This is a genomic window from Mycobacterium sp. NGS17 (assembly GCF_059813205.1).
The window spans coordinates 1-55,032 of sequence record NZ_JCALED010000015.1 but is presented as its reverse complement, the minus strand read 5'-3'; the positions used below and the strand labels follow the sequence as shown (position 1 = coordinate 55,032).

56 protein-coding genes and 2 pseudogenes (1 of these 58 only partly in view) are annotated in these 55,032 nt (G+C 68.3%); 10 read left to right on the top strand and 48 right to left on the bottom strand.

Annotation, left to right across the window (positions count from 1 at the left end; translation table 11 throughout):
- From AC5Y7E_RS23635 to dxr, 13 genes are all read right to left on the bottom strand, one after another.
- Positions 1-473, bottom strand: partial view of a 3-oxoacyl-ACP reductase gene (locus AC5Y7E_RS23635; protein ID WP_499919187.1) — the 5' portion only. The gene continues 307 nt to the left of window position 1, outside the view; only the first 473 of its 780 coding nucleotides appear in the window; the start codon lies at positions 471-473; its stop codon lies off the left edge, out of view.
- A 3-nt stretch (positions 474-476) separates the two neighbouring features.
- The gene (locus AC5Y7E_RS23630; RefSeq protein ID WP_499919186.1) at positions 477-1,841 is read right to left on the bottom strand and encodes an aldehyde dehydrogenase family protein; all 1,365 of its coding nucleotides are present in this window, start codon (positions 1,839-1,841) and stop codon (positions 477-479) included.
- A gap of 1 nt (position 1,842) precedes the next feature.
- Entirely contained in the window at positions 1,843-2,637 is a 795-nt protein-coding gene (locus tag AC5Y7E_RS23625; protein WP_499919813.1) for a gamma-glutamyl-gamma-aminobutyrate hydrolase family protein, read from the bottom strand.
- Complete coding sequence (locus AC5Y7E_RS23620; RefSeq protein WP_499919184.1) at positions 2,603-3,997, bottom strand: glutamine synthetase family protein; 1,395 nt, start codon at positions 3,995-3,997, stop codon at positions 2,603-2,605. The genes AC5Y7E_RS23625 and AC5Y7E_RS23620 overlap by 35 nt, the downstream gene beginning before the upstream one ends.
- Before the next feature lie 20 nt (positions 3,998-4,017).
- Entirely contained in the window at positions 4,018-4,569 is a 552-nt protein-coding gene (locus tag AC5Y7E_RS23615; RefSeq protein ID WP_499919812.1) for an alpha/beta hydrolase, read from the bottom strand.
- Between the two features lie 129 nt (positions 4,570-4,698).
- Positions 4,699-6,204, bottom strand: coding sequence for a cobyric acid synthase (locus AC5Y7E_RS23610; protein WP_499919811.1), 1,506 nt, complete (start codon positions 6,202-6,204; stop codon positions 4,699-4,701).
- A gap of 11 nt (positions 6,205-6,215) precedes the next feature.
- Positions 6,216-7,073, bottom strand: a complete 858-nt coding sequence (map, locus tag AC5Y7E_RS23605; RefSeq protein WP_499919183.1) for a type I methionyl aminopeptidase — start codon at positions 7,071-7,073, stop codon at positions 6,216-6,218.
- A gap of 149 nt (positions 7,074-7,222) precedes the next feature.
- The gene (locus AC5Y7E_RS23600) at positions 7,223-7,807 is read right to left on the bottom strand and encodes a DUF1707 SHOCT-like domain-containing protein (protein WP_499919180.1); all 585 of its coding nucleotides are present in this window, start codon (positions 7,805-7,807) and stop codon (positions 7,223-7,225) included.
- Positions 7,808-7,899: 92 nt separating this feature from the next.
- Positions 7,900-9,714, bottom strand: a complete 1,815-nt coding sequence (locus tag AC5Y7E_RS23595) for a penicillin-binding transpeptidase domain-containing protein (protein ID WP_499919179.1) — start codon at positions 9,712-9,714, stop codon at positions 7,900-7,902.
- Positions 9,715-9,877: 163 nt separating this feature from the next.
- Complete coding sequence (locus tag AC5Y7E_RS23590) at positions 9,878-10,732, bottom strand: GNAT family N-acetyltransferase (protein WP_499950908.1); 855 nt, start codon at positions 10,730-10,732, stop codon at positions 9,878-9,880.
- Between the two features lie 49 nt (positions 10,733-10,781).
- A complete protein-coding gene (gene ispG / locus AC5Y7E_RS23585; RefSeq protein ID WP_499919177.1) occupies positions 10,782-11,948 on the bottom strand; it encodes a flavodoxin-dependent (E)-4-hydroxy-3-methylbut-2-enyl-diphosphate synthase in 1,167 nt (388 codons plus the stop codon).
- A gap of 75 nt (positions 11,949-12,023) precedes the next feature.
- Positions 12,024-13,247, bottom strand: coding sequence for a M50 family metallopeptidase (locus AC5Y7E_RS23580; protein ID WP_499919176.1), 1,224 nt, complete (start codon positions 13,245-13,247; stop codon positions 12,024-12,026).
- 19 nt (positions 13,248-13,266) lie between these two features.
- A complete protein-coding gene (gene dxr, locus AC5Y7E_RS23575) occupies positions 13,267-14,490 on the bottom strand; it encodes a 1-deoxy-D-xylulose-5-phosphate reductoisomerase (RefSeq protein WP_499919175.1) in 1,224 nt (407 codons plus the stop codon).
- Positions 14,491-14,611: 121 nt separating this feature from the next.
- On the opposite strand from dxr, the gene AC5Y7E_RS23570 reads away from it, so the two are divergent.
- Entirely contained in the window at positions 14,612-14,866 is a 255-nt protein-coding gene (locus AC5Y7E_RS23570) for a DUF2631 domain-containing protein (protein ID WP_499919174.1), read from the top strand.
- A 22-nt stretch (positions 14,867-14,888) separates the two neighbouring features.
- Here AC5Y7E_RS23570 and rlmN read toward each other — a convergent pair whose 3' ends face one another.
- The 4 genes from rlmN to pyrH form a co-directional block, all read right to left on the bottom strand.
- Entirely contained in the window at positions 14,889-15,983 is a 1,095-nt protein-coding gene (gene rlmN, locus AC5Y7E_RS23565) for a dual-specificity RNA methyltransferase RlmN (RefSeq protein ID WP_499919810.1), read from the bottom strand.
- A gap of 33 nt (positions 15,984-16,016) precedes the next feature.
- Entirely contained in the window at positions 16,017-16,943 is a 927-nt protein-coding gene (locus AC5Y7E_RS23560) for a phosphatidate cytidylyltransferase (RefSeq protein ID WP_499919173.1), read from the bottom strand.
- Between the two features lie 32 nt (positions 16,944-16,975).
- Complete coding sequence (gene frr, locus AC5Y7E_RS23555) at positions 16,976-17,533, bottom strand: ribosome recycling factor (protein ID WP_067130836.1); 558 nt, start codon at positions 17,531-17,533, stop codon at positions 16,976-16,978.
- 65 nt (positions 17,534-17,598) lie between these two features.
- Positions 17,599-18,432: a UMP kinase gene (pyrH, locus tag AC5Y7E_RS23550; protein WP_499919172.1), complete on the bottom strand. Its 834-nt coding sequence runs from the start codon at positions 18,430-18,432 to the stop codon at positions 17,599-17,601.
- Between the two features lie 343 nt (positions 18,433-18,775).
- Here pyrH and mbp1 point away from each other — a divergent pair, with 343 nt between their 5' ends.
- Positions 18,776-19,015, top strand: coding sequence for a microaggregate-binding protein 1 (gene mbp1 / locus AC5Y7E_RS23545; RefSeq protein WP_499919171.1), 240 nt, complete (start codon positions 18,776-18,778; stop codon positions 19,013-19,015).
- A gap of 201 nt (positions 19,016-19,216) precedes the next feature.
- Entirely contained in the window at positions 19,217-19,972 is a 756-nt protein-coding gene (locus tag AC5Y7E_RS23540) for a winged helix-turn-helix domain-containing protein (RefSeq protein ID WP_499919170.1), read from the top strand.
- Between the two features lie 11 nt (positions 19,973-19,983).
- Here the strand turns inward: AC5Y7E_RS23540 and AC5Y7E_RS23535 are convergent, their stop codons facing one another.
- Positions 19,984-20,922 carry a lysophospholipid acyltransferase family protein gene (locus tag AC5Y7E_RS23535; protein ID WP_499919169.1) on the bottom strand — a complete coding sequence of 313 codons (939 nt, stop codon included), beginning with the start codon at positions 20,920-20,922 and terminating at the stop codon, positions 19,984-19,986.
- A 95-nt stretch (positions 20,923-21,017) separates the two neighbouring features.
- Entirely contained in the window at positions 21,018-21,575 is a 558-nt protein-coding gene (locus AC5Y7E_RS23530) for an MPT63 family protein (RefSeq protein ID WP_499919167.1), read from the bottom strand.
- 355 nt (positions 21,576-21,930) lie between these two features.
- On the opposite strand from AC5Y7E_RS23530, the gene AC5Y7E_RS23525 reads away from it, so the two are divergent.
- Together AC5Y7E_RS23525 and AC5Y7E_RS23520 are read left to right on the top strand one after the other, a co-directional pair.
- Positions 21,931-22,770 (top strand): SDR family oxidoreductase, encoded by an 840-nt coding sequence (locus tag AC5Y7E_RS23525; RefSeq protein WP_499919165.1) that lies wholly within the window; start codon positions 21,931-21,933, stop codon positions 22,768-22,770.
- A 111-nt stretch (positions 22,771-22,881) separates the two neighbouring features.
- On the top strand, positions 22,882-23,214 hold the full coding sequence (locus tag AC5Y7E_RS23520; RefSeq protein ID WP_499919162.1) for a hypothetical protein: 333 nt from the start codon (positions 22,882-22,884) through the stop codon (positions 23,212-23,214).
- On the opposite strand, the gene AC5Y7E_RS23515 is transcribed toward AC5Y7E_RS23520, so the two are convergent.
- From AC5Y7E_RS23515 to AC5Y7E_RS23490, 6 genes are all read right to left on the bottom strand, one after another.
- Complete coding sequence (locus AC5Y7E_RS23515) at positions 23,180-23,533, bottom strand: hypothetical protein (protein ID WP_499919158.1); 354 nt, start codon at positions 23,531-23,533, stop codon at positions 23,180-23,182. The two genes, AC5Y7E_RS23520 and AC5Y7E_RS23515, sit on opposite strands and share 35 nt — an antisense overlap.
- 1 nt (position 23,534) lies before the next feature.
- Complete coding sequence (locus AC5Y7E_RS23510; RefSeq protein WP_499919156.1) at positions 23,535-25,025, bottom strand: molybdopterin-dependent oxidoreductase; 1,491 nt, start codon at positions 25,023-25,025, stop codon at positions 23,535-23,537.
- A gap of 11 nt (positions 25,026-25,036) precedes the next feature.
- Positions 25,037-25,537: an oxidoreductase gene (locus AC5Y7E_RS23505; protein ID WP_499919153.1), complete on the bottom strand. Its 501-nt coding sequence runs from the start codon at positions 25,535-25,537 to the stop codon at positions 25,037-25,039.
- 115 nt (positions 25,538-25,652) lie between these two features.
- Positions 25,653-27,488 carry an Hsp70 family protein gene (locus AC5Y7E_RS23500; RefSeq protein ID WP_499919151.1) on the bottom strand — a complete coding sequence of 612 codons (1,836 nt, stop codon included), beginning with the start codon at positions 27,486-27,488 and terminating at the stop codon, positions 25,653-25,655.
- A 330-nt stretch (positions 27,489-27,818) separates the two neighbouring features.
- Positions 27,819-28,991, bottom strand: a complete 1,173-nt coding sequence (locus AC5Y7E_RS23495; RefSeq protein WP_499919148.1) for a phosphatidylserine decarboxylase — start codon at positions 28,989-28,991, stop codon at positions 27,819-27,821.
- 90 nt (positions 28,992-29,081) lie between these two features.
- Positions 29,082-29,495: a ChaB family protein gene (locus AC5Y7E_RS23490; RefSeq protein WP_499919143.1), complete on the bottom strand. Its 414-nt coding sequence runs from the start codon at positions 29,493-29,495 to the stop codon at positions 29,082-29,084.
- A 123-nt stretch (positions 29,496-29,618) separates the two neighbouring features.
- On the opposite strand from AC5Y7E_RS23490, the gene AC5Y7E_RS23485 reads away from it, so the two are divergent.
- On the top strand, positions 29,619-30,038 hold the full coding sequence (locus tag AC5Y7E_RS23485; RefSeq protein ID WP_499919139.1) for a MarR family winged helix-turn-helix transcriptional regulator: 420 nt from the start codon (positions 29,619-29,621) through the stop codon (positions 30,036-30,038).
- 14 nt (positions 30,039-30,052) lie between these two features.
- Here AC5Y7E_RS23485 and AC5Y7E_RS23480 read toward each other — a convergent pair whose 3' ends face one another.
- The 3 genes from AC5Y7E_RS23480 to rpsB form a co-directional block, all read right to left on the bottom strand.
- Positions 30,053-31,456: an amidase gene (locus AC5Y7E_RS23480; RefSeq protein ID WP_499919135.1), complete on the bottom strand. Its 1,404-nt coding sequence runs from the start codon at positions 31,454-31,456 to the stop codon at positions 30,053-30,055.
- Between the two features lie 75 nt (positions 31,457-31,531).
- Complete coding sequence (gene tsf / locus AC5Y7E_RS23475; protein WP_499919130.1) at positions 31,532-32,347, bottom strand: translation elongation factor Ts; 816 nt, start codon at positions 32,345-32,347, stop codon at positions 31,532-31,534.
- Position 32,348: 1 nt separating this feature from the next.
- Positions 32,349-33,185, bottom strand: a complete 837-nt coding sequence (rpsB, locus tag AC5Y7E_RS23470) for a 30S ribosomal protein S2 (protein WP_499919129.1) — start codon at positions 33,183-33,185, stop codon at positions 32,349-32,351.
- A 291-nt stretch (positions 33,186-33,476) separates the two neighbouring features.
- On the opposite strand from rpsB, the pseudogene AC5Y7E_RS23465 reads away from it, so the two are divergent.
- Positions 33,477-33,962: pseudogene (locus tag AC5Y7E_RS23465) on the top strand (M23 family metallopeptidase); the annotation flags it as partial.
- A gap of 12 nt (positions 33,963-33,974) precedes the next feature.
- On the opposite strand, the gene AC5Y7E_RS23460 reads toward AC5Y7E_RS23465, so the two are convergent.
- From AC5Y7E_RS23460 to AC5Y7E_RS23430, 7 genes are all read right to left on the bottom strand, one after another.
- Entirely contained in the window at positions 33,975-34,871 is an 897-nt protein-coding gene (locus tag AC5Y7E_RS23460; RefSeq protein ID WP_499919126.1) for a tyrosine recombinase XerC, read from the bottom strand.
- 32 nt (positions 34,872-34,903) lie between these two features.
- Positions 34,904-36,064, bottom strand: coding sequence for a lactate 2-monooxygenase (locus tag AC5Y7E_RS23455; protein ID WP_499919124.1), 1,161 nt, complete (start codon positions 36,062-36,064; stop codon positions 34,904-34,906).
- A 24-nt stretch (positions 36,065-36,088) separates the two neighbouring features.
- Positions 36,089-36,946 (bottom strand): siderophore-interacting protein, encoded by an 858-nt coding sequence (locus tag AC5Y7E_RS23450; RefSeq protein WP_499919121.1) that lies wholly within the window; start codon positions 36,944-36,946, stop codon positions 36,089-36,091.
- Between the two features lie 34 nt (positions 36,947-36,980).
- Positions 36,981-38,159, bottom strand: coding sequence for a DNA-processing protein DprA (gene dprA / locus AC5Y7E_RS23445; RefSeq protein WP_499919118.1), 1,179 nt, complete (start codon positions 38,157-38,159; stop codon positions 36,981-36,983).
- On the bottom strand, positions 38,156-39,667 hold the full coding sequence (locus AC5Y7E_RS23440; protein WP_499919115.1) for a YifB family Mg chelatase-like AAA ATPase: 1,512 nt from the start codon (positions 39,665-39,667) through the stop codon (positions 38,156-38,158). The genes dprA and AC5Y7E_RS23440 overlap by 4 nt, the downstream gene beginning before the upstream one ends.
- Positions 39,667-40,044: a YraN family protein gene (locus AC5Y7E_RS23435; protein ID WP_499919112.1), complete on the bottom strand. Its 378-nt coding sequence runs from the start codon at positions 40,042-40,044 to the stop codon at positions 39,667-39,669. The genes AC5Y7E_RS23440 and AC5Y7E_RS23435 overlap by 1 nt, the downstream gene beginning before the upstream one ends.
- Before the next feature lie 143 nt (positions 40,045-40,187).
- Complete coding sequence (locus AC5Y7E_RS23430) at positions 40,188-41,168, bottom strand: NAD-dependent epimerase/dehydratase family protein (protein ID WP_499919108.1); 981 nt, start codon at positions 41,166-41,168, stop codon at positions 40,188-40,190.
- 257 nt (positions 41,169-41,425) lie between these two features.
- Here AC5Y7E_RS23430 and AC5Y7E_RS23425 point away from each other — a divergent pair, with 257 nt between their 5' ends.
- Complete coding sequence (locus AC5Y7E_RS23425) at positions 41,426-42,196, top strand: GAF and ANTAR domain-containing protein (protein ID WP_499950907.1); 771 nt, start codon at positions 41,426-41,428, stop codon at positions 42,194-42,196.
- Between the two features lie 7 nt (positions 42,197-42,203).
- On the opposite strand, the gene AC5Y7E_RS23420 is transcribed toward AC5Y7E_RS23425, so the two are convergent.
- The 4 genes and pseudogenes from AC5Y7E_RS23420 to rplS form a co-directional block, all read right to left on the bottom strand.
- Complete coding sequence (locus tag AC5Y7E_RS23420) at positions 42,204-42,509, bottom strand: DUF2469 domain-containing protein (RefSeq protein WP_003875077.1); 306 nt, start codon at positions 42,507-42,509, stop codon at positions 42,204-42,206.
- 4 nt (positions 42,510-42,513) lie between these two features.
- Positions 42,514-43,321: pseudogene (locus AC5Y7E_RS23415) on the bottom strand (ribonuclease HII).
- A 2-nt stretch (positions 43,322-43,323) separates the two neighbouring features.
- Entirely contained in the window at positions 43,324-44,229 is a 906-nt protein-coding gene (gene lepB, locus AC5Y7E_RS23410) for a signal peptidase I (RefSeq protein WP_499950906.1), read from the bottom strand.
- A 94-nt stretch (positions 44,230-44,323) separates the two neighbouring features.
- Positions 44,324-44,665: a 50S ribosomal protein L19 gene (gene rplS / locus AC5Y7E_RS23405; RefSeq protein WP_067130769.1), complete on the bottom strand. Its 342-nt coding sequence runs from the start codon at positions 44,663-44,665 to the stop codon at positions 44,324-44,326.
- A 332-nt stretch (positions 44,666-44,997) separates the two neighbouring features.
- Here rplS and AC5Y7E_RS23400 point away from each other — a divergent pair, with 332 nt between their 5' ends.
- A complete protein-coding gene (locus AC5Y7E_RS23400) occupies positions 44,998-45,975 on the top strand; it encodes a serine hydrolase (protein ID WP_499950905.1) in 978 nt (325 codons plus the stop codon).
- Here the strand turns inward: AC5Y7E_RS23400 and trmD are convergent.
- The 5 genes from trmD to AC5Y7E_RS23375 form a co-directional block, all read right to left on the bottom strand.
- Positions 45,972-46,694 carry a tRNA (guanosine(37)-N1)-methyltransferase TrmD gene (gene trmD / locus AC5Y7E_RS23395; RefSeq protein WP_499950904.1) on the bottom strand — a complete coding sequence of 241 codons (723 nt, stop codon included), beginning with the start codon at positions 46,692-46,694 and terminating at the stop codon, positions 45,972-45,974. The genes AC5Y7E_RS23400 and trmD overlap by 4 nt on opposite strands.
- 13 nt (positions 46,695-46,707) lie before the next feature.
- Complete coding sequence (gene rimM / locus AC5Y7E_RS23390; RefSeq protein ID WP_499950903.1) at positions 46,708-47,244, bottom strand: ribosome maturation factor RimM; 537 nt, start codon at positions 47,242-47,244, stop codon at positions 46,708-46,710.
- Between the two features lie 24 nt (positions 47,245-47,268).
- On the bottom strand, positions 47,269-47,511 hold the full coding sequence (locus AC5Y7E_RS23385; RefSeq protein WP_003878715.1) for an RNA-binding protein: 243 nt from the start codon (positions 47,509-47,511) through the stop codon (positions 47,269-47,271).
- A gap of 8 nt (positions 47,512-47,519) precedes the next feature.
- Positions 47,520-48,044 (bottom strand): 30S ribosomal protein S16, encoded by a 525-nt coding sequence (rpsP, locus tag AC5Y7E_RS23380; RefSeq protein ID WP_499950902.1) that lies wholly within the window; start codon positions 48,042-48,044, stop codon positions 47,520-47,522.
- 262 nt (positions 48,045-48,306) lie between these two features.
- Complete coding sequence (locus AC5Y7E_RS23375) at positions 48,307-48,726, bottom strand: nuclear transport factor 2 family protein (protein WP_499919085.1); 420 nt, start codon at positions 48,724-48,726, stop codon at positions 48,307-48,309.
- A gap of 58 nt (positions 48,727-48,784) precedes the next feature.
- Here AC5Y7E_RS23375 and AC5Y7E_RS23370 point away from each other — a divergent pair, with 58 nt between their 5' ends.
- Positions 48,785-49,675: a D-alanyl-D-alanine carboxypeptidase family protein gene (locus AC5Y7E_RS23370; protein WP_499919084.1), complete on the top strand. Its 891-nt coding sequence runs from the start codon at positions 48,785-48,787 to the stop codon at positions 49,673-49,675.
- A gap of 7 nt (positions 49,676-49,682) precedes the next feature.
- Here the strand turns inward: AC5Y7E_RS23370 and AC5Y7E_RS23365 are convergent, their stop codons facing one another.
- The 4 genes from AC5Y7E_RS23365 to ffh form a co-directional block, all read right to left on the bottom strand.
- The gene (locus tag AC5Y7E_RS23365; RefSeq protein ID WP_499950901.1) at positions 49,683-50,285 is read right to left on the bottom strand and encodes a TetR/AcrR family transcriptional regulator; all 603 of its coding nucleotides are present in this window, start codon (positions 50,283-50,285) and stop codon (positions 49,683-49,685) included.
- 1 nt (position 50,286) lies between these two features.
- A complete protein-coding gene (locus AC5Y7E_RS23360) occupies positions 50,287-52,095 on the bottom strand; it encodes an N-acyl-D-amino-acid deacylase family protein (RefSeq protein ID WP_499950900.1) in 1,809 nt (602 codons plus the stop codon).
- A gap of 175 nt (positions 52,096-52,270) precedes the next feature.
- Positions 52,271-53,347 (bottom strand): metal-dependent hydrolase family protein, encoded by a 1,077-nt coding sequence (locus tag AC5Y7E_RS23355; RefSeq protein WP_499919077.1) that lies wholly within the window; start codon positions 53,345-53,347, stop codon positions 52,271-52,273.
- A gap of 65 nt (positions 53,348-53,412) precedes the next feature.
- On the bottom strand, positions 53,413-54,972 hold the full coding sequence (gene ffh / locus AC5Y7E_RS23350; protein WP_499950899.1) for a signal recognition particle protein: 1,560 nt from the start codon (positions 54,970-54,972) through the stop codon (positions 53,413-53,415).
- Positions 54,973-55,032: the final 60 nt, after the last annotated feature.

Genomic DNA, 55,032 nt, shown 5'->3' with positions numbered 1-55,032 from the left:
TAGGAGATCTGCGACGTCGCCGACCCCAGCACGGCCACGAACGACGCCGTGTTGATGATCGAGCCTTTCCGCGCGGGAACCATGTGCCGCAACGCCGCCCGGCAGCACAGGTACACCGACTTCAGGTTGACGTCCTGGACGCGTTGCCACGCCGGCAGTTCGGTGTTCTCGATGAGGTCGTCGTCGGGCGGTGAGATGCCGGCGTTGTTGAACGCGATGTCGATGCGCCCGTGGGCCCGCGCCGCGGCATCGAACAGCGCATCGACCGCGGCCTCGTCGGAAACATCGGTGGGCACGAACAGGCCGGACAGTTCGTCGGCCGCCGCGCCGCCGGCGTCACCGTCGATGTCGCCGACGACGATCGTGGCGCCCTCGGCATGCATCCGCCGCGCCGCGGCCAGCCCGATACCTCCGCCGGCGCCGGTCACGACGGCCACGCGGCCCGCCAATCGTTCAGTGAGATCGACCGCCACCGCCTACTCCTCTTCGATCGCGATGAACACGTTCTTGGTCTCGGTGAAATTCAGCGGCGCATCCGGTCCCAGCTCGCGGCCCAGCCCCGACTGCTTGAACCCGCCGAACGGCGTGTTGTAGCGAACGGACGAGTGCGAATTCACCGATAGATTCCCGGATTCGATCGCCCGGGAAACGCGCAGCGCGCGAGACAGGTCGTCGGTCCAGATCGATCCGGACAGCCCGTAGCTGGTGTCGTTGGCCAGGGCGACGGCGTCGTGCTCGTCGTCGAAGGGCAGCACCGTGACGACCGGGCCGAAGATCTCGTCGGTGACGCAACGGTCGGTGCGCTGCGGCGTCAAAACGGTTGGCGGGAACCAGAACCCACGTCCGGCCGGCGCGGTGCCGCGAAACGCGACCGGGGCGTCGTCGGGCACATAGGACGCCACCTTGTCCCGGTGAGCGGCCGACACCAGCGGCCCCATCTCGGTGTCCCGGGACGCCGGGTCGCCGACCACGACGCTGGTGACGGCGGGCTCGAGCAGCTCCATGAACCGGTCATAGACGCTGCGCTGCACCAGGATTCGGCTGCGGGCGCAGCAGTCCTGGCCCGCATTGTCGAACACCCCGGCCGGTGCCGTCGCGGCGGCGCGCTCGAGGTCGCAGTCGGCGAACACGATGTTGGCGCTCTTGCCGCCCAGTTCCAGGGTCACCCGCTTCACCTGGGCGGCCGCACCGGCCATCACCGTCTTGCCGACGCCGGTGGAACCGGTGAACACGATCTTGCGGATGTCGGGGTGGGTCACGAACCGCTGCCCCACCACCGGGCCCCGCCCCGGCAGCACCTGCAGCAGGTCCGCGTCGAGCCCGGCCTGCGCCGCCAGCTCACCGAGCCGGATCGTGGTCAGCGGCGTGGCCTCCGCGGGTTTGATCAGCACGGCGTTGCCCGCGGCCAGTGCGGGTGCGAAGCCCCACGATGCGATGGGCATCGGAAAGTTCCACGGGGTGATCACACCGACCACGCCCATCGGTTCGTTGAACGTGACGTCCAGGCCACCAGCCACGGGAATCTGCTTGCCGGACAAGCGTTCCGGGCTCGCCGCGTAGAAGTTCAACACGTCGCGGACGTGACCGGCTTCCCATTCAGCTGCCGCGATGGGGTGCCCCGAGTTGGCGACTTCGAGTGCCGCCAGCTCGCCGAGATGGGTGTCGACGGCGGCGGCGAAGGCCCGCAATCCGGCGGCCCGCTCGGCCGGCGACAACCGCGCCCACCGCCGCTGGGCCGCCCGCGCCCGCCCGACCGCGTCGTCGACCGCGGCGACGTCGGCGTGCTCGACCGAGCGCAGCACCTCCTCGGTCGCCGGGTTGATCAGCTGCGTCGCGGTCAACTCAGCTCACGCGTCCCGCGTACGACCGGGCGGCGTCGACGATGGCTGCGAACAACCGCAGATCCTCCAGCGACTGTTCCGGATGCCATTGCACCGCAAGCACAAACCGGTCCCCGGGCAGCTCCAGCGCCTCGACGACGCCGTCGGCGTCCCGCGCGCTGACCACCAGGCCGTCGCCCACCCGGTCGACGGCCTGATGGTGATAGCTCGGCGCATCGGCGGATTCCCCGATCAGCGCGGCCAGCCGGGTGCCCGCGACGGTGCGCACCGGCAGCCTGTTGAACACCCCATTGCCCGCCCGATGCCCGCTGTGCCCCAGGACGTCGGGCAGGTGCTGATGCAGGGTGCCGCCCAGCGCGACGTTGAGCACCTGTGCCCCGCGGCAGACTCCCAGCACCGGCAGGCCCCGGCGCAGCGCGCCCCCCAACAACGCGAATTCCCATGCGTCGCGGTCGGTGCGGGGCTGGTCGGTGGTCGGGTGCGGTTGCTGACCGTAACTGGCGGGGTCGAGGTCATATCCCCCGGTGATCACCAGCGCATGCAGGCCGTCCAGTACGGAGTCGACGATCTCGTCGTCCACCGGCTGCGGGGGCAGCAACACCGCGATCCCGCCGGCCTGAACGACGCCTTCGAAGTAGTCGGCGGGCAGGAATCCGGCGCGGATATCCCAGATGCCCGTCTGCACCTGCTCCAGATACGTCGTCAGGCCGACCACCGGGCGCCGTGGCGATCGCAAGCGCGGCGCAGCCGGGCGCGGCGATCTAGAGGCGTTCAAACCCACGCATCCTCTCCCAATCGGTGACCGCCGCGTTGAACGCCGCCAATTCCACCCGGGCGTTGTTCAGGTAGTGGGCGACGACGTCGTCGCCGAACACGTCCCGAGCGAACGTCGAGCGCTCGAACGCCGAGACCGCCTCGGCCAGCGTGCCGGGCAGCCGCTCGACGCCGGGAGTCTGGTACGCATTTCCGGCGCAGGGGTCCGGTAGCTCCAGGCCCCGTTCGATACCGTACAGCCCGCCGGCGATCATCGCCGCCACCGCCAGATACGGGTTGACGTCGCCCCCGGGAACCCGGCACTCGACCCGGGTGCTGGGCCCATGACCGACCACCCGCAACGCGCAGGTGCGATTGTCCAGCCCCCACGCCAACGCGGTGGGCGCGAAACTGCCGTCGGCGAATCGCTTGTAGGAGTTGATGTTCGGCGCGTAGAACAGCGTGAGATCACCCAGGGTGGCCAGCAGGCCGGCCAGGAAACCGCAGAACGCCGGCGACATGCCGTGCGGGCGGCTGGGATCGGCGAACACCGCGCCGCCCTGCGAGTCACGCAGCGAGAGGTGAACGTGGCAGCTGTTCCCCTCTCGCTCATCGTATTTCGCCATGAACGTCAGGCTTTTGCCGTGCTGGTCGGCGATCTCCTTGGCGCCGTTCTTGTAGATCACGTGGTTGTCACAGGTGACCAGAGCGTCGGCGTAACGGAATCCGATTTCCTGCTGGCCCTTGTTGCATTCGCCCTTGACGGCTTCGAAGCGCAGGCCGGCGCCGATCATCCCCCGCCGGATGTCACGCAGCAGCGGCTCCATGCGCGACGACGCCGAGATCGCGTAGTCGATGTTGTAGTCGCTGGCCGGGGTCAGCCCGCGGTACCCGCTGGCCCACGCCTGCCGGTAGGGCTCGTCGAACACGATGAACTCGAGCTCGGTAGCGACGTCGGCGGCCAGGCCGCGTTCGGCCAGCCGGTCGACTTGGCGGCGCAGGATCGCCCGCGGCGACACCGTGACCGGACTGCCGTCGGCCCAGCCGACGTCGGCGATCACCAACGCCGTACCGGGCAGCCACGGGATGCGCCGCAGGGTGGACAGGTCGGGCGTCATGACCGTGTCGCCGTAACCGGTGTCCCAGCTCGAGATCGCGTAGCCGCCGACGGTGTTCATGTCGACGTCCACGGCGAGCAGATAGCCGCAGCACTCGGCGCCGTGTGCGGCCACATCGTCGATGAACAGCCGCGCGTCGATCCGCTTCCCGACCAGCCGGCCCTGCATGTCGGCGAACGCCACGATGACGGTGTCCACCTCGCCGGTGTCCACCAGTCGTTCGAGCGCCGTCAACGACAGCATCTGGGTCTTGGGATCGGTCACAGCACTGTCTTCACTGGCCATGACCGTCAGTCAACCAGGCACTACCAGGTGCTGGCGCGCAAAATGATCTCCGCGGCCAGTTGCGCCGTCGACTCCTGCACGCTGCGCCGCCCCAGGTGCACCACCCGGTAGTCGGCGTAGACGTAGCGCTGGCTGGCCTGTGCCACCGCCCGCGCGGCCGGCGAGCTGACCAACACGGTGGTGCCGATCTCGACGGGCGGGCAGTGTCCGTCGGTGATGGCGCCTTCGTAGTCGGCGGCCTTTGGGTGGCCGCGGTCGACTACCACCAGTCCGACGAAACGGCCGAGCCGGGTTGCGGTCAGTTCCCACGCGAGTTCGGCGCCGGCGCGGTCGCCCATCACCACGGCCCACCCGATGCTCAGCGCGTCGAGGACGCCGATCACCGACTTGGGCGTCAGCCGCGAATCGAACCCGATCACGACCGTCCGAAGCGACGCGGTGTGCAGGCGCTCGCAGACGGCGTCATACGCCGCCGGGATGCGGTTCTCATCCCCCAATATGACGACGACGACGCCGGTCTCCGGGCCGGCCACAACCACCGGGACGGGGAACCCGTCCAGCGTGGTCATCATCGAGGACACCCCAGCACGCTACAGCCAAGCGGCGTGCGAGCGCGACGATTCTGGGCAATTTATACAGAGACTTAACGTTTTTACCGCGTCGTCAACGGCGACGTTCGAGCCGCCAAGACAGCGAATCACTCACGGCCGCAAGCGACTTGCGAGATGTGGCCGGCGTGGCGGCGGACCGTCAAGCAACCTGAGAATACCGTCGATGTCGAGATGGCAGGCCAGCAGATCGGCGGCGAGGTCGAGTTGCGCATCGCGGCGCGCGGCGACGTCGACGTGGCCGACCACGAAGCCGCTGCGGCCGGCCGCCTCGGCGACCCGGCCGAGCCAACCGCGCCGGAACTCGTCGTTGTCGAGCAAGCCGTGCCAATGGGTCCCGAACACCGCGCCACGCACCACGCCCTGCGGGTGCGGATCCGCGCCGGCATCGAACCAGCTCTGTTCGCCGCAGCGGGCGACCCGGCCGTGATGGATCTCGTAGCCGCTCAGCGGCTGCCGCCAGCGCCGCAGCGTCTTGTCGGGATGAAAGGTGATGTCGACGTCCAGCAGCCCCAGCCCCGGCACGCCCGCGGTTCCGGATTCCACCGGATCGTCTAGGCGACTGCACAGCATCTGAAATCCACCACAGATGCCCAGCACCGGCTTCCCGGTAGCAGCGTGCGCGGTGATCGCGTCGCCAAGGCCGCGATCGCGCAGCCAGGTCAGGTCTAAGACAGTGGCCTTGCTGCCCGGGACGACGATCAGGTCGGTGTCGGTGAGGTCGGCGGGGTCGACTACCCAGCGAACCAGCACACCCGGCTCGCAGGCCAGCGCCTCGACGTCGGTGGAGTTGGAAATGCGGGGCAGCCGAACGGCGGCCACCCGCAGCCACTGGTCACCGCGCGGGGGCGCGGGCGTGCCGATGACGCGGTGCGCGACCACCGACAACGAATCTTCGGCGTCCAACCACAGCTCGTCGGCGTACGGCAGCACCCCGTAGGTCGGGCGCCCCGTCAGGTCGTGCAGCTGACGCAACCCGGGTTCGAGCAGCGCGGGGTCACCGCGAAATTTGTTGACGATGAAGCCGGCGATCAGCGCCTGGTCGTCGGGTTCGAGCACCGCGACCGTCCCGAACAGATGCGCCAGCAGGCCTCCCCGATCGATGTCCCCCACCAGGATCACCGGCAGATTCGCGGCCCGGGCCAGCCCCATGTTGGCCAGATCGGTGGCGCGCAAATTGATCTCGGCCGGCGAACCTGCCCCCTCACAGATCACCGCATCGAATTCCTCGCGCAGGCAGGCTAATTCGTCGAGCACGATGGAGGCCAGCCGATCACGATGCTGCACATAGCTTTTCGCGCTGACCGAGCCGGCGACCTGACCGTTGATCACCAGCTGCGAGGTGCGGTCACCGCCCGGCTTGAGCAGGATCGGGTTGAATCGCACGCTGGGTTCCAGACCCGCCGCGCGTGCCTGGATCGCCTGGGCCCGGCCGATCTCACCGCCTTCGACGGTCACCACCGAGTTGTTGGACATGTTCTGCGCCTTGAACGGGGCGACGCGTACCCCGCGGCGGGCCAACAACCGGCACAGGCCCGCCACCACCACCGATTTCCCGGCGTCGGAGCTGGTGCCCGCGACCAGCAACGCTCCGGTCATCGGAGCAAACGTCATGGCAAGGTGAGGATTTCGACGCCGGTGTCGGTGACCAGCAGGGTGTGCTCGAATTGCGCAGTCCACTTGCGGTCCTTGGTGACCACCGTCCAGCCGTCGTCCCAGATCTCGTAGTCCAGCCCGCCGAGGTTGATCATCGGTTCGATGGTGAACGTCATCCCCGGTTGGATGACGGTGGACACCGACGGCTGGTCGTAGTGCAGGACCACCAGGCCGTTGTGAAACGTGGTACCGATGCCGTGGCCGGTGAAGTCACGAACAACGTTGTAGCCGAATCTATTTGCATACGACTCGATGACGCGGCCGACGACCGAGAGCGCACGACCGGGCTTGACCGCGTTGATGGCGCGCATCGTCGCCTCCCGGGTTCGCTCCACCAGCAGCCGGTGTTCTTGCGCGACATCGCCGGCCAGGAAGGTCGCGTTGGTGTCGCCGTGCACCCCGTCGATGTACGCCGTGACATCGATGTTGACGATGTCGCCGTCGGCGATCACTGTCGAATCCGGGATTCCGTGGCAGATGACCTCGTTGAGCGACGTGCAGCACGACTTCGGGTAGCCCTTGTAACCCAGCGTCGAAGGGTAGGCGCCGTGGTCGACCATGTACTCGTGGGCGATCCGGTCCAGTTCGTCGGTGGTCACCCCGGGTGCGACGGCTTTGCCCGCCTCCACCAGCGCGCCGGCCGCGATCCGGCCGGCGACGCGCATCTTCTCGATCACCTCGGGGGTCTGCACCCATGGCTCGCTGCCCTCTTGGGCCGTCGGCTTCCAGGCGTACTCGGGGCGCGGGATGCGGCTGGGCACCGGAAGAGTCGGGGACAACTCTCCGGGAGCGAGCGCGGTGCGAGCGGGCATGGCGCCAGCTTAATGGCAGGCCGCGCGACCCGGCCGAGCGTCGAGGCGCGGCCCCTGGCCGCGAAGTGCCGCGCAGCGTTCAGTGTGTCGTCACGGCGGGAATTCGCACGTTTTCTCGCCGCCAACGCACACTCGACGAAGGCGGGCGCTCAGAGCCGCTGGCGGCGCAGCAGCGAGCGGCGCGGCCCCCTGATGTTCACCGAGCCGCACACCACCCGCCCGGTCAGCACCACGTGCGGCCGGCCCTCACCAGGCGGGTCTTTGCGCCGGTCGCTGGCGCTGCCCACATACACCTCGACGTCGTCGATCGACGCGCTCGCCCCGTCGGGCAATCGAATCTCCACCGAGCCGAATCTCATGTCGAGTTCGACGACCACCACCGGGCCCGCGAATCGGGCCTTGGTGAGGTCGAGTTCCACTGAGCCCAGGCGGCGGACCAGCGCCAGGCGGGTCGGCACCGTCCACTCGCCGTGGCGCTTCAGCGAACCCGCCCAGCCGCGCAGTTCCACCCGGTCGGCCGCGGAGGTGACGATGGCGCCCGGCCCCGGCAGGTCGCCGACCAACCCGTCCAGCTCGCCGCGCGTGCGCGCGTAGGACACCTGCGACGAACGCTGCTCGAACTCGTCGATGTCGATCAGCCCGAGCGCGACCGCGTTGTGCAGTCGTCGCATCGTGCCATTGCGGTCGGCGTCGGAGACGCGCAACGCCACCATGTCGCCGCCGGTATCCGTCATGTTCGCAATTTACCGCTGCAGCGGCCCGGGGTCGCTAGGCAGATGGCGCCGCCCCGCTGCGCCCGGCGCACGCGCCGCGCTTGCGACCGGCGCTAGGCGAGGAAGTTCGGCGGCAGCGCTTCGAACATGAACTTGGTCATCCGGACCGCCCACTCCGAGCTGCCGCCCCCCACGATCAGCGAGGCGAAGGCCAGGTCGCCGCGGTATCCGGCGAACCAGGAGTGCGATCCGCCCGGGAATTCGGCCTCACCGGTCTTTCCGTAGATCTCGCCGCACCCGGCGATCTCCTTGGCGGTGCCGTTGGTCACCACCAGACGCATCATCGGCCGCAGCGCGTCGATCATCTTCGGGCTGATCGGCGTGGTGTCACCCTGCACGGCCGTCTGGCGGCCCACGATCAGTTGGGGCACGGGCGTCTTGCCGGCGGCGACCGTGGCCGCTACCAGGGCCATGCCGAACGGGCTGGCCAGCACTTTGCCCTGGCCGAAACCGTCCTCCGTGCGCTCGGCCAGGTCCACCGTCGGTGGCACCGAACCCGTCACGGTGGTGACGCCGTCCACCGTGTAGTCGAGGCCCATCCCGTACTGGGCCGCCGTTTGGGTCAGACCGCGAGGCGGCATCCGGCTGCTCAACTCCGCGAACGTGGTGTTACACGAGCTGGCGAACGCGCGTGACAGCGACACCACGCCGAGATCGAAGCCGCCGTAGTTGGGCACCGTGCGGTGACCGATGTCGAGGTGGCCAGGGCAGCCGAGCATCGAGTTGGGCGTGGCCATGTCGCGGTCGACGGCCGCGCCGGCGGTGATCATCTTGAACGTCGACCCCGGCGGGAACAGGCCGTTGGTGGCGGGCAACCCGTCCGCATCGGCGCCGCCGTTCTGCGCGATCGCGAGGATCTCTCCGGTCGACGGCTTGATCACGACGATCATCGCCTTGCCGCCCTTGTTGTCGACCGCGCGCTGGGCGGCGTTCTGCACCACCCGGTCCAGGGTGATCGACACCGAGGGCGCCGGTGACCCTTCGACCTCGTGCAGCACTTCGACCTCGACGCCGTTCTGGTTGACGCTCACCACCCGCCAGCCCGCCTCACCGTCGAGCTGGTCCACCACGGCCTTCTTCACCGCGGAGATGACCGCCGGCGCGAAATGCGGGTCGGTGGGCAGCATTTCGGGCTGGGGGGTGATCACGACGCCGGGCAGGTGCCCGAACAGGGGCGACACCTTGTCGTTGTCGTCCGGATGCAGGGTCACCCCCAGATCAACCGGGTGAGGCGTCGAGCTGGCTTGCTCGGCGAGCAGCTGCGGGTCGTTGAGGGCCCCGTTGAAGGGGTGCAGCACATCGACGATCGCGTGTGCCGTGCCGGACAGGGCCGGACCGGCCTGGGTGGCGTCCAGCGTGTAGTGGTACAGGTAACCCGGGACCAGCACGTCGCTGCCGCCGACCTCGTTCACCGAGGCGCGGTGCGGCCGATCGGCGCGCAGCGCGAAAGTCTGGTGCTCGCCCAGCTTGGGGTGCAGCGCGGTGGTGGTCCACCGCACCGCCCAGTGCCCCTCGTCGCGGGCCATCTTCAGCTGGCCGTCGTAGGTCCAAATCCGGTTCTTGGGCAGGTGCCAGGTGAAGCGATAGCCGACGGTGCCGCTGTCCTCGGCGTACTTGGCGTTGAGGACCTGGGCGTCGAGGTGGGATGCCTGCAGGCCGGACCAGGCCGCGTTGAGCGCCTCGCGGGCCTCGTTGGGGCTGTCGCTGAGCTGCGCGGCGGTCGCGGTGTCGCCGATGGCCAGGGCGCGGAAGAATTTCTCCGCCGCCGGGCCCGGGCCGTCGGGCCGGGGCGTGCATCCGGACAGGACGATGACCGCGACCAGCAGCAATCCTGAGGCAGATGAGGCCATTGTTGTTCTAGTTGCCATCGGTGCAAATGTTAAGAACTGTGGCCTGAACGGTGGCGCCGACACACCGAGACCGATCCGTGATGTCTGGATCGAGGGCGTCCTCGTCCGCCGGGCGTCACGCCAGCGTGCCATTCCTCACCGGGCGTCACGCCAGCGTGGCGGACCGCTGCAGAAGGCGCTGCTAGTCGAGCAGCACCGTGGCGAAGGTGCCGATCTCGGTGAAGCCCACGCGGGCGTACGCGGCGCGCGCCACGGTGTTGAAGTCGTTGACGTACAGGCTGGCGGTTCGCCCGGTGCCGACGATCACCGCGGCGACCGTCGCGGTGCCGGCGGTGCCCAGGCCGGCCCCACGCCACTCCGGGTGCACCCATACGCCCTGGATCTGGCCCACGCCCGGAGACTGCGAGCCGACCTCGGCCTTGAAGACGACCTGGCCGTGCTCGAACCGCGCCCAGGCGCGACCGGCCGTGATCAGGCTGGCGACGCGTCGCCGGTAGCCGCGTCCGCCGTCGCCGACCCGCGGGTCGACACCCACCTCGCCGATGAACATGTCGACGGCGGCCACCAGGTAGGCGTCCAGCTCTTCGGGCCGGACCTGTCGCACCCCGGGGTCGAGCTCGCAGCAGGGGTGGTTGGACAACGCCAGCAGCGGCTGGTGGCCGCGCACGTCACGCGCCGGGCCCCAGGCCGCCTCAAGCCGCTCCCACATCGGCATCACCAGCTCGGCCCGGCCGACGAGCGACGAACAGCGCCGCGTCCCACGCATGGCCTCGTCGGCGAACGCGCTCAGATCGGCCGGCGCCCCGCGCAGCGGGATCAGGTTGGCGCCGGCGAAGCACAGCGACTCGTCGGCACCGCGCAACGTCCACAGTTCGCCGCCGATGGAATTGGGATCGATGCCGTGGTCGGCCACCCGCGCCGCGACCATGCACGACGCGACGGGGTCGGCGTCGAGCACCCGCCAGACGGCGGCCGCGTCGCGCACCACGGACACCCGTCGCTCACCGACAAGGCGGAACAGGGGCGGAGCCGACATATGGCGAACTCTCTGTGGTGCGAACTCTTCGACCGGGCGCTGGCGATAATCAGCTTACGGTGACAACAGGTGAACCGCTCGATGTTGCATCCGGTCCGCCGTCGGTGCCCATTTCCGCGGCGATTCGCATCGCCTCTTCGATCAAAGTCTCGACGATCTGGGCTTCGGGCACCGTCTTGATCACTTCGCCACGAACGAAGATCTGGCCCTTGCCATTTCCCGACGCGACGCCCAGGTCGGCCTCGCGGGCCTCCCCCGGGCCGTTGACGACGCAGCCCATCACGGCCACGCGCAGCGGCACGTCGAGGCCGTCCAGCCCGGCGGTCACCTCGTTGGCCAGCGTGTAGACGTCGACCTGCGCGCGCCCGCACGAGGGACACGACACGATTTCCAGACCGCGCGGCCGCAGGTTCAGCGATTCGAGTATCTGGATGCCGACCTTGACTTCCTCGACCGGCGGCGCCGACAGCGACACCCGGATGGTGTCGCCGATGCCGCGCGACAGCAGTGCGCCGAAGGCGACCGCGGACTTGATGGTGCCCTGGAACGCGGGGCCGGCCTCGGTGACCCCGAGGTGCAGCGGGTAGTCACATTGCTCGGCCAGCTGCTCGTAGGCGGCGACCATCACCACCGGGTCGTTGTGCTTGACGCTGATCTTGATGTCGCCGAAGCCGTGCTCCTCGAACAGCGAGGCCTCCCACAGCGCCGACTCGACCAGCGCCTCGGGGGTGGCCTTGCCGTACTTCTCCATGAACCGCTTGTCCAGCGAGCCCGCGTTGACGCCGATGCGGATCGGGATGCCTGCCGCACCGGCGGCCTTGGCGACCTCGCCCACGCGGCCGTCGAATTCCTTGATGTTGCCGGGGTTTACCCGCACCGCGGCGCACCCCGCGTCGATGGCGGCGAAGATGTACTTGGGCTGGAAGTGGATGTCGGCGATAACCGGGATCTGGCTGTGGCGGGCGATCTCGGCCAGCGCGTCGGCATCCTCCTGACGCGGGCAGGCCACCCGGACGATGTCGCAGCCGGCCGCGGTCAACTCGGCGATCTGCTGCAGCGTCGTGTTGACGTCGTGCGTCTTGGTGGTGCACATCGACTGCACGGAAATCGGATGATCGCTGCCGACCCCGACGTCACGGACCATCAATTGGCGCGTGGTACGCCGGGGAGCGAGCGTGGGCGCCGGTGTCTGCGGCATGCCCAGGCCAATGGTCATTTGCGCCACTCCTCCTCATCGCTACACTCTGCATCGTCGCCGGCGCGGGTCACGGTGTTGATTCCTTCGGTCTCGTTACTGGAAGAGCCTGATCGGGTTGACCAGATCGGCGGTCACGGTCAGCAGCATGTAGCCGACCACGAACACCAGCACGACGTACGTCGCGGGCATGAGCTTGAGGTAGTTCACCGGCGCGGCCGCGACCATGCCACGGGCCGACCGGATCAGGTTGCGGATCTTCTCGAACACCGCGATGGCGATGTGGCCGCCATCGAAGGGCAGCAACGGCACCAGGTTGATCGCGCCCAGGATCAGGTTCAGCTGGGCCAGGAAGAACCAGAACGCCACCCACAACCCGTGGTCGACGGTGTCGCCGCCGACGATGCTGGCCCCGACGACGCTCATCGGCGTCTCCGGGTCGCGCTGCCCGCCGCCTATGGCGTGCACCAGCGCACCGACCTTCGTCGGGATCGCGACGAGCGCCTTGCCCACCTCGCGAGTGAGGTCACCGGTGAAGGCGAGGGTGGCGGGGATCGCCGTCAATGGCCCGTAGTGCGTGGGCGCGACCTTGACCGCGCCGACGCCGATGGCGCCGACCGTCGAGGGTTGCTGCCGACCGCCCTTGGCGTCGGACCCGGTGCTCAGGTAGCGCTGGGTGGTTGTGACGTCGACGTAGGCGGTGATGGTCGTGCCGTTGCGCTCGGCGACGATCGGGACGTTGCCGTGCAGCTTGCGGATCGCGGCGGCCATGTCCTCGAAGGTCGAAACCGGGGTGTTGCCCACCTTGACGATGACGTCGCCTGGGCGGATACCGGCGAGCGCCGCCGGACCGGGCCCGGTGCAGTCCGCGACCTTGCCCGGCGCCACTTCCGGTGCCACGCAAGCGGTTTCGCCGACCACCGCCCGAGTCGGCGGATGCAGGTTCGGCAGGCCCCAGATCAGCGCGATGCCGTAGAGCAACACCAGGGCGATGACGAAGTTCGCGGCCGGACCGGCGAACAGCACCGCCACCCGCTTCCACACCTTCTGCTTGAACATGGCGCGGTCGGTCTCGTCGGGCGCCAGCTCCTCCACCGAGGTCATTCCGGCGATGTCGCAGAAGCCGCCCAGCGGAACCGCCTTGAGGCCGTACTCGGTCTCCCCGCGCCGGGTCGACCACAGGGTGGGGCCGAAGCCGACGAAGTAGCGCCGCACCTTCATGCCGGTCGCGCGCGCAACCCACATGTGCCCGCACTCGTGCAGGGCCACCGAGATCAGGATGGCCAGTGCGAACAGCACAATGCCGATAACGAACATCATCTGGTCTGCTGGACCTTTCTCACACCACTCCGGAGGCTTTTGCTGACACCTTGGCGGGCTGGACTTGTGCGACGGAACGCCGCGCCCGGTCACGTGCCCAGCGCTGCGCGTCGAGTACCTCATCCACGTTAGCGGGTACTTCCCCAAATTTGGGTGCCCACTGGTCGGCGGCGTGCAGCACGTCGGCGATGGTTTTGACGATCGCGGGGAACCCGACCCGGCCAGCGAGGAAGGCCTCCGCCGCCTCTTCGTTGGCCGCGTTGTAGACGGCGGTCATGCAGCCACCGGTCTGCCCGGCGTATCGGGCCAGTTCAACGGCGGGGAACACCTCGTCGTCCAGGGGCTCGAAATCCCAGCTAGAGGCCGTGCTGAAGTCGCAGCTCGCGGCCGCAGCGGGGACCCGCTGCGGCCAGCCCAGGGCCAGCGAAATCGGCAGCTTCATATCCGGGGGGCTGGCCTGGGCCAGCGTCGAGCCGTCGACGAAGGTGACCATCGAATGAACGATCGACTGGGGGTGCACGACCACCTCGATGCGGTCATACGCAATGCCGAACAGCAGGTGGGTCTCGATGAGCTCGAGCCCCTTGTTGACCAGCGAGGCCGAGTTCAGCGTGTTCATCGGGCCCATCGACCACGTCGGATGGGCGCCCGCCTGTTCCGGGGTGACGTCCTCGAGCTGTGCGGCCGTCCAGCCGCGGAACGGGCCGCCGGAGGCGGTCAGCACCAGCTTGGCGACTTCGTCGGCGGTCCCGCCGCGCAGGCATTGCGCCAGCGCGGAATGTTCGGAGTCGACCGGCACGATCTGCCCCGGCTTGGCGGCCTGGAGCACCAGCGGACCGCCGGCGATCAGCGATTCCTTGTTGGCCAGCGCCAGCCGGGCGCCCGACTCCAGCGCCGCCAGCGTCGGCCGCAGGCCCAACGCCCCCACCAGCGCATTGAGCACGACGTCGGCCTCGGTCTCCTGGACCAGCCGGGTGGCCGCTTCGGGCCCGGCGAAGGGGATGTCGCCGGCCCGCTGCGCCGCCGCTTCGTCGGCGACCGCGATGTTGGTCACACCCGTCTCGGCGCGCTGGCGCAACAGCATGTCCAGGTTGGCGCCCCCCGCCGCAAGGCCGACCACCTCGAAGCGGTCCGGGTTGGCGGCGATGACGTCCAGCGCCTGGGTGCCGATGGAGCCGGTGCTGCCCAGCACCAGCACGCGGAGCCGCTCCCGCGTTTGCCCGTCGGTCATCGGGTTGGTCACCCACTCATTGTGCCGCCCGGCACCGACCGGGGCCATCTGCCGGGCCACGCCCCCTAGCCCGCCCGGGGGTGTGCCAGAATTCTCCAAGGACAAGCCAATCCGATCCGAAGGGGATTTCGCCGTGGCCAGTACCGAGGTGGAGCACGTCAGCGGCGTCGATGCCGTCGAGGTCCCGTCGGCAGCGTGGGGTTGGAGCCGGATCAACCACCGGAGCTGGCACATCGCGGGACTGGTCGGCTTCGGCTTCCTGCTGGCGATGCTGCGCGGCAACCACGTCGGCCACATCGAGAACTGGTTCCTGATCGGTTTTGCGACGCTGATCCTGGTGGCTCTGATCCGCGACCTGTGGGGCCGTCGCCGCGGCTGGATCAGGTAGCCGTCACCGGTCGCCTCGCGGTTCATCCGCGTTCGGCGGCCAGCTGTCCGCAGGCGGCGCTGATTTCGCGTCCGCGAGTGTCGCGCACCGTGCACGAGACGCCCTTGCCGCGGACCCGCCGCACGAACTCCCGCTCCACGGCTTTCGGGCTGGCGTCCCACTCGCTTCCCGGGGTCGGGTTGAGCGGAATCAGGTTCACGTGCACCAGCGGCCCGAGCGCGCGATGCAGCCGCTGCCCCAATAGATCTGCGCGCCAAGGCTGGTCGTTGACGTCGCGGATCAACGCGTACTCCACCGAGACCCGGCGTCCGGTGACATCGGCGTAATAGCGTGCGGCGTCGAGGGCTTCGGTGATCTTCCACCGATTGTTGACCGGCACCAGCGTGTCGCGCAGTTCGTCGTCGGGCGCGTGCAGCGACAGCGCGAGCGTGACGCCGAGGCGTTCGTCGGCGAGTTTGCGGATGGCAGGCGCCAGGCCCACCGTCGACACGGTGACCGAACGGGCCGAGATACCGAATCCCTGTGGCGGCGGGGCGACGATGCGCCGCACCGCGGCGACCACGCGGGCGTAGTTGGCCAGCGGCTCCCCCATGCCCATGAACACCACGTTGGACAGCCGGTCGCCGAAGTCGTCGCGCAGGGCCGCGGCGCCGGCGCGGACCTGTTCGAGGATCTCGGCCGTCGACAGGTTGCGGGTCAACCCGCCCTGACCCGTCGCGCAGAACGGGCACGCCATGCCGCAGCCGGCCTGCGACGAGATGCACACCGTGTTGCGTTGCGGATAGCGCATCAGCACCGACTCGACGGTGACCCCATCGAGGGCCCGCCACAGCGTCTTCCGCGTCTGGCCGGCGTCGCAGGTCACGTCGGAGGCCGCGGTCAGCAGAATGGGGAACATCGTCTCGGCGATGGCGTCGCGCAATCCCGCCGGCAGATCGGTCATCTGCCGCGGATCGGCGATCAGGCGGCCGTAGTACTGATGCGCCAGCTGCTTGGCGCGAAACGCCGGCAGGCCCAGCTCCGCGACGGCGGACGCGCGGCCGTCCTCGTCGAGATCGGCCAGGTGCCGCGGCGGCCTGCCGGGGCGGGGCTCGGAGAAAACCAACTGTTGAACCATGACCTGTCCAGTATCGGTCACGTTCGGACCGGCCTAGCGAACGAGTGTCAGCACCGTCCAGGCCGCGACCGCCGATGGCAGCACCCCATCGAGCCGATCCATCAGGCCGCCGTGGCCGGGCAGCAGCCGGCCCATGTCTTTGATGCCGAGATCGCGCTTGACCTGCGATTCCACCAGATCGCCGAGCGTGCAGGTCAGCACCAGGACAACGCCCAACAACGCGCCGATCCACGGCGGCTTGCCGGCCAGGAAGGTCGCCGTCAGCGTCGCCGCGGTGATTCCGAACACCAGGGAACCGGCGAATCCCTCCCAGGACTTCTTGGGGCTGATCGCCGGGACCATCGGATGCTTGCCCAACAGCGACCCCACGGCATATCCGCCGGTGTCGGAGGCGACGACGGTGATCATCAGGCAGAACACCCGCCCCGCCCCGTCGTGCGGGTAGACCAGCAGCACGCCGAAGGACGCGAACAGCGGCACCCACGCGGCCAGGAACACGGTGGCCGAGGCGTCCCGGAGGTAGTTGGACGAAGAGCCGTCGGCCGGCTCCGTCCGTGTGCGGCTGTCCCGCATGAACAGCCGCCACACGTTACACACCACGACGGTGACGCCGAAGCCGGCCAGTGCGCCCGCGGCGTGGAAGGGCCAGGTCAGCCAGACGGTGAGCTGGCCCCCCGCCAGCAGCGGGATCACGGGTATGACGTAGCCGGCTTCGCGCAACCGCCGGACCACCTCATGGGTGGCCACGACGATGGCCAGGGCGACGATGGGGACCCAGAACCGCGGCGCGAACACCAGTGTCACCACCAGGACGCCGCCGATAGCCGTGCCCACCGCGATGGCGGCGCGCAAGTCGCGTCCGGCCCGGGATGCCTTTCCGGCCGGCTGTGCGACGGTGTCCTTGCCGGCGCGCGCTGGATCGTCGGGCGGGTCGGTTGCGCCGGGTTCTGGAGTGGCCACTGGTGTGGATGAACTTAGCTGCTGAGCGGTCGCTAGACCTCCAGCAGTTCGCCTTCTTTGTGCTTGACCAGCTCTTCGATCTGGGTGACGTACTGGTGGGTGGTCTTGTCCAAGTCCTTTTCGGCCCGGCCGACCTCGTCCTCGCCGGCCTCGCCGTCCTTGCGAATCCGGTGCAGCTCCTCCATCGCCTTGCGGCGGATGTTGCGCACCGAGACCTTGGCGTCCTCCCCCTTGCCCTTGGCCTGCTTGACCAGCTCCCGGCGGCGCTCCTCGGTGAGTTGCGGGACCGCCACCCGGATCAGGGTGCCGTCGTTGGTGGGGTTGACGCCGAGGTCGGAATTGCGAATCGCCGTCTCGATCGCGCCCACCTGACTGGCTTCGTAGGGCTTGATGACGACGAGGCGCGCCTCGGGCACGTTGATACTGGCCAGTTGCGTGATGGGCGTGGCCGCGCCGTAATAGTCGATCACGATCCGCGAGAACATGCCCGGGTTGGCACGCCCGGTCCGGATGGTCGACAGGTCGTCGCGGGCAACGGCTACGGCCTTTTCCATTTTCTCTTCCGCATCGAAGAGAGCCTCGTCAATCATGTGCGTCGCTCCTCTTCATTGCTGCGCTGCACGTCCTCCCACGGCACGTCATCGCGTCGTCGGTTTCAGGTGGTGACCAGAGTCCCGATCTTCTCACCAGCGACCGCCCGGGCGATATTGCCATTGGTCAGCAGGTTGAACACCAGGATCGGCATGCCATTGTCCATGCACAGGCTGAACGCGGTTGCATCGGCCACTCGTAGCCCGCGGTCGATGACCTCACGATGACTGATCGCGGCGATCAATTCGGCATCGGGATGCTGCCGCGGATCCGCGTCGAACACGCCATCGACGGCCTTGGCCATCAGGACCACTTCGGCGCCGATCTCCAAGGCACGCTGCGCGGCGGTGGTGTCCGTGGAGAAGTACGGCAGTCCCATACCGGCTCCGAAGATCACCACGCGCCCCTTCTCGAGGTGGCGCACGGCGCGCAGGGGCAGATAGGGCTCCGCGACCTGACCCATGGTGATGGCGGTCTGGACCCGGGTGACGATGCCTTCCTTCTCCAGGAAGTCCTGCAGCGCCAGGCTGTTCATCACGGTGCCCAACATGCCCATGTAGTCCGAACGGGTGCGTTCCATGCCGCGCTGCTGAAGCTGGGCACCCCGGAAGAAGTTGCCGCCGCCGATTACGACGGCGACCTGGACGCCGCCGCGAACCACCTCGGCGATCTGTCGCGCCACCCGCGCCACGACATCGGGGTCCAGGCCGACCTGGCCGCCACCGAACATCTCACCGCCGAGCTTGAGCAACACCCGCGAATACCTCGCCCTGCCGAGCGGCTGGCCAGAACCCGATCCGTTTTCCGGTGCAGATGTCGATACGCCGTTGCCGCCGGTTGCCGGCTCCGGCCTCGGAGCCGCCGAGCCGGCGACTTGGGGCTCCCTGGACTCCGTCATCAGACTCCTCGCATGAGAGTGCCATCCCGGGCGACCTCAATCCGGAACGGCATTTCACATCCTGCCTCATCGCAGCACAATGCGGCCTCGACGGGGTGCATTATGCGCACAGTTGGAGCGCCGGACCAATTTTCGAGTCTGGCGGTACCGAAATACCTCACGCCGATGTGCTTTCTGCCGACGCGCGTTTGAGCCACGGATGGCATGGGAATCCGCATCAACGCGGCAGAGATGCGGTCTTAAGCAATGAGGACCGGCCTCGCCGTATGACCGGGTCGATCGCTCGCGATCGCCGTTGAGCAATGGATCGCTCAGAGTACGCCAACGAGGAGGAAGCACTTCCATGGCTGAAGAAAACAAGTCCGGACCTGCCGAAGCTGTGAAAGGCGTCGTCGAAGACGTCAAAGGCAAGGCCAAGGAGGCCGTAGGCGCGGTGGCCGGTCGTGATGACCTCACCCGCGAGGGCCAGGCGCAGCAAGACAAGGCCGAGGCGCAGCGCGACGCGGCGAAGAAGGAAGCCGAAGCGGAGGCCGCGCGCGGCGGCGCCAAGGCGGCCGAGGAGCGCCAGAAAGACGCCCAGTAGCACGTCGTAGACGATGGGCCCGGTCCGTGAAAACGGGCCGGGCCCGTCGTTGTCCGCAGGCGCATCGGCCAGTACTGACCTCAAGTCGCATAGCTTTTGCATAGTTTCGGACGAGCTGGGTACCCACGGCTAGCGCTGTACGACATCTCCGCAGAGGTGCCTACGGACCGGGGGGGAACCGGGACGTCACGAGGTTAGGAGATGCGGTTGGACGTGGTGGTGCTCACCGACGAGGACGACTTCGAATCTGCCCTCCCGTTGTCGACGTTCGCGCAACCGATGCGGCGCGCCAGCCTGACGGCGGACACCGACGGGCAGTGCGCCATGGCCGACATCGCCATCGTCGATGCGCGCACGAACATGGCGATGGCCCAGGATGTCAGCTCTCGGCTGACGACCGACAACCCCGGCACCGCGGTAGTGGCGCTCGTAGCACCGGCCGACGGTGCCACCGTCGAAGTCGACTCCCACTTCGATGACGTGATGCTGCCCGGCACCGGCGCCGAAGAGTTACAGGCCCGGTTGCGCCTTGCGATCAGCCGCCGGCGCAGCGCGGTCGAGGGCAGCCTGAAGTTCGGCGACCTCCTTCTGCATCCGGCCAGTTCCACCGCGTCGCTGGACGGCAGCGACCTCGGTTTGACGCTCACCGAGTTCAAACTGCTGAACTTCCTCGTGCAGCACGCCGGTCAGGCATTCACGCGAACCCGGCTGATGCGAGAGGCATGGGGCTACGACAGCACCGGCAAGGCGCGGACCGTCGACGTGCACATCCGGCGGCTGCGCGCCAAGCTCGGTACGCGCCACCGATTCATGGTCGACACCGTCCGCGGAGTCGGCTACCGAGCCGCAACGCCGCCGCAACCGGAATGGGTCGCCGGCTCGAGGCTCACACCGATCTGGACCTCGACGACAACTCCCGCGCGTGGTCCGATGAATCCGGAACCAGCAGAGCCCTGAGCAGCAGTCGATCAGCCAAAGAGCGGAAACGCACGCTTGCGCGCCAGCGCATCCATTCCGTCCTGGATCGCGTCTTGCACCTCGTGGTATTTGCGTTCGACGTATTGGTCGTCGTCCGCTCGCGCGGGATCGTTGTCGAGTTCCACGGCGGGCATGAACCGGGTTCTGATCTTGGCCGGCAGGGGCAGCTGCGGCAGTGCCGCCGGTGCGATCCCCCAGGGCAACGAGACGGCCAACGGAAATACCTTGAGCCGCAAGATACGGTCCAGGCGCAGGGTTTTCGACAACCGGTCACCGCGGATCAGCACAGGCATCGCGTCGGCGCCGCCGACGGTCGCGATCGGCACGATCGGTACGCCGGCCCGAATCGCCATCTTGACGAAGCCGGTCCGTCCCGCCAGGTTGGCCTGATCGCGCTCGGTCCACGGGCGCAATGAGTCCACTTCCCCGCCGGGCCACAGCGCCACGTCACGGCCTTCCGCCAATGCGGTGGCGATCGCGTCGGGCGCGGCCGGCAGCACCCCCATCGCTCGGAAGTACCGCCCGAACAAGGGGATTGCCATCAGCGCATCGTGGGCGGTGCCGTGCAGGGGCCGCTCCTGCCCGAACCGCCGCCACCATTGCAGGCCAACGGTCCAGGCGTCCCAGACGAATGGGGCCCCGGAGTGAATCCCCACCAGAAGCGCCGGCGGCTTCTCCGGAATGTTCTCCCACCCGTCGATTTCCATCCGAAACCAGTAGTCCACCAGCACATTCCACAGATATTTCTGTCGCTGCAGGGTGGTCTCGTCCTGGCCGGAAAGGTCCCATCGCGCCGCACGCTCGGCCACCCAGCCGCTCAGCCCGCCTGCTTGGTTGTCACGCCGTTCTTCCATCGCCGCGCGGGCGTCCTCGGCCTGCCGCCTCGCTTGGGCGCGTACCGGCGCCGGCCTGTGATCCGGGTTACTCATGCCGTACCGGGTACCCGATTCGGGCGCGCACGATTCCCCCGGACGCAAATCTCCCCGCGCCACTCGGCGTGGCGCGGGGAGCATTTGCAACCCGTTTAGGCGGTGTGCGGCGCCGGTGCGGGCGGGGCACCAGGTGCCGGTGCCGGGCTGTTCGGCGCGGCAGGCTCCGAGCCACCCTGCATGTTCGACGTCCACATCAGGATGTCCTGCATCCCGTCGTTGTAGACGACACCGTTCGGCGGCGCGCCGGTCACGTCGAAGTACAGCGTGCCGGTCGACTCGTTGCCCTGGGAGATCGGCGCCGGGTTGAGCCCATTAGGGGCACCGACCTTGTCGATCACCCGGTAGTTCTGGCCGTTGGGACCGCGGGCGATGAAATCGTTGACCATGGGAGTTACCAGCCCGCCGTCAGACCTGGCGGTGACGTCGGCCTGGTACAGCGTGCCTTTCGGCGTGTAGCCGGGGATGGTGACATTGCTGGGCTGCAGGTTGCTCACCGTGTAGTTGGTGATCAGCGGCCCGTCGACGAGCTGCTCGCTGGTGCCGAACCCCTGAATGTTGGGCGCGGCAGAAGCGGGCGTCGCGAAAAGGGTCGCCACCGCTATCCCCCCGGCAGCGGCAGCTGTCGCGACGGCAGTCTTGGTGACCTTCATTGTTCATTCCTTTCGTATCGAACAATTGCCCCCCTGAAGGGCATAGAGGTATAGCCAGCAAAATAGCCAACCCGCCGCCGTCTTAAACATCGGCAGTGATATCACGTGGTCAGCGGCGGAAATTCGATTGCATTCTTGAGCAGTATCTTTCGCATCAGGTGATAACAAATGCATCATTACTCACAGCCGCGCGTGACGATTAGGCCGAGTGCCGAAGGGTAATCGGTGCGCTAGGGCCGATCCGGCCTCGAAGCGGTCGAGGGCCTATTCAAGGCGGCCGCGAAGGGAGCAGTCACGTGCAACGCGGAGCGCGATTGAGGATCACAAATCACGTTGAATCGGTAAAGGAAATCGCATGGGTTTTGTAGCGCAACAACAATCCGTTCCCGGTGTGCAGGCGCAAATGGACCCGATTCCCGATTGTGGTGAAAACAGTTACCAGGGATCGGCAAAACTGCTGGGCAAAAGGGCGATCATCACCGGCGGCGACAGCGGCATCGGACGCGCGGTCGCGATCGCGTTCGCGCGCGAAGGCGCCGACGTGCTGATCGCCTACCTCAACGAGGACGACGACGCGCGCGACGTCGCCCGTTACGTCACCAGCGCCGGGCGCAAATGCGTGCTGGTGCCCGGCGATCTCTCCGACCCCGCGCACTGCCGCGCCGTCGTAGACCGGGCGGTGCAGGAACTGGGCGGCCTGGACATCCTCGTCAACAACTCCGCGTATCAGATGATGCGCAAGAGTCTCGACGAGATCAGCGACGAGGAGTGGGAGTACACCTTCCGGCTCAACATCGGCGCGTATTTCTATCTCGTCAAGGCGGCCGTGCCGCACATGAGCCCCGGCTCGTCGATCATCGGCAGCTCGTCGGTCAATTCCGATACGCCCAATCCCACGTTGGCGCCCTACGCGGCGACGAAGGCCGCCATCGCCAATTTCTCGGCCAGCCTGGCCCAGCTATTGGGCGACAAGGGCATTCGGGTCAACAGTGTGGCTCCAGGACCGATATGGACGCCATTGATCCCGTCGACCATGCCGCCGGACAGCGTGGAGTCGTTCGGCGACAACGTGCCGCTGGGACGCGCCGGTCAGCCCGCTGAACTCGCCCCGATCTATGTGCTGCTGGCCTCCGATGACGCGAGTTACATCTCCGGTGCGCGGGTGGCGGTGACCGGCGGGCGACCGATTCTGTAGGCGGCGGGGCTCCGGGTCGCCTGGCAACGTGTAACGGTGCGCTCACCGGGGTACAGCCCGAACGCAGGATGGCATCGACGTGACCAGTGCGGCGCGGTAGAAGGAGTGCAGATGAGCACAACAACGCGGGAGCCCGAGCCGATCGGGACCGATGACGACTTCGAGCTACTCGCCGACCAGGTCGCGGCTCTCAAAGAACTCGCGCGACTCGACGACGTCCCCGAGGGCCAGATCTACGACTTCGGAATCCGTTGGGGGGCAGCACTTGCCGGGCGGTTCCGGCGGCTGGTGCACTACAGCTGTCTTGGCCTGCTCGACGAGGCCGCCGAACGCCGGTTCCAATCCCTATGTGACGAGCTGCGTTCGGTGTCGGATTTGATCGAGAGGTTCGGTCTCGCCCGGCCACGGTTCACCGATACCCCGAGCCACCCCAGGTTGCGCTAGCTTGTCTCGCCCTGGCCCGGCTCGCGATGTCCTCGACATTGGAGATCTCCCGGTAGTCGGACAAGAACTCGTTGGCCGCCAACACGATTCCGGTGCGCGGCGCGGGGCAGCCGCCATTGCGGCAGGTCAACGCCACCATGAAGGCGTCGTCATCCTCGTCGAGGAACAGGAACCCGAGATACAGCGCGTGCCCTACGGCGAAATCCTTGGCGCCGCATCCGGCGCAGTGACCGCCCTTGACCGCCACCAGCTCTAAGACCCGTTCGCGCTCAACGCTTTGCAGGTCGATCAGCTCGGGCCGCACGCTCGTATCGGTCATCTCAGATCTCCACGTCCTTGTCGTAGTGGACGTTGTCCTCACGCCAGCCGCCCAGACCGTGGCCGATGCCGGAGTAGTCGTCGATGAACTCGATCTGGTTGATCCACTTCGCCATCTTGAAGCCGACCTGGGTCTCGACCCGTAATCGCAGCGGCGCGCCGTGCTTGATGGGCAGCGGCTTTCCGTTCATCTCGTAGGCCAGCAACGTTTGCGGCTTGTAGGCGAGTTCGAGATCGATCACCTCGTAGAACTGGCCCTCTCCTTCCGCGCTCGGCTCGTCGCGGCCGGTGTCTTGCATGGTCAGAAAGCAGATGTATTTCGCCTGCGGCAGGGGACGCACGTGGTCGGCGAGCTGGGCCAGCGGCACGCCACTCCACTGGCCGATGCTGGTCCAGCCCTGCACGCAGTTGTGCATCACGCGTTGCGACTGTCGATCGGCGAGGGAACGCAACTCGTCGAGGTCCAGCGTCACGGGGTTCTCCACCAGGCCGCCCACCCGCACACGCCAATCGACGAAGTTGTGCACGGCCATCACCTTGTACTCGGCGCTCGTCGGCGGCTTGCCGTTCACCCGGTGTTCCTTGGACGTCATGCGCTCGGGGTAGTTCTGCTTGGAATTCAGCGGCCGCAGTAGGACTTTGCGGGCGCGGGTGACCACGGCGCCCAGCACGCGGCGAACCTGAACGGGTCGGCGCAGACTCCACACCGTCGCCGCGATGTGCACGGCAACGATGGCCGCGATGATCACCAGCGACAAGACGGTGGCCCAGCCGATGTTGCGGACGGAGCCGAAGATCATTGCGGCGGTGAGCTGGCCCCAACTCCAGAAGAAGATCATCGACAGGTGGATGACGATGAAGACCAGGAAAGCGACCAGGCCGAGGAAGTGCAGGCTTCGCGCCCATTGCCGACCGCCCCACATGCGCACGTACCACGGGAACGCGGCCTCGATCGCCGGAGACTGCGCGGCGCCGGTCAGGATCTGAAACGGTGCCAACAAGAAGATCACGCCGGCGTAGGTCAGCTTCTGGATGGCATCCAGGGGTTCTCCGGGCAGCAGAGGCGGCAGGTTGAAACTCATGTAGGTGACGATGTCGTTCCACGCCTCGGGGAAGATCGACCATGAGGCCGGCCAATAGCGGTGCCACTGGCCGGTGGCGAACAGCAGGATGTAGTACGACAGCCCGACGAGGATCCAGCCGATCACCGAAAAGAAATGCCAGTGCCGGCCCATGCCCAGTTTCTTGTGGCCGGGCAACGAAAACAGGGAGCTGTAGTCCTCCTCCTCGTCGAGGGTGTCGTAAAGCTTGTTGATCGGCATTTCCTTGACCGTGAAGCGCGCCCACTCGCTGCCCGGCTTGCTGTCGTCATGCCAGTACAGCTTCGGGTGGGTGGACAGGATCTCGACGCCGCTGCGGATCACCAAAGTCAAAAACAACACGTTGAGCCAGTGGTCGATACGCAGCCACGCCGGGTAGTCAAGGACTGTCATGTCTTCACCGTTCAGTCGCGCCAATTCTGCCGTTGCGGATACGCCACGTTGATGCCGGACAAGACGGTGGTGTGCACGGCGATGAAGCCTGCGGCGAGCGCCATGGCAAGCGTCCCGGGCGCCAGGTCCCAGCGGCCGGTCAACGCCACCAGCCCGGGCAGGCCGGCGAACCGGCTGACCACATAGATCACCAGAAAGGCCGCGCTGATCAGACTGCCGGCAAACCAGCCCGCCTGCGGCACAAGAGGTTTGAGGGGAAACGCCATCGCCCCGGCGGCGGCGAGGCAGGCGGCGATCAGCACGACGACGTATACCAGGAAATACAGCGGTAGACCCGGCCGGCTGGCCAACAGATAGGCATGTATCGCCGCCAGGCCCACAAGCAGCGATGCGCCCAAGCCCGTCACCGTGCGTGGCAGATCAAAGGCGACGTAGCCGTTGAGCGTGAGGAGGGGCGAGGTGAAAACCTTGTGCCACGCTTTGAGCCACAGGCGTGCGAGCAGCCCGACCATTACCGCTGACTACCCGCCTGACCGGCCGACAAACTGATGTTCGGCAAGCTTTCAGCGTCTTCACAGTTTGCGTTTGGAAGCGGTGGGTCAGTAAGGGCCACAACGGTTCTGGGGTTCAGTGCTCTATGGCGGTCGTGGGCATCGTCGGGTACGCCGGCGCCACGCTCTGGCTCACGGTTGGATACGGGGCCACCGGATACGGAGTCGTCGGATAGGTGGTCGCCGGATACGGAGTCGGCAAAGAGGTGGTCGGGTACGGAGTTGTCGGATAGGAGGTGGTCGGGTGGGTGGAAGTCGGGTAGGTGGTGGTCGGGTAGGTGGTGGTCGGCGACGTCGTCGTCGCCGGTGGCTGCGTGGTTGTAACCGTCGACCGCGGCGGCTGCGATTCGGTCGACTCGGAAGTCGGTGAGACCGGGGCGGCGCTGGTAGTCACCGGCGGTGCTAGCCGCGACGATTCGACCGGCGGGGTTACGTTGCGCACGTTATCGGTCGGTCTGTTCCCGACGCCGCCCAGCCGCACGGCCAACCCGGCGGCCACGAGCAGCACCAGTGCGGCCGCGCCGGCGGTGCTGACCAGCACTGCCGAGCGTCGTAGCCACGGCCGTCGCCGCGGCCTGGCTGCGACCTGTGGAGCACCGCGGGAGACCTCAGCGCTCGGCGGGATCGCGCCGGCCTCCTCATGGTCTACAAGCTCGTCCTCGCGTGCAGGTATGGGCACCTCGCCGGAAGAGGCTTCCTGAGACCACGCCAGCGCGCGGTACGTCGCCGACTGGTCGCCGTCGGCGGCCGCTTGCCCCGCGGCGCTGTGGGCAGTCCCGGCCGCCCAGGCCGTCGGGCCCACCTCGGTGGCTGCGACGCCTTCCGTCCGGGCGGCTGGCGCCTGGCCTGCGACAGTTGCCGGGGCGCCGACGGCACGACATGGGCCCGGCGCACCGGCCGGAGAACGCAGTTGGGCCAGGACCGCTGCGCCGATAGCCGCACTCAACAGGGGTTGCGATGTCGTGACAACCGGCGCCTGCAAACGCTCCGACAATTGGTTGGTGATCAGCGGGATACAGGCACCACCACCGACCGTGGCGACCGCGGCGAGTCGCTGCGCCGGAATCTGATTGCGTTGCAACACATTTACGACGCAGTCGATGAAACGTTGCAGGGGTTCTTCGATGAGTTCCTCGAACTCGCCGCGGGTCAACCGGACGTCGGATCCGACACCGGGAAGATCAGCCGGGATGACGGCGACCGTCGCCGATGACAGCTGTTCCTTTGCGTTCCGGCATTGTTCGAGGCGACGACCCAGCGGAGCCAGCGGCGCGGTGTTGGCAGCGTCGGCACCCATGTTCGATGCGACGTGTCGCATGATTGCCTGGTCGAGCTGATTGCCGGAGAAGCCGCTGTAGCGCAACGTCGGAGCGATCTGACGGAAGTTGGCGGCGGCATCGGTGAGCGTGATGCTGCTGCCGCTCGCGCCGAAGTCGCACAGCACCACGCCACCGTCACTGGGAAATCCGGGTTGGGCGTACAGCGCGGCCAACGCGGCCGTGCCGTCGCAAATGAAAGCCGGTGGCGCCTCGGGCGCGAGGGCGGGGTACTCGCGCAGCGCCGCCCGCAGTGCGGCGACCTGACGCTCGTGCCAATGCCCGGGCACCGCGATGGCGACCGGGGCCCCACCGACGCTGCGCGCCATCCCGTCGAGCGCGGCGGCGGTGAGCGCCGCGGCGGGGTGACGCGTTCCGTCGGCGGCGGCTAACGGTTGGTCGTCTCCGACCCGCTCGACGAATCCGCCGAGAAGCAGGCCGGATTCGTCCAGGCGAGGATTCTCGCTCGGCGTGCCCACCTCCGGGGGCCGGTGGCCGTACATCGTCAAGACCGACGCGCGGGTCACCGGGGCGCTGCCGGTGCGCGCGGCCACCAGGTTGGCCGTGCCGATCGACAAGCCAAGCGGGCCGCTCATGTCTCCCCCGATCCTCTCCCGCCGGAATCCGTCGACAAACACCGCCACATCGGTGCAATGAACGACGCTGCGCGCGTCGAGTGATGGCAGCGCGGCCTGCGAGCCGGCGGATACACGGATTCCGAGTCATCGCGCTACGGCGCAGCCATCCCCCGACTCGGCGCTGCTCGTTTAACGCGATAGCCGCCTTCTTCCGGTGCGCACTCGCAGCGGCCAAAGGCATGGCGGATTAACCCTGCCGCAGGCTTCCCGATGCGAAAGCACTTTAAACGCGCCGCGAGCAAGACGGCCGTCGGTAGCGAAAACGAACCTGCTGTGTGCGCTACCGCGTCAGGTGGCTGGACCGCGGCAGCGCGCCACGGGCGAGCCGACGAGCCGAAATTCCTCGTTCTTGTCGAGTTGAGGATCGACGCCTTCCTGCAAGAGGATGATGATGTCCGAGCCGCCGAACTGGAAGTATCCGAACTCTTCTCCCTTGGCCATGTGGCGGCCGGGCACGGCGGTGAGCACCACCGACGACACGTGGGCCATGCCCACCGGAATGACCGCCACGATGCCGATATCGCCGCAATCCGATTGCGACGTATCGATGGTGACCACCCCGCGGGTCTGCGAGAACTCGTATCCGCTGCTGGCGCTGTCGCTGGCGGCGAACTCGTGTTCTTCCAGGCCCACCCGCATGAAGACTTTGCCCTCGATCCGGAAGGATTCCTTGACCATTCCGGCGACCGGCAGGTGGTAGCGGTGGTAGGCGTGCACCGGCAGCATGTAGTGGACGAAGGTGCCGCCCGCAAAGCTTTCGCTGTACTGGCTGCCTTCGATGAGTTGCTTGATGTTGCCGTACTTTTCGTTCTTGACGGTGGTGGCCGGGATGCTCGAGTCGGCATCGATGTCGTAGGCGTGCTGGTATTTGCAGTCGGCCGGTGAGGTGACCACCAGATTGGTGGTCGGTTCGGCGATCGGGCGCAGCCCGCCGTTGACTTCCCGCGCGATGAACTGGTTGGCGGTCAGCCATCCGCTGGGCGCATTCGGCACCCCATCGATCAACGACTCATGGATGCGGTACTCGGGCGCATTGTCGATGAACGACTGCAGGACTTCCGGACTGAACGATTGCGGTGAGTCCAGGAAATTACCCCACTGGCGGGCGAACTCGGTCATCCATTCCCGAAAGACACCGGAGCCCTGCGGCGACTCGTCCCCCTGGTCGACCAGGAAGTAGAAGTGCGCCATGCGATCACTGACCTCTTGCGCCTGCCGCTTTTCGTTCTTCCAGGCATCGGCATCCGACTCGTGTGGCACCCATCGGATGAAGCGGTTCAGATAGGCCTCGTACTCGCCGATGTCGCGCGGCCACTCGAGCGCGTTGTAGAGGTCCTGGTTCAGCTCGGCTTCGGCCCGTTGGCGGGCCTCCTGCAGAGACCGCTCAAGCCGATCGGCCAAACCCTGCTCTTTGTCCAAGACGCCGCGAAGTTCTTGGACGACGGGTTCCGGCTCGCTCATATCAGCACTCCTCGGTGTCAGTTGTGCGCGACCGCGCGCCAAAGTGCGTACCCGCGCTTTTCAACGGCAAACGGGCTCGCGGCACCGCGTTCAGCGGCCACGAACCCTGCGGTTGTACTTCATGATCGCGTCGACCAATTGCGACTTGTTCATCGTGGACCGGCCGGCGATATCGAGACGGCGGGCCAGCTCGAGCAGGTGCTTTTTGCTGGCGTTGGCATCGACGCCCTCGGCGGACTTACCCGTTGGCCGCAGGCCACCGCTCTCGGCCCGCTCGTCGGACGGGCCTTTCTCGTCCTTGGGTTCCCAGTGATCCCCGACCTTTTCGAAACTGTGCTTGACAGCGGCGTACGCCACCCGATGGGCGCGTTCGTCGCTGCCGTACTGTTCGGCCGCCGCGTCATGGGATTTCGCGAATGTGCGTTGGGCCTTGGCGCTGGAACGTTGCAGTGTGCTGGGCAATTCGCTCTTTTTGGCCGAGCCGCCCTTTGTCGTCTTCGGCATCGGACCTCCTCGGGTGCCGCAAGCGCTGCGGGTAACCGGTCGGTTACCCCGGCCGGCGCGCCGACAATCATGGTCTGCACAATGTGGGCATCGGGCAGCTCGAAATATGTCAATATCGTTGACATGATTCAGGCCGACGATGCTCCGCTGGGTTATCTCCTCTACCGGGTCGGGGCGGCCCTGCGACCCGAGGTCGCCACCGCGTTGGGTCCGCTGGGCCTGACCCTTCCCGAATTCGTTTGCCTGCGCATACTTTCGATGTTTCCGGGAATGTCGAGCGCCGAGTTGTCCCGCCACACCAACGTGACCCCGCAGGCGATGAACACCGTGCTGCGCAAGCTGGAAGAGGTCGGCGCCGTGGCGCGGCCGTCGTCGGTGTCCTCGGGACGCGCGCTGCCGGCGAACTTGACCGGCCAGGGCCGCGCCCTGCTCAAGCGCGCCGAAGGAGCGGTCCGCGGCGCCGACGCACGAATCTTGGCCAGGCTCACCGAGACTCAGCAGCGTGAGTTCAAGAAGATGCTCGAAAAGCTCGGATCCGACTAGCGCGATCGCGCGCCTCAGCTGGCGTCAATGCGCGCCCACGGCCGCGCCTCTTCGAGCTCGTAGGCCAATTCGAGCAGCAAAGATTCCTGCCCGATATCGGCCGACAACATCATGCCCACCGGCATCCCGTCGGCGGATTGCGCCAGCGGCAGCGAGATCGCGGGCTCGCCGGTGACGTTGTGCAGCGGGGTGAACGAAACCCAGTCGATCAGCCGGCTGACGACCTGCTGATAATCGGTGGGCGCCAGGAATCCGATGCGGGGCGTCTCGTCGGCGAGGGTGGGGGTGAGCACCGCGTCGTAGGTGCGGAAGAACTGAGCGGTGCGTCTGCGCGCCCGGCGCAGCCGCACGATCGCCATCGGAAGGCGGTGCATGTTGCGGCTGGTGTGTCGAAGCAGACCCAGCGTCAGGCTGTCCAGCTTGCTGCGATCGAACGTCTCGCCGAACAGGTGCCGCCCGCCGCTGACCTGGGCCAGCGACAAAAATCCCCAGTACATGACGAAGTCGTCGGCGAAACTGGGCGCCACCGGGGGCTCGTCGACGTGTTCGACACGGTGGCCCAGCTCCTCGAGCAGACCGGCGGACTTCAACGTCAGCTCCCGCACCTGAGGACTGCATTCGCGCTGTACCGATCGGGTCAGCACCGCGATCCGCAGCCGCTGCCGGCCGGGCCCGGTGACGTCCCCGACCGGTGCCAGCTTCGGGTTGCGCCAGATCCGTTCCGCCTCGCGGTAGAACGCCGCGGTGTCCCGCACCGAACGGGTCACGACGCCGTTGACGACGACGCCGACCGGCATCCGGCGCAGGGTCGCGTCCAGGGGCAGCCGTCCACGCGAGGGTTTGAGTCCGACCAATCCGTTGCAGGCGGCCGGAATCCGGATCGAACCGCCGCCGTCGTTGGCGTGCGCGATGGGCACGACACCGGCGGCGACGAACGCACCCGAACCCGACGACGAGGCGCCGGCGGTGTATTCGGTGTCCCACGGATTGCGCACCGGGCCCAGCCGCGGGTGCTCCGCCGAGGCGCTGAAGCCGAATTCGGACAGCTGCGTCTTGCCCACCGAGGTCAAGCCGGTGGCCAGGAACAGCTGGGTGAAGACGCTGTCCGCGACGGCATTCCAGCTCGTCCACGCGTCGGTGCCGTGCATGCTGGGCTGTCCGGCGACGTCCACGTTGTCCTTGATGAACGTCGGCACGCCGCCGAAGTAACCGTCGGCGGGATCCGCCGCGGCCGCCCGCGCTTGCTCAAAAGCCGCGTACGCCAACCCATTTAGCAGCGGGTCGACGGCCTCGGTGCGGGCGATCGCGGCCTCGACCACCTCGGCCCTGCCGACCCGGCCGGATTTCAGGGCGTCGGCCAGGCCGACCGCGTCCAGATCGCCAAGGGCATCGTCGCCGAACGCGTGCACGTGTCTCATGACACTGACGCTAGCCCGCGCGCCCGTCCCCCCGGGAGCTTTCCGGCTTGCGCCGGGGCGGATCGTGGTCAGGCCTTAAGCCTGACCCACCTCGAAGCGGACGAACCGCGTCACCGTGACACCGGCGTCGTCGAGCAGCGCCTTGACGGTCTTCTTGCTGTCGGACACCGACGGCTGCTCGAGCAGCACGGCGTCCTTGAAGAAGCCGTTCAGCCGGCCCTCGACGATTTTGGGCAGGGCCTGCTCCGGCTTGCCCTCCGCCTTGGCGGTTTCCTCGGCGATGCGGCGCTCGCTGGCCACCACGTCCTCCGGCACGTCGTCGCGCGACAGGTAGCGGGCCTTGAGCGCCGCGATCTGCAGCGCGACCGCGTGGGCGGCGTCGGTGTCCGAGCCCTGATATTCGACCAGCACACCGACCGCGGGGGGCAGGTCGGCCGCCCGCCGGTGCAGGTAGGTTTCGACGGTGCCGTCGAAGTTCGCGACGCGGCGCAACTCCAGCTTCTCGCCGATCTTGGCCGAGAGCTCCGCGATCGCCTGCTCGACGGTCTTGTCACCGACGGTGGCGGCCTTGAGCTCGTCGACGTCCGTGGCCTTCGACGACACGGCCGCGGCGACGATCTGGTCGGCCAGCGCCTGGAACTCCGCGTTCTTGGCGACGAAGTCGGTCTCGCTGTTCAGCTCGATCAGCGCGCCGCCCTGGGCCGCGACCAGGCCCTCGGCCGTCGCACGCTCGGCGCGCTTGCCGACGTCCTTGGCGCCCTTGATGCGGAGCGCCTCGACGGCCTTGTCGAAGTCGCCATCGTTCTCGGCCAGCGCGTTCTTGCAGTCGAGCATGCCGGCGCCGGTGAGTTCCCGGAGCCGCTTGACGTCGGCGGCGGTGAAGTTCGCCATTTCAGCCTTCCGTGGGTGGTGTTGGTTCGGGGGCGCCCGCAGCGGCGTCGGTGGGGGCGGTGGCGGTGGCGGAGGCCAGCAGCTCCTGCTCCCATTCGGCGAGCGGCTCGGCGGCCTCGGCTTCGGGCTTGCCGTCGCCGCGGCCGACGCCGGCGCGCGCCTGCAGCCCCTCGGCGACCGCGGAGGCGATCACCTTGGTCAGCAACGCGGCCGACCGGATCGCGTCGTCGTTGCCCGGAATCGGGTAGTCGACCTCGTCGGGGTCGCAGTTGGTGTCCAGGATCGCGATGATCGGGATGTTCAGCTTGCGGGCCTCCGCAACCGCGAGGTGCTCCTTGTTGGTGTCGACGACCCAGATGGCCGACGGCACCTTGGCCATGTCGCGGATACCGCCGAGGCTGCGCTCGAGCTTGTTCTTCTCGCGCGTCAGCATCAAGATTTCCTTCTTGGTGCGGCCCTCGAAGCCACCGGTCTGCTCCATCGCCTCGAGCTCCTTGAGGCGCTGCAGCCGCTTGTGCACGGTGGAGAAGTTGGTCAGCATTCCACCCAGCCAGCGCTGGTTCACATACGGCATGCCGACGCGGGTCGCCTCGGCGGCGACGGATTCCTGCGCCTGCTTCTTGGTGCCGACGAACAGGATGCTGCCGCCATGGGCGACGGTCTCTTTGACGAACTCGTACGCCTGGTCGATGAAGGTCAGCGTCTGCTGCAGGTCGATGATGTAGATGCCGTTGCGGTCGGTGAAGATGAACCGCTTCATTTTGGGATTCCACCGGCGGGTCTGGTGCCCGAAGTGGGTGCCGCTGTCGAGCAGCTGCTTCATGGTTACGACGGCCATGGTCATGCCTTACTTGTGTCGGTTGTCGCCTGGCATCGGGTGAGGCCGGGCCCTGGCGGCTGCTGCGATGCCGGACCCTGTTAAGGGACCGCCCGGCATGCGATTGCGTTCTCCTCGTAAAACCAGAGACGCGATGCAGACGCGCGAAGTCAGCCCGCGAACGAGCTGCGAGGAAGCAGTTTACACGGATTCAGCAGGTGGTTTTGCCACGCTTCCCCAACCGGGGCCGCTCATCCACAACAGCGGCGCGGCCGGGTAGCCATGCCGGCGCTGGCGCGCTGAACTGCCGGGATGCGGTGGAGGGTGCTGCTGCTCTGTGCGGGCCTGGTCAGCGCGGTGCCGGCGGTGGCCGCCGAGGATCGCCTGGACTGGCCGCTGCGCCCGCCGCCGGCCGTCACCCGTTCGTTCGACGCCCCTGTGCAGGATTGGCATCCCGGCCACCGGGGTGTCGACCTGGCCGGTGTTGCCGGTCAGCCGGTGTACGCCGCGGGCGCCGCGACGGTGGTGTTCGCCGGGCTGTTGGCCGGGCGGCCGGTGGTGTCGCTGGCCCACCCCGGCGGGTTGCGCACCAGCTACGAGCCGGTCCGGGCGGCCGTGCGGGTCGGCCAGCCGGTGACGGCGGCGACCGTGATCGGCGAGCTGATGGCCGGACACGCCGGGTGCCCGGTCGCGGCGTGTTTGCACTGGGGCGCTATGTGGGGCCCGGCCTCGGGTGCGGAATACGTCGATCCGCTGGGCCTGCTGAAGTCCACGCCGGTCCGGCTCAAACCGCTGAACCGCTGAATCGGCTCACGCGCGAGGGTGGGCCTGATCGTGCACCGCGCGCAGCCGCGACACCGCGACGTGGGTGTACAGCTGGGTGGTCGCCAGGCTGGAATGGCCGAGCAGCTCCTGGACGACGCGCAGGTCAGCGCCGCCTTCGAGCAGATGGGTGGCCGCGCTGTGCCGCAGGCCGTGCGGCCCCATGTCCGGCGCGCCGTCCACCGCGGCGACGGTCTGATGCACGACCGTTCGCGCCTGGCGAACGTCGAGCCGGCGACCCCGCGCGCCCAGCAGCAGCGCCGGGCCCGACTCCGCGGTCGCCAGCGCCGGGCGGCCGTCGGCCAACCACGAGTCGAGCGCCTCGCCGGCCGGCCCCCCGAACGGCACGCTGCGCTGCTTGTTGCCCTTGCCGAGCACTTTGACGAGCCGATGATGCGTGTCGACGTCGTCGATGTCCAGGCCGCACAGCTCGCTGACGCGGATCCCGGTGGCATACAACATCTCCACGATCAGCCGGTCCCGCAGCGCCATTGGATCACCTTGCTGCGCACCGGATTTGGCGGCGGCCATGGCGTCTGCGGCCTGGTCCTGGCGCAGCACCGAGGGCAGCGTGCGGTGCGCTTTGGGGACCTGAAGCCGGGCCGCCGGATCGGCGGTCAGCAGGCCGCGCCGCACGGCCCACGCGGTGAAGGCCTTGACCGCCGAGGTGCGACGGGCCAGCGTCGTGCGGGCGACACCGCCCGCCGCCGCGGCCGACAGCCACGAGCGCAGCAGGGGCAGGTTCAACCCATCCAGACCGGCGCCACGGTCCTCGATGAAGGCGAGCAGCGAGCGCAGGTCGCCGAGGTAGGCGCGGCGGGTATGCGCCGATCGATTGCACTGCAGATGCAGGTACTCGTCGAACTCGTCGAGGATCGCCTGCACTCCCCCACGGTCGCAGGGCGGAGTTTGGCGCTCTAGTCGACGCGCCGAAGCGTGTCCGGGGTGAGATCTTTGAGCGTGGGGTAGCCGTCGACGGCCATGATGAGGTCCGCTTCGGCCAGGATCGAGCGCAGCACGTGCACGATGCCGTCGACGCCCCCGAGCGCCAGGCCGTACGCGTACGGCCGGCCGACGCCCACGGCCGTGGCCCCCAGCGCGAGCGCCTTCACGACGTCGGCGCCGCTGCGGATCCCCGAATCGAACAGGACCGGCAGCCCGTCGGCCGCCTCGACGACGCCGGGCAGGCACGCGAGGGCGGGCAGGCCGCCGTTGGCCTGGCGGCCGCCGTGGGTGGAGCAGTAGATGCCGTCCACGCCGCCGTCCTTGGCGCGCCGCGCGTCATCGGGGTGACAGATGCCCTTGATGATCAGTGGCAGGTTGGTCAGTGACCGCAGCCAGCCGAGGTCGTCCCAAGTCAGCGGGTTTCCGAAGGTCGTTACCCACTGCAGCACGGTGCCTTGCGGGTCCTCTTCCGGCGGGCGTTGCAGGCTCGCGCGGAAGACCGGGTCGCTCGTGTAGTTGCTCAGGCAGAGACCCCGCAGCTGCGGGAAGTTGGCGGTGGTGAGGTCGCGCGGGCGCCACCCGGGAATCCAGGTGTCGAGGGTGACGATGATGCCCTGGTAGCCGGCGGCTTCTGCCCGCTGGACGAGGCTGGCGGCCAGGTCACGATCCTTGGGTGTGTACAGCTGGAAGAAGCCCGGGGCGTCGCCGAACTGCGCGGCGACGTCTTCCATCGGGTCGGCGGTCAGGGTGGAGACGACCATCGGGACGCCCGTGGTCGCCGCCGCGCGTGCGGTGGCCAGGTCGCCGTGGCCGTCTTGGGCGCAGATGCCGATGACCCCGATCGGCGCCATGAACAGCGGCGACGGCAAGGTCAGGCCGAACAGCTCCACCGACAGGTCGCGAGCCGCGGCACCGACGAACATGCGCGGTATCAGGCCCCAGTGATCGAACGCCTCCCGGTTGGCCCGCTGCGTGCGCTCGTCACCCGCGCCGCCGGAGACGTACGACCAGACCGACGGCGGCATGGCCCGTTCGGCCCGGGCCTCCAGCTCCGCGAACGCCATCGGCAGCGCGGGCGCCACCCCGCCCAGGCCCTTGAAGTAGATCTCGTTCTGGTAGTCGCCGAATGCCATGGGAAAGACAATGCCAGGCGGGGGTCAGGCTGACGAGTTCGCCGACTCTGCCTGCGCCAGTTCCTTCTTCCATTGCCGGAAGGTCTCTTCGGTGCGGCCGCGGCGCCAATACCCCGAGATGGACGACGCCCACTTGGCGTCCACACCGCGCTCCTTGCGGATGTAGGGGCGCAGATTGTGCATGACGGCCTGGGCCTCGCCGTGAATGAAGACATGCACCTGCCCGGGCAGCCAGGGGGCGCTCGTCACGGCCTCGATCAGCGGCGCGTGGTCGCCGGCGCGGTCCTCGGGAACCAGGTCGGCGCGCCCGCCGCGGTAAACCCAATGCACCTCGACGCCTTCGGGTGCGGTCAGCGGTATCTCGTCCTCTTGGCCCGCGACCTCGATGAACGCCTTACCGACCGCGCTGGGCGGCAAGGCTTCCAGCGCCGCGGCGATGGCCGGCAGCGCCGATTCGTCGCCGGCCAGCAGGTGCCAGTCGGCGGCCGGGTCCGGTGTGTACGCCCCGCCGGGTCCCATCAGGTAGATCGGCTGACCGGGCCGGGCGGTGGACGCCCACTGACCCGCGATGCCGTGCTCTCCGTGCACGACGACGTCGAGTGTGATGCGGCGCTTCTCGATGTCGACGTGGCGCACGGTCAGCGTCCGCACCGAGGGCTTTTTCTCCGGCGGCAGGTCGGCGAAGCTGTCGAGGGTCAGCGGCCCGGGCAAGCCGGCCACGTCGACGTCGTCGGCGACGAACACCAACTTGACGTAGGAGTCGGTGAACTTGCTCGGCACGAAAGCGTCAAAGTCGTTGCTCCCGAGCACTATCCGCACCATGTGCCGTGTGAGTTGTTCGGTACCGACAACTTCGAAGCGTTGCAGTGGTCGACCCGCCACGTGTCCTCCTGTCCAAACCCCAACCCCCGGTCGACTATACGAGTCGCGTCGTTGATACGCCCTGACCTGCGGTGACCCGTACTATTCGCCACCGCCCGTCCTGGCGCTGCACCAGGCCGGCCAGCTCGAGCATCGCCAGCGGCCCCAGCGCCAGCTCGGGCACCATGCCCGACGCGACGGCAATCTCGTCGACCGTGGCCGCGCCGCGGCCCGGCAACGCCTCATAAACGCGGCGCTCGGCGTCGCTGAGGCCGTCGAGCGGCGTCGTCGGATGCGGCTCGTCGCAGGCCAGTTCGCCGATGTGGCCGACAAGCTCGACGACATGCTCGGCGCGGGTGACCAGCTCGGCGCCGTTGCGCAGCAGGGCATGGCAACCCGCCGACGCCGACGACGTGACCGGCCCCGGCACCGCCGCGACCACCCGCCCCAACGCCCGCGCCCACGCCGCGGTATTGGCAGCGCCGCTGCGCAGGCCGGCTTCCACCACCACGGCGGCCCCCACCACGGCGGCGACCAGGCGATTGCGGGTCAGGAACCGGTGGCGGGCCGGGCGGATGCCGGGCGCGTATTCGGTGAACACCAAACCCTGCTGGCCGATCCGGTGCAGCAGGGCGGTGTGACCGCTCGGGTAGGGAACGTCGAGCCCGCCGGCCAGGACGGCCACGGTGACGCCGTCGCAGTCCAGCACGGCGCGGTGCGCCGCGCCGTCGATGCCGTAGGCGCCGCCCGAGACCACCGCGACGTCGCGCCGCGCCAACCCGCCCGCCAGTTCACCGGCGACGTGCTCGCCGTACGTGGTCGAAGCGCGCGTCCCGACCACGGCCGCGGCCCGCTGGGCGGCCTCGTCGAGCCGCACGGGGCCCAGCGCCCACAACACCATCGGCGAAACCATCGGCGCACCTCCGCCGGCTCGCGGTGCGGCACCGTGGAAGGCCGCGAACGCCAGCAGCGGCCACTCGTCGTCGTCCGGGGTGATCAACCGTCCGCCACGCCGTGCAAGCATCTCGAGATCGGCTGCGCTGCAGTCGATCTCGCGCCTAGCCTCGGTACGCCGGGCCAGGCCGTCGTCGACCAGCCCGCGCCGGATCCGCTCGGCGGCCTCCACCGGGCCGACGCGCTGCACCAGAGCCGCAAGTTCGGCGCAGGGCGGCTCGGCCACCCGGGACAGGTAGGCCCACGCGCGCAGCGCGGTTTCGCCGTGCGCCGTCGTCATCGCCGCGCCCCCGGTTGGCGGAAGCTCAGTGCGGCGGCGACTTCATCGGTCCCGGGAGACGTGCGGCCGGCCAGGTCGGCCAGGCTCCACGCGACCCGCAACGTCCGGTCGAGGCCTCGGATGCTGAGCAATCCGCGATCCAGCGCCCTTTGCAGCGGCTCCATCGCCGCGTTGCCGAGGCGGAATTTCCGGCGGAGCAGCGCCCCACTGACTTCGGCGTTGGTGCGAAATCCGTGGGGCAGCCAGCGCTGGGCGGCGGCCGCGCGGGCCCGCGCCACCCGGTGGCGGACCTGCGCCGTCGATTCAGCGTCCCCGCCCGCGAACGCCCCCGCCTTCACCTGATGCATTTCCACGCGGAGGTCCACCCGGTCCAGCAACGGCCCCGACAGCTTGCCCAGGTAGCGGCGTTTGGCCGCCGCCGCGCAGATGCAATCCTGCGGGTCAGCAGGGGCGCACGGGCACAGGTTGGCGGCCAGCACCAGCTGGAATCGCGCGGGATAACACGCCACCCCGTCGCGGCGGGCGAGGCGGATCTCGCCGTCCTCCAACGGTGTTCGTAGGGCTTCCAGCGCGCTGAGCCGGATCTCGGCGCACTCGTCGAGGAAGAGCACTCCGCGATGCGCGCGGCTGACGGCGCCCGGTCGGGCCATCCCGGACCCGCCGCCAACGAGCGCGGCGACGCTGGAACTGTGATGTGGCGCCACAAAAGGCGGTCTGGTGATCAACGGCGTGTCGCCCGACAGCAGACCGGCGACCGAGTGGATCGCCGTGACTTCCAGGGACTCGGCCTCGGTCAGCGGCGGCAGCAACCCCGGAAGGCGTTGGGCGAGCATGGTTTTGCCTACTCCCGGCGGCCCGGTGAGCATCAGGTGGTGCGCTCCCGCGGCGGCCACCTCCACCGCGAACCGCGCCTGCGTCTGCCCGACCACGTCGACCAGATCCGCCTCGGGCTCGTCGCCCGTGGGCTGCGCGTCGATCCTGCCGCCCAGGGCGCCGCCGCCGCTGAGCCACTTCTGCAGCTGCCCCAGGGTGCGGACGCCCCACACGTCGATGCCGTCGACCAGGCTGGCCTCGGCGAGGTTGTCCGCCGGAACCACCACGTCCGGCCAGCCGTCGCGCTTGGCGGCCAGCACGGCGGGCAGCACGCCGCGCACCGGCCGGACCCGCCCGTCCAGGGACAGCTCGCCGAGCAGCACCGTTTTCTCCAGCCGGTCCCAGGGTTTCTTGCGCTGCGCGGACAACACCGCGGCGGCCAAGGCGATGTCGTACACCGACCCCATCTTGGGCAGCGTCGCCGGCGACAGCGCCAGGGTGAGCCGCGCCTGGGGCCACTCGTTGCCGCAGTTGGTGACGGCCGCCCGGACGCGGTCGCGCGATTCCTGCAGGGCCGCATCGGGTAGGCCCACCAGGTGCACGCCCGGCAGCCCGGAGGTGATGTCGGCTTCGATCTCCACGATCTGTCCGTCCACGCCGCGCACCGCGACAGAGAACGCGCGTCCCAGCGCCATCAGCCGATCCCCCGCAGATGGGTGATCTCGGGGGTGCGGCGGCGCCCGACCCGTACCCCGATCACGTCGATGCGGAGCGCCGCGCAACGCTGGTCCTGGCCGGCCAGCCATAGGCCCGCCAGCCTCCGCAGCCGCAGCACCTTGCGCGGGGTGACGGCGTGGGCCAGGCCCCCGTATCCGTCCCCGGTGCGGGTCTTCACCTCGACGAACACCACCGTCGACGTTGCGTCGTCGCGGGCGATGATGTCGAGTTCGCCGTAGCGGCAGCGCCAGTTGCGCGCCACGATCCGCAATCCCATCCGCATCAGGTGATCCGCGGCCAGCGCCTCGCCCATCGCACCCAGCTGGATCCGGGTCATCGTCGTTTCGGTCGTCATGGGGGCCAAGGTGCCCCGCACCCCCGACGAGACGGGCCATCTTCGCGACCCGCGGCCGCCCGCACCGGCCGGTTATCCCCAGTCCGTCGCCCATCCACAGCCGGGCGGTGACATGCGGGTCCGGCCCGCCGACAATTGCGTTCTCACGCCCCCGCGGCCAGCGCTTCCAACGTCTCGGCCGACGAGTGCAGCGGACGCCAGCCCAGTTGGGTCTTGGCCTTGGTGGTGTTCATCACCATCGAGGTCCGCGCAGTGTGCAGCCATTCCAGCATGGACGGCACCCGCGGCACCCGCGAGATCGCCGCCGAGGCCGCCGTCGCGGCGACCGCGGGGACCCGCACGGGGCGCCCGCCCAGCGCCCTGGCCACGTCGGCCACGGTGACCACCCCGTCGCCGGCGAGGTTGTACACCCCCGGCGGCGCCGGCGCGGTGGCGGCCAGGGCGATCGCCGTCGCCACGTCGTCGTGGTGGACCAGTTGCAGCGGGTAACCCGGATCGGGCACCACGGGCTTGAGGACCGGGACGGCTTTGACCACCGCACGCACCGGACCGGGCAATTGATTCCACGGCATGGCGTCCGCCAGGGCGGTGGCGTTGGGCCCGGCCACCACGCAGGGCCGCAGAACATAGACCTCGAGGGACGAATCCTTGGTGATGTCGGCAAGCAGCGCCTCGCAAGCCGCCTTCTGCTCGGAGTAGTAGTGCTCCGGGGATCCCCGGGCGGGCACGTCCTCGGTCAGCGGGACGGGATTGTCGGAGTGGTAGCCGTATGCCGCCACCGACGAGGTGTACACCAGGCGCCGGGGCCGGTCGGCCGCCACCGTCGCCTCGAACACGTTGCGGGTACCTTCGAGATTGACTCGCGCGCTCTCGTCGCGCGAACCCATGATGATGAAGGCCAGGTGAATCACCACATCGGCCTGCGCCACCAGCGCGTCGACGGCCGCGCGGTCCAGGATGTCGCCCTGCTGGTAGCTGGTCTTCAGCCAGCCCCGCGACGACGGGTCAAACGGCCGGCGAGCCATTCCGATGATCGCGTCGACGGAGGGTTCGCGCTCCAGCGCCGTCACCGCGGAGATACCGATCTCCCCGGTCGGCCCGGTCACCGCGACGGTCACTCCCATCAGAATGTCCTTCCCTCCCGCGGCCACCTGAAACCCCGCACACGTGGTAGAACCATCTTTCCAATGTTTCGCGATCCGTGAGTCTTTGGACGTGCGATCCCCGCATCGTCAGCGGGTTTGACGGTCAACGGTGACCAGCAAGATGTTTGGATCGGAGCATCCGGACCAAACGGCGTGTAAGGCTGGTAGCGGCGGCGGATAATCTACGGCGATCGAACGCGGATAACACCGCCGACACCGCAGGAATGAGGCATGACATGGCGGACCAATCGAGGACTGGCCCGGACGCGTCCCCGACGGGCGGAGAGACGGCCGACCCGGCGACGGTGTTCGCCGCCCTCGCCGAGATCATCTATCAGGGCTCCGACGCCAACCAGATGTATGCGGCCATCTGCATCGCCGCCACTCTGACCGTCCGTGGCTGTGACCACGCCAGCGTGTTGGTGCGCGAGAACGACAAATACGTCACCGTCGGTGCCAGCGACCGACTCGCCGAGCAGATCGACGAAATCGAAAGGCGGGCCGGAGACGGCCCGTGTATCGATGCCATCGAGGAGGAGACGCCGCAGATCGACACGGACCTGACCACGCCCTCGCTATGGCCGCGGCTCGCGAAAATCCTGGTCGCAGAGACTCCGGTGCGCGGCGCGATGGGATTTCGGCTTCTGGTCGACAAGCGCAAAGGGGCCGCGCTCAACTTGTTCAGCGACACCCCGAACATGTTCGACGCCGAGTCCGCCGGCCGGGCCGCGGTGCTGGCCGCGTTCGCCAGCGTCGCCATCAACGCGGTCGCCAAGGGCGAGGATGCGACGAGCCTGCGGCGCGGACTGCTCAGCAACCGCGAGATCGGCAAGGCCGTCGGCATGCTGATGTTGCTGCACGACATGAGCGAGGACGAGGCGTTCGACCTGCTGAGGCGCCACTCCCAGGCGCTGAACATCAAGCTGGCCGATGTCGCGCGGGAGGTCATCGAGCAGCGCGGCCGGCTGCCCAGCCCCGGCGACGACCAGAATCCGGCGGATAGCTAGCGCCGGGCTACTCGGGAAGCCGCAGCTCCGGCTTTTCGACCTCTTCGATGTTGACGTCCTTGAAGGTGACCACCCGCACCTGTTTGACGAACCGCGCCGGCCGGTACATGTCCCACACCCACGCGTCGGACAGTCGCAGCTCGAAGTAGACCTCACCGTCGGCGTTGCGCGGTGTCATCTCCACGCTGTTGGCCAGGTAGAACCGCCGTTCGGTCTCCACGACGTAGCTGAACTGGCCGACGATGTCCTTGTATTCGCGGTACAGCGAGAGCTCCATCTCGGTTTCATACTTTTCGAGATCTTCTGCACTCATTCGCTCAGACGTCCTTCTCCCGGACAGCTCTCCGCGGGAATCCCGGCGCTAGCTGCCGTTCGCCGGGGCGGCAATCCTGATCCCATCTTTCCTCACCGATATCCGTCGCGCTGCAGCGGTGGGTCCGGTTGACAGTCGGCCACCACCCGCTCGCCCGACCCGTTGGCCACGCGCCGCACGTTGATGAACGAATAACGATGCTCGGCGCATGGGCCCAGCCGGGCCAGCGCCGTGCTGTGCGCCGGCGTGCTGTACCCCTTGTGCAGGGCGAAGCCGTAGCCGGGATGGTCGGCTTCCATCGCGACCATCAACCGGTCCCGGCTGACCTTGGCCAGCACGCTGGCCGCCGCGATACACGCCGCGACCGCATCGCCGCCGATCACGGGCAGCGACGGGACGGCCAGCCCGGGCACCCGGAACCCGTCGCTCAGGACGTAGCCGGGCCGGATGGACAGCCCGGCGACGGCGCGGCGCATCCCTTCGATGTTGGCGACGTGCACGCCGCGCCGGTCCACCTCGGCGGGCGGGATGAACACCACGTGATAGGCCAGCGCATACCGGCGAATCAGCGGGAACAGCCTTTCCCGGGCGGCCTCGGTCAGCTTCTTGGAATCATCAAGCGCGGCAAGGCTTTCCATCCGCCCCGGTCCGAGCACACAGGCCGCCACCACCAGAGGCCCGGCGCAGGCGCCGCGGCCGACCTCGTCGACGCCGGCCACCGGCCCCAAACCGCTGCGGTACAGCGCGGATTCCAGGGTGCGCAACCCCGACGATTTACGGATCACCGTCCGCGGCGGCCACGTCGTGGCCATGGCTACCGATTCTGTTGCGGGTTCACCGATCCCACGCCGCCCCACCGGGACGGCGGCCACACGATGAACCTTGCTTTCCCGATCACGTTGGACACCGGCACGGTTCCCGACGTCGGGTCGCCGGTGCACAGCACGCCCTTGAGGGCTTCGGCCGGCACGCTGGTGCAGTGCGCCCGCGAATCCGCCGAATGCGTGCGGTTGTCGCCCATCACCCACAGCCGCCCGGCCGGGACGGCGACGGGCCCGAACTCGCTGCCGAGGCAGGGGTACACCGACGGGTCGGCGGCCATGGTGGTGCGGTCGAGGTACGGCTCCTTCAGCGGCTTGCCGTCGACCGTCAACCCGGTGTCGGCCCGGCACTGCACCGTCTGCCCGCCGACCGCGATGACCCGCTTGACCAGGTCGTTCTCGTCGGGCGGCACGAACCCGATGAAGGACAGCGCGTTCTGCACGAAGCGCAGCACGGTGTTGTTGGACCGGATCGACTTGTAGCCGAGGTTCCACGGCGGCGGGCCCTTGAAGACGATCACGTCACCGGGCCGCGGAGCGCTGAAACGGTAGGTGACCTTGTCGACCATGATCCGGTCACCGACGCAGCCCGTGCATCCGTGCAGCGTGGGCTCCATGGACTCCGACGGGATCAGGTAGGGCCGCGCCACGAAGGTCAACATGACGTAGTAGAGGACGACGGCGATCACCGCGAGGATCGCGAACTCGCGCAATGTCGAACGCGTGGAGTCCGCCGGTTCGCCCTCGTCGGGCGTATCCGCCACCCGCTCCGGTTCGGGGACCTCGCCGGGGGTGGGGTCGGCCTCGCCTTCGCGCGTCTCCGGGTTGCGGGTAGAGACCTTCGGATCTGACTCGCCGGCGTGGGGCTCGGGCTTCGATGAATCCGCGGTATCGGTCACGAGATCAGCGTAGCCAGCGCGCGTCGTGGCCCGATCAACCGGCGCACCGGAGAAACGATGGGACGAATCAGTAGCGCCGCCAAGGCGTCCCGGCTCAGCGCTTCTCCTTGATCTTGGCCTTCTTGCCGCGCAGCTCACGCAGGTAGTACAGCTTCGCGCGGCGGACGTCACCGCGGGTCACCACCTGGATGTGGTCGATGTTGGGCGAGTGCACCGGGAAGGTCCGCTCGACGCCGACGCCATAGCTTTCCTTGCGCACGGTGAAGGTCTCGCGGATGCCGCCGCCCTGGCGACGGATCACCACGCCCTTGAACACCTGGATACGCTCCTTGGCGCCCTCGATGACCTTGACGTGCACGTTGACGGTGTCACCCGGGCCGAACACCGGGATATCGTCGCGCAGCGACGCCTGATCGACGAAGTCCAGCCGGTTCATGCGAGACACTTCCTTGAGGTCGCGGCCGACGGCAGCTACCCACACTCAGGTGTGAGGCGGTCGCCAAGCCGATGGTTTCGGGCTTTCTGGCGTATCTCGCAGCAGGCGGGAAACGGCTCAACCGGCCTGCAACCGCTGGAGACAACTGGTCAATTGTGCCAGATGGGGCGCATACCGCGGAAATCACAGCGAGTCGGCGGTTCACAGCGCGCCAAACGCGCTGGTAAATGGTAAATATGACTGGGGTCCCGCACGGGAGCGTGATGCCCGGTGCCGGTAGCGCGAGGGGGCCCGCTGCTGCACTGTGCCGATGTCACGCCGGAGGAGAGGAAATGCGGGTACATCCGCTGACGCTGATCACCGCCACCGCGGCGGTGACGTTGGTGGTTGCCGCCGGTTCCGAGGCGTTGGTCCAGGCGAAGGTGTACAGCTTGCCGGTTACCGCGCCCGTCCGGGTCGTCTCCGCGCCACCCACCTCGGCTCCCGCGCAGTCGGCCACGCTGATGGTCGAGGCGGCCGCTCCCCCGCAGCCGGCCCAGGCGCTACCGAGCCCGGGATTCGGCCAGCTGCAGGCCCGCGTCCAGCGCGCCGCCGACGAGGCCGCCGGCAGCGGCGCCGCCCTGTCGGTGGCCATCCTCGATCGGTCCACCCATCAGCTGATTGCCAACGGAAACAGCCAGGTCATCGGCACCGCCTCGGTGGCCAAGTTGTTCATCGCCGACGATCTGTTGCTGCACGAAAGCGAGGGCAAAGCGCCGCTGAGCGCCGATGACCGCCAAGCCCTGGACATCATGCTGGAGTCATCCGACGACGGCGCGGCCGAGCGGTTCTGGGGTCAAGGGGGCGGAGCCGCCATCATCACCGAGGTGGCCGCCCGCTACGGCCTGTCCTCCACTACCCCGCCCAGCGATGGGCGGTGGTGGAACACCATGAGCTCGGTGACCGACCTGATTCGCTACTACGAGATGCTGCTGGACGGATCGGGTGGCCTGCCGGCCGATGAGGCCAAGATCATCGTCAACGACCTGGCGCAGTCCACCCCCAACGGGCTCGACGGCTATCCACAGCGATTCGGCATCCCGGACGGCCTGTACGCCGAGCCGGTCGCGGTCAAGCAGGGCTGGATGTGCTGCATCGGCAGCGACTGGATGCATCTGTCGACCGGGGTGATCGGGGCCGACCGCCGCTACATCATGGTGGTCCAGTCCCTGCAGACCGCCGATGACGCTACCGCCCGCGACACCATCACCCGCGCGGTCAAGACGATCTTCCCCGAGGGCCGCATCGACGCGCCCCGGCATGGGCTCTAGCGGCCCGAATCGCCTTCGTGCTCAGAGCCTTCGGGCTCGAGTAGTTCGGGCCGGCGCTCCCGGGTGCGCTGCAGCGAGATTTCCCGGCGCCACGCCGCGATCCGCGCGTGGTCACCCGACAGCAGCACCTCGGGCACGTCGAGCCCGCGCCAGCTGGGCGGCCGGGTGTAGCTGGGACCCTCCAGTCGCCGGCCCAACGCCGGCGAGTGCGAATCCTCTTGGTGCGATGCGGGATTGCCGAGGACGCCGTCGAGCAGGCGCAGCACGGCCTCGATCATCACCACGGCCGCCGACTCCCCGCCCGGCAGCACGTAGTCGCCGATCGAAACCTCCTCGACCCGCATCCGCCGGGCGGCATCGTCGATGACCCGCTGGTCGATGCCCTCGTATCGGCCGCACGCGAACACCAGGTGGGCCTCGGCGCTCCAGCGCGCGGCCGTCGCCTGAGTGAACAACCGCCCGGCCGGCGTGGGAACAACCAAAAGCGTTTCCGCAGAGGCGATTTCGTCGAGCGCCTCGCCCCATACCGGCGCTTTCATCACCATCCCGGGTCCACCGCCGTAGGGTGAATCGTCGACCGAGCGATGCACGTCATACGTCCAGCGCCGCAGGTCGTGCACTCGCAGATCGACGACGCCGGACTGGATCGCCTTGCCGGGCAACGATTGCCGCAGCGGATCCAGATAGGCCGGAAAGATCGTGACGACGTCGATTCTCATATCGAAGATCCCGTTACAGGTCCAGCAGGCCTTCGGGCGGGTCGATCTCGATGGTTCCGTCCTCCAGCGACACCGCTGTGACGATCGCGGTCACGAACGGCACCAGCACTTCCCGATTCCCATCGCCGGACTCGCCCGCTTCGCGCCGCACCGCCAGCAGTTCACCCGCCGCGGTGTGCAACACCTCGGCGACGACACCGACCTGCTGGCCCGCGATGGTGCGCACGCGCAGGCCTTCGAGCTGATGGTCGTAGTAGGTGTCCGCCTCGTCGATGTCGGGCAAGTCCTCGGAATCGACGACGAACAGGGTGCCGCGCAGCGCGTCGGCGGCGTCGCGGTCGGCCACGCCGGCCAGGCGGACCAGCAGCCGACCGCCGTGCTCGCGCACGCTTTCGACGACACAGCTGCGTTCAGCACCGCCGCGAGAAGCCTTGGCGCGCAACGTGTTGCCCGGCGCGAACCGGGCATCGGGGTCGTCGGTGCGGATTTCCACCACCAGCTCGCCGCTGATGCCGTGGGCTTTCACCACGCGCCCGACCGTCAACTCCAAGGGAGTTCCATGCGCAGCGCCGGCCTACTGGTCGGTGTCCACCACGTCGACGCGGATGCCACGACCGCCGATCCCGGCGACCAGCGTGCGCAGTGCGGTTGCGGTGCGGCCTCCGCGGCCGATCACCTTGCCCAAGTCGTCGGGGTGGACGTGGACCTCGACGGTCCGCCCCCGGCGGCTGGTCACCATGTCCACCCGCACGTCGTCGGGGTTGTCGACAATCCCGCGAACCAGGTGCTCCACAGCGTCAACGACAACCGTACTCATCGCCGCGGTCAGCTTTCGGTGGTGGGCTCGGCCTGCTCGCCGCCCTCGGCGGGAACCTCGGCCTCAGGGGCGGCGGCCTCCGCGGGGGCCTCGGCCGCGACCTCGGGCTCGGCGGACCCCTCCGCGGCCTTCGCGGCCTTCTTGGCCGGGGCCTTCTTCTTCGGCTTCGCGGCCTCGGTGCTCGGTCCGCCGTCGGCCTCGGCCAGCGCGGCGTTGAACAGCTCCAGCTTGCTGGGCTTGGCCGGGGCGACCTTCAGGCGGCCCTCGGCGCCCGGCAGGCCCTTGAACTTCTGCCAGTCGCCGGTGATCTGCAGCAGTTTGCGGACGGGCTCGGTGGGCTGGGCACCCACGGACAACCAGTACTGGGCGCGCTCGGAGTCGATCTCGATGAGGCTCGGCTCTTCCTTCGGGTGGTAGCGGCCGATGACCTCGATGGAGCGGCCGTCGCGGCGGGTGCGCGCGTCGGCCACGGAGATGCGGTACTGGGGATTGCGGATCTTCCCAAGCCGGGTGAGCTTGATCTTCACAGCCATGGTTAAGCGATTTCTCCTGTATGTGTCACGCTGCAATTCAGCGATCGGGGCCCGATGCCCGGATCCGGTTTTGCCTCGCGTGTATGACCGGTCGGCGATGCGTAATCGCTCGGCGGACAGCCGCCCATTGTGCCAGACCAGGGGCGGCGATCAGAAATCGCGCGCGCTCAGGGACCACATCACCGCGCCCAGATTGCCGTCATGGTCGTGATCTGGTCGCGCGGCACAGCCCTGACGGCAATCTCGGCGCCGCAACCCGCGCTCACATCACTTTCTGGAAGACCTTGGTCTCCGCCCGCCTGGTCATGCGCCAGCCGTCGGGGGTGCGCACGAACTCGTCGTCGTACCAGAGTCCGCAGAACAGCACCTGGTCCTTGTCGCCGCCCAGCACCATGGGGTTGAAGCAGATCACCCGTGAGGCGGCCGTGTCCCCGTCGATCCGGACCGAGAAGTTGCCCAGCATGTGCGCGTACACCGGGAAGTTGGGCAGCACCTCGGCCAGCCACTTCTTCACCTCGGGGTAGTGGCCCTCGATGCCGCCCAGCGCCGTGTAGTCGATGTAGGCGTCGGGCGTGAACACCTTGTCCAGGTCGTCGAATCGGCGAGTGTCGATGGCGGTGGAGTAATCCACCAGAAGCTGCTGTATTTCGAGGCGGTCGGAGATTTCGGCCAGGCTCAACATGCAACGGACAGTACTGAAGATCTGTCGAGACCAGGGATGGAAGTTAGACTTTTCGGCCATGCGGAAGCTCACGGCCCTGGGATTCAGGATGGCCGCCACCCTGCTCGCGCTCGGTACCTGCACAGCCGTCACCATGTCGACTGCGTCGGGCGACAGCACGCAGCCGGTCGGCTCGATTCCCATTCCCGACGGCCCCGCGCAGACGTGGATCATTGCCGACCTCGACAGCGGTCAGGTGCTCGCCGGTCGCGACCAGAACGTGGCGCACCCGCCGGCGAGCACCATCAAGACGCTGTTGGCGCAGGTGGTCCTGGACTCGGTGAGCCTGGACTCGACCGTCGTCGCCGACGTCGCCGACACCCAGGTGGAGTGCAACTGCGTCGGCATCAAACCGGGCCGCACCTATACCGCCCGCCAACTCCTCGACGGCCTGCTGCTGGTCTCGGGTAACGACGCCGCCAACACCCTGGCGCACATGCTGGGCGGGCCGGACGTCACCGTCGCCAAGATGAACGCCAAGGCGGCCTCGTTGGGTGCCACCAACACGCACGCGGCGACGCCGTCCGGCCTGGACGGCCCCGGGGGTTCGGGCGCGTCGACGGCGCACGACCTGGCGGTCATCTTCCGCGCGGCGATGGCCAATCCGGTGTTCGCGCAGATCACCGCCGAGCCGTCGGCGATGTTCCCCGGCGACAACGGCGATCACCCGATCACCAATCAGGACGAACTGCTGCAGCGCTATCCCGGCGCGATCGGCGGCAAGACCGGCTTCACCAACGCCGCCCGCAAGACCTTCGTCGGGGCCGCCGCACGCGGTGGCCGCCGGCTGGTGATCGCCATGATGTACGGGCTGATCAAAGAGGGCGGGCCGACGTACTGGGATCAGGCGGCGACGTTGTTCGACTGGGGATTCGCGCAGAGCCCGCAGGCCGGCATCGGCTCGCTGTAGCTTTTCATCAGGAGTCGGCACCCGGCAGTGCCGCGGCCAGCAGCGCCATCAGCACCGGAATGCGTTGCGCCGCAATGTCGGGCTGCGGCAACACCCCCTCGATCACGGCGGCCCCGTCGAACACGTTGCGCATCAGCGCCGCCAGGACCGGGACGGTGCCCCGGGGGAATGCGTCGACGCCGGGCAGCGCCCGCGCGGCCTCGTCGATCTTCGCAGCATACTGCGCGAGCTCGTGTTGCAAAGTGTCCCTGAGCTTTTCGTCGGTGCGCGCCGCGACCGTGAGCTCGTAGATCACGGCGTTGATCGGGCGGCTGGTGATGTCTCGCAGGATCTCGAGCACCGCTTGCAGCGCCGGGCGGTCGGCCGGTATCTCGGCGACTCCCTTGGTGAACGACTCCAGCTGACGGCGCAACACCTCCGAGGCGGTCGCGGCCATGAAGTCGCCCATGGTGTCGAAGTGCCGGAACAGCGCACCGCCTGAGACCCCGGCCCGCTTGGCAATGACCGCCGCCGACGCCTTGGCGTAACCGACCTCGATGATGGTGGCGATGCAGGCGTCGATGAGCCGCCCGACGGTCTCCTCGCGGCGCTGCTGCTGAGTTCTGGCCATGTCAGGCGGTGACTTTCGGCACGTCACGCTCGCGGCGGGCGCTCTGTCTCGCCCGCAGGTACCGGCCCGACCGCACGAATTGCCCGTAGCCGTCCCGGAATTCGCCTTTGGAGTGGCTTCCACCGTAGACGACCACACCGCCCACACCGGTGGCGACGACGGCGTCGTTGTTGCGGTTGACCATGCGCCGCAGGCCGCCGTAGAACGGCACCGCTTCTTCGTAATAGCCGTCGACGGATTCGTTGAGTCCGGCCGGGTCGATCACCACGAAATCCGCACGGTCACCCTGCCGCAGCGTGCCCGCGTCGACGCCGAACCATTCCCCGAGTTCACCGGTGAGCCGATGCACCGCGCGCTCGATCGACATGAAGGGCGCGCCGGCGCGATAGGCGTCCCGGGCGCGCTTGAGCATCCGCAATCCAAAGTTGTAGAACGCCATGTTGCGCAGGTGCGCTCCGGCATCCGAGAAGCCCATGTGCACGCTGCCTTCGTTGGCGAGCGCGTCCAGCAGCTTGGGGCGATGATTGGCGACGACCGTCGTCCACCGGACGTTGCGTTCACCGTTTTCGACGAGCACGTCCAGGAATGCGTCGAGCGGGTGCAGCTTGCGCTCGTCGGCAATCACGCCAAAGCTCTTGCCGATCAACGACTTATCCGGGCATTCGACGATGACCGCGTCGTGGAAGTCGCGGTGCCACAGCGACGGTCCGAGCTTGACGCGGTCGAACTCGCGACGGAACCTGCGGCGGTAATCCTTATCAGCCAGCAACGCGTTGCGCTCCAACTGGTCTCGCAGGTGCAAGGCGGCCGTTCCGGCGCCGAACTCCTCGAAGACGGGCAGGTCGATTCCGTCGGAGTACAACTCGAATGGCACCGGCAGGTGCTGGAATCGCACATCAGAGCCCAACAGCTTGTTCAGCAGACGAGTCCCCGGACCGAACACGTACACCGACAGCGGCATCGACTTGGCGTCGGCGGACACGAGCATGCTCATTCGAACGCCCTTGCCCCAGTTGAGCAATCGGCTGCTGGCCAAAAAGAAGAGCATTCCGGTCGACGGCTTCGCCACGTTGGGGGCGCTTTGCAGGATGCGGCCGCGCTTGCGCAGGACCTTGATCAGTCTGCGCCGTTCCCGCCAGGTCGCGAAGGTGGACGGCAGGGCGCGGGAGCGGAACCGTTCGCCGTCGAGCTTGTCGATGGGCGCGTCCATCCCGGACATGCCGAGCACTCCGGCGTCGAGGGCCTCCTCCAGCAGTTGGGCCATCTTCTCCACCTCGCGCTGGGTGGGACGCACCGTGGAGTCGGTGGCCCGATCCAGTCCCAGCACCGCGGTCCGCAGGTCCGAATGACCAAGCAGTGAACCGATATTGGGGCCCAGCGGCAGCGCGTCGATCGCCTCGATGTACTCCGCGGCCGTCGACCAGGTCCGGCGGGAATCCAACGCGCCGAAGACGTATTCGCGCGGCACCGCCTCCACCCGGCTGAACAGGTCGGCGGCGTCCTGGGAATCGGCGTAGACCGTCGACAACGAGCAGTTGCCCAATAGCACCGTGGTGACGCCGTGGCGCACCGACTCGCGCAGCCCGGGATCCAGCAGCACCTCGGCGTCGTAGTGGGTGTGCACGTCGAGGAAGCCGGGAACGACCCACTTGCCGGCCGCGTCGATCACCTCGGGGCAGCCGGTCTCATCCAGCGGCTCCGCGCAGACCGTGGCCACGATGCCGTCGCGGATGCCGAGCGTGCGCGTCAGGGGCGCGCTGCCCGTGCCGTCGAACCACAATCCGTCGCGGATGATGACGTCGTAGGCCATGGGTCCCCTCTCGTTGCTGCCGGAACGCTAACATAGATAGCAAGCACTCGCAATCTTTTCCGCCAGGCCTCCGGAGTTCCCGCGATGGTTAGTGTGCGACATCGAGGGGCGCCGGCGTCGCAATCCCGGTCGTCTCGGCGCGGCGGGCCAGATGTGCGATGACCCCGTGGTGCGGCTAAGCCGGTGACCGGAAGATGTTGCCGCGCAGCATGATCAGGTCGGGAGTGTTCAGCACGGCGGCGCTCGAGCGCGGGTCGCTCGAGTAGCACAGCAAGTCCGCGGAGGCCCCGTGATAGAGGGCGGGCCGGCCGAGCCAGCGGCGCGCGTCCCAGCACGCCGCGCCCAGCGCCTCGGTGGGGCTCATGCCGATGCTCTTGAGCGCTTCGACCTCGTCGGCGATGCGCCCGGGGGCGACCATGGTGCCGGCGTCGCTGCCGGCGTAGATCGGCACGCCCGCCTCACGGGCCGCCGCGATCCGGGACAGCCCGCGCGCATGCAGGTCACGCATGTGCGCCGCGTAGGCCGGATACTTCGAGGCGGCCTCGGCGATCCCGGGGAAGTTTTCGATGATGTTGACCAGCGTCGGGACCAGCACGGTGCCGTGCTCGACCATCAGCTCGATGGTGTCGTCGTCCAGGCCGGTTCCGTGCTCGATGCAGTCGATGCCGGCGCTGATCAGGCCGGGCAGCGCGTCTTCACTGAAGACGTGCGCGGTGACCCGGGCGCCGTGGGCGTGCGCGGTCTCGATGGCGGCCTTGAGCACGTCGTCGGACCACAGCGGGGCCAGATCGCCGACGCTGCGGTCGATCCAGTCGCCGACCAGCTTGATCCAGCCGTCGCCGCGCCTGGCCTCCTCGGCCACCGCCTGCGGCAGTTGCCATTCGTCTTCCAGCTCGCGCGAGAAACCCGCGGCATAGCGCTTGGGTCTGGCCAAATGCTTTCCGGCACGGATGATTCGGGGCAGATCGTCGCGGTCGTCGAGGCTGCGGGTGTCGGTGGGCGACCCGCAGTCCCGCAACAGCAACGCGCCGACATCGCGTTCGATCTCGGCCTGGGCGATCGCGTCGTCCAGCGGGATCTCGCCATGCTCGCCGAGGCCGACGTGGCAGTGGGCGTCGACCAGCCCGGGCAGAATCCAGCCGCCGTCGAAGACAGTGTCGGCTCCGGCGACGGGTTCGGCGCTGATCCGGCCGTCGACGATCCACAGTTCGATCTCGGTCTCGTCGGGCAGCCCCACGCCCCGCACGTGCATGCGCACCGTCGGCTAGTTCCGATGGTGACGACCCGCTTCGCCCGGCACCGCCGCGCTCGCGATCGTCACGATTTATTGCCCGGGAACTTCAGCTTGGACAGATCGAAGTCGGCCAGACCGGGCGGCAGTTCGTTGAGGCCTTCGGGCATCTGGGACAGGTCGGGGAATCCGGCCGGCATGCCCTGCATCAGGGGGTTCCGCGCCTTCGGCGGCGTCGGGCCGCGTCCGCCCTTCTTGCCCTTCTTGCCCGCCTTGCCCTTGGCCCCCTTGGACTTTCGCGTCGCCGACTTGCGGCCCAGACCGGGGATGCCCATGCCGCCGAGCATCGACGACATCATCTTGCGGGCCTCGAAGAAGCGGTCCACCAGCTGGTTGACCTCGGACACGGTGACGCCCGAGCCGTTGGCGATGCGCAGCCGCCGCGACGCGTTGATGATCTTCGGGTCGGCGCGCTCGGCGGGGGTCATGCCGCGGATGATGGCCTGCAGGCGGTCGAGCTGGCGGTCGTCGACCTGGGCCAGCGCGTCCTTCATCTGCCCCGCGCCCGGCAGCATGCCCAGCAGGTTGCCGATCGGGCCCATCTTGCGGATGGCCAGCATCTGCTCCAGGAAATCCTCGAGCGTCAGCTCGCCGGTGCCGATCTTGACCGCCGCGGCCTCGGCCTGTTCGGCGTCGAAAACCTGCTCGGCCTGCTCGATCAGGCTCAGCACGTCGCCCATGCCCAGGATGCGGCTGGACATCCGGTCGGGGTGGAAGACGTCGAAGTCCTCCTGCTTCTCGCCGGTGGAGGCGAAAAGGATTGGGACGCCGGTCACCTCGCGCACCGAGAGCGCCGCGCCGCCGCGGGCGTCGCCGTCGAGCTTGGTCAGCACCACACCGGTGAAGCCGACGCCCTCGCGGAACGCCTCGGCGGTGGTGACGGCGTCCTGACCGATCATCGCGTCCAGCACGAACAGCACTTCGTCGGGATTGATCGCGTCGCGGATGGCCGCGGCCTGGGCCATCAGCTCGTCATCGATGCCCAGCCGGCCGGCGGTGTCGACGATGACGACGTCGAAGTGCTTGGCCTGCGCCTCGGCGAGTCCGGCCGCCGCGACGGCGACCGGGTCGCCGGGCCCGGATTCGGGGGACGCGCCGGGATGCGGCGCGAAGACCTGTACCCCGGCGCGCTCACCGACCACCTGCAGCTGGTTCACCGCGGCCGGGCGCTGCAGGTCGCACGCCACCAGCAGCGGGGTGTGCCCCTGTCCGCGCAGCCAGGCGGCCAGCTTGCCGGCCAGCGACGTCTTACCGGAACCCTGCAGGCCGGCGAGCATCACCACGGTCGGCGGGGTCTTGGCGAACGCCAGCTGGCGGGTCTGTCCGCCCAGGATGCCGATGAGTTCTTCGTTGACGATCTTGACGACCTGCTGCGCCGGATTGAGGGCGCCGGAGACCTCGGCGCCCTGGGCGCGGTCCTTGATCCGGGTGACGAAGGCGCGCACCACGGGCAGCGACACGTCGGCTTCCAGCAGCGCCAGCCGGATTTCGCGAGTGGTGGCCTCGATATCAGCGTCGGTCAATCGACCCTTGCCGCGTAGCCCTGCCAGGGCACCGGTCAATCGGTCGGACAGCGATTCAAACACCCCGCCAGCCTAGTGGCACTGCAATCTGGCGCTAGCGTCACGCTGGCGTGGCCCACGGCG

Coding starts and splice junctions, on each gene's coding strand:
- AC5Y7E_RS23620 (WP_499919184.1), bottom strand. CDS start 3,997: ATGGCCAGTGAAGACAGTGCTGTGACCGATCCCAAGACCCAGATGCTG.
- AC5Y7E_RS23615 (WP_499919812.1), bottom strand. CDS start 4,569: ATGATGACCACGCTGGACGGGTTCCCCGTCCCGGTGGTTGTGGCCGGC.
- AC5Y7E_RS23610 (WP_499919811.1), bottom strand. CDS start 6,204: ATGACCGGAGCGTTGCTGGTCGCGGGCACCAGCTCCGACGCCGGGAAA.
- map (WP_499919183.1), bottom strand. CDS start 7,073: ATGCCCGCTCGCACCGCGCTCGCTCCCGGAGAGTTGTCCCCGACTCTT.
- AC5Y7E_RS23600 (WP_499919180.1), bottom strand. CDS start 7,807: ATGACGGATACCGGCGGCGACATGGTGGCGTTGCGCGTCTCCGACGCC.
- AC5Y7E_RS23595 (WP_499919179.1), bottom strand. CDS start 9,714: ATGGCAACTAGAACAACAATGGCCTCATCTGCCTCAGGATTGCTGCTG.
- AC5Y7E_RS23590 (WP_499950908.1), bottom strand. CDS start 10,732: ATGTCGGCTCCGCCCCTGTTCCGCCTTGTCGGTGAGCGACGGGTGTCC.
- ispG (WP_499919177.1), bottom strand. CDS start 11,948: ATGACCATTGGCCTGGGCATGCCGCAGACACCGGCGCCCACGCTCGCT.
- AC5Y7E_RS23580 (WP_499919176.1), bottom strand. CDS start 13,247: ATGATGTTCGTTATCGGCATTGTGCTGTTCGCACTGGCCATCCTGATC.
- rlmN (WP_499919810.1), bottom strand. CDS start 15,983: ATGGTTCAACAGTTGGTTTTCTCCGAGCCCCGCCCCGGCAGGCCGCCG.
- frr (WP_067130836.1), bottom strand. CDS start 17,533: ATGATTGACGAGGCTCTCTTCGATGCGGAAGAGAAAATGGAAAAGGCC.
- pyrH (WP_499919172.1), bottom strand. CDS start 18,432: ATGACGGAGTCCAGGGAGCCCCAAGTCGCCGGCTCGGCGGCTCCGAGG.
- mbp1 (WP_499919171.1), top strand. CDS start 18,776: ATGGCTGAAGAAAACAAGTCCGGACCTGCCGAAGCTGTGAAAGGCGTC.
- AC5Y7E_RS23540 (WP_499919170.1), top strand. CDS start 19,217: ATGCGGTTGGACGTGGTGGTGCTCACCGACGAGGACGACTTCGAATCT.
- AC5Y7E_RS23535 (WP_499919169.1), bottom strand. CDS start 20,922: ATGAGTAACCCGGATCACAGGCCGGCGCCGGTACGCGCCCAAGCGAGG.
- AC5Y7E_RS23530 (WP_499919167.1), bottom strand. CDS start 21,575: ATGAAGGTCACCAAGACTGCCGTCGCGACAGCTGCCGCTGCCGGGGGG.
- AC5Y7E_RS23525 (WP_499919165.1), top strand. CDS start 21,931: ATGGGTTTTGTAGCGCAACAACAATCCGTTCCCGGTGTGCAGGCGCAA.
- AC5Y7E_RS23520 (WP_499919162.1), top strand. CDS start 22,882: ATGAGCACAACAACGCGGGAGCCCGAGCCGATCGGGACCGATGACGAC.
- AC5Y7E_RS23515 (WP_499919158.1), bottom strand. CDS start 23,533: ATGACCGATACGAGCGTGCGGCCCGAGCTGATCGACCTGCAAAGCGTT.
- AC5Y7E_RS23510 (WP_499919156.1), bottom strand. CDS start 25,025: ATGACAGTCCTTGACTACCCGGCGTGGCTGCGTATCGACCACTGGCTC.
- AC5Y7E_RS23505 (WP_499919153.1), bottom strand. CDS start 25,537: ATGGTCGGGCTGCTCGCACGCCTGTGGCTCAAAGCGTGGCACAAGGTT.
- AC5Y7E_RS23500 (WP_499919151.1), bottom strand. CDS start 27,488: ATGAGCGGCCCGCTTGGCTTGTCGATCGGCACGGCCAACCTGGTGGCC.
- AC5Y7E_RS23495 (WP_499919148.1), bottom strand. CDS start 28,991: ATGAGCGAGCCGGAACCCGTCGTCCAAGAACTTCGCGGCGTCTTGGAC.
- AC5Y7E_RS23490 (WP_499919143.1), bottom strand. CDS start 29,495: ATGCCGAAGACGACAAAGGGCGGCTCGGCCAAAAAGAGCGAATTGCCC.
- AC5Y7E_RS23485 (WP_499919139.1), top strand. CDS start 29,619: ATGATTCAGGCCGACGATGCTCCGCTGGGTTATCTCCTCTACCGGGTC.
- AC5Y7E_RS23480 (WP_499919135.1), bottom strand. CDS start 31,456: ATGAGACACGTGCACGCGTTCGGCGACGATGCCCTTGGCGATCTGGAC.
- tsf (WP_499919130.1), bottom strand. CDS start 32,347: ATGGCGAACTTCACCGCCGCCGACGTCAAGCGGCTCCGGGAACTCACC.
- rpsB (WP_499919129.1), bottom strand. CDS start 33,185: ATGGCCGTCGTAACCATGAAGCAGCTGCTCGACAGCGGCACCCACTTC.
- AC5Y7E_RS23455 (WP_499919124.1), bottom strand. CDS start 36,064: ATGGCATTCGGCGACTACCAGAACGAGATCTACTTCAAGGGCCTGGGC.
- dprA (WP_499919118.1), bottom strand. CDS start 38,159: ATGACGACGGCGCACGGCGAAACCGCGCTGCGCGCGTGGGCCTACCTG.
- AC5Y7E_RS23440 (WP_499919115.1), bottom strand. CDS start 39,667: ATGGCGCTGGGACGCGCGTTCTCTGTCGCGGTGCGCGGCGTGGACGGA.
- AC5Y7E_RS23435 (WP_499919112.1), bottom strand. CDS start 40,044: ATGACGACCGAAACGACGATGACCCGGATCCAGCTGGGTGCGATGGGC.
- AC5Y7E_RS23430 (WP_499919108.1), bottom strand. CDS start 41,168: ATGGGAGTGACCGTCGCGGTGACCGGGCCGACCGGGGAGATCGGTATC.
- AC5Y7E_RS23425 (WP_499950907.1), top strand. CDS start 41,426: ATGGCGGACCAATCGAGGACTGGCCCGGACGCGTCCCCGACGGGCGGA.
- AC5Y7E_RS23420 (WP_003875077.1), bottom strand. CDS start 42,509: ATGAGTGCAGAAGATCTCGAAAAGTATGAAACCGAGATGGAGCTCTCG.
- rplS (WP_067130769.1), bottom strand. CDS start 44,665: ATGAACCGGCTGGACTTCGTCGATCAGGCGTCGCTGCGCGACGATATC.
- AC5Y7E_RS23400 (WP_499950905.1), top strand. CDS start 44,998: ATGCGGGTACATCCGCTGACGCTGATCACCGCCACCGCGGCGGTGACG.
- trmD (WP_499950904.1), bottom strand. CDS start 46,694: ATGAGAATCGACGTCGTCACGATCTTTCCGGCCTATCTGGATCCGCTG.
- AC5Y7E_RS23385 (WP_003878715.1), bottom strand. CDS start 47,511: ATGAGTACGGTTGTCGTTGACGCTGTGGAGCACCTGGTTCGCGGGATT.
- rpsP (WP_499950902.1), bottom strand. CDS start 48,044: ATGGCTGTGAAGATCAAGCTCACCCGGCTTGGGAAGATCCGCAATCCC.
- AC5Y7E_RS23375 (WP_499919085.1), bottom strand. CDS start 48,726: ATGTTGAGCCTGGCCGAAATCTCCGACCGCCTCGAAATACAGCAGCTT.
- AC5Y7E_RS23370 (WP_499919084.1), top strand. CDS start 48,785: ATGCGGAAGCTCACGGCCCTGGGATTCAGGATGGCCGCCACCCTGCTC.
- AC5Y7E_RS23365 (WP_499950901.1), bottom strand. CDS start 50,285: ATGGCCAGAACTCAGCAGCAGCGCCGCGAGGAGACCGTCGGGCGGCTC.
- AC5Y7E_RS23360 (WP_499950900.1), bottom strand. CDS start 52,095: ATGGCCTACGACGTCATCATCCGCGACGGATTGTGGTTCGACGGCACG.
- AC5Y7E_RS23355 (WP_499919077.1), bottom strand. CDS start 53,347: ATGCACGTGCGGGGCGTGGGGCTGCCCGACGAGACCGAGATCGAACTG.